Source organism: Gilliamella sp. B2838, assembly GCF_026536185.1.
Lineage (GTDB): Bacteria > Pseudomonadota > Gammaproteobacteria > Enterobacterales > Orbaceae > Gilliamella.
In genome coordinates, this window is record NZ_JAFNOO010000003.1 from 115,344 (window position 1) to 173,014 (window position 57,671).

The 57,671-nt window shown below is 35.1% G+C and carries 61 protein-coding genes, 3 tRNA genes and 2 pseudogenes (2 of these 66 cut by a window edge); 46 read left to right on the forward strand and 20 right to left on the reverse strand.

The genetic code is table 11. The annotated features are described in order from the left end of the window. From J3U63_RS04210 to J3U63_RS04280, 15 genes are all read left to right on the forward strand, one after another. Nucleotides 1–417, forward strand: the 3' portion of a protein-coding gene (locus J3U63_RS04210; RefSeq protein ID WP_267370573.1) for a hypothetical protein. Its footprint begins 144 nt before the window's first position; the window shows 417 of its 561 coding nt (coding positions 145–561); its start codon lies off the left edge, out of view; it ends in the stop codon at nt 415–417. A gap of 8 nt (nt 418–425) precedes the next feature. Then, nucleotides 426–683 (forward strand): hypothetical protein, encoded by a 258-nt coding sequence (locus tag J3U63_RS04215; RefSeq protein ID WP_267370574.1) that lies wholly within the window; start codon nt 426–428, stop codon nt 681–683. Next, nucleotides 683–2,125 carry a phage tail sheath family protein gene (locus J3U63_RS04220; protein ID WP_267370575.1) on the forward strand — a complete coding sequence of 481 codons (1,443 nt, stop codon included), beginning with the start codon at nt 683–685 and terminating at the stop codon, nt 2,123–2,125. The genes J3U63_RS04215 and J3U63_RS04220 overlap by 1 nt, the downstream gene beginning before the upstream one ends. Nucleotides 2,126–2,131: 6 nt before the next feature. Then, complete coding sequence (locus J3U63_RS04225; RefSeq protein ID WP_267370576.1) at nt 2,132–2,635, forward strand: phage major tail tube protein; 504 nt, start codon at nt 2,132–2,134, stop codon at nt 2,633–2,635. 58 nt (nt 2,636–2,693) lie between these two features. After that, entirely contained in the window at nt 2,694–3,023 is a 330-nt protein-coding gene (locus tag J3U63_RS04230) for a phage tail assembly protein (RefSeq protein WP_267370579.1), read from the forward strand. A gap of 156 nt (nt 3,024–3,179) precedes the next feature. Further along, nucleotides 3,180–5,345: a hypothetical protein gene (locus J3U63_RS04235; RefSeq protein ID WP_267370582.1), complete on the forward strand. Its 2,166-nt coding sequence runs from the start codon at nt 3,180–3,182 to the stop codon at nt 5,343–5,345. Then, nucleotides 5,345–5,551, forward strand: coding sequence for a tail protein X (locus J3U63_RS04240; protein WP_267370585.1), 207 nt, complete (start codon nt 5,345–5,347; stop codon nt 5,549–5,551). The genes J3U63_RS04235 and J3U63_RS04240 overlap by 1 nt, the downstream gene beginning before the upstream one ends. Beyond that, nucleotides 5,544–6,761, forward strand: a complete 1,218-nt coding sequence (locus J3U63_RS04245) for a phage late control D family protein (RefSeq protein WP_267370588.1) — start codon at nt 5,544–5,546, stop codon at nt 6,759–6,761. The genes J3U63_RS04240 and J3U63_RS04245 overlap by 8 nt, the downstream gene beginning before the upstream one ends. Then, a complete protein-coding gene (locus tag J3U63_RS04250; RefSeq protein WP_267370589.1) occupies nt 6,761–7,375 on the forward strand; it encodes a phage baseplate assembly protein V in 615 nt (204 codons plus the stop codon). Before J3U63_RS04245 ends, J3U63_RS04250 begins: the two co-directional genes overlap by 1 nt. Beyond that, nucleotides 7,372–7,998: a phage tail protein gene (locus J3U63_RS04255; protein ID WP_267370592.1), complete on the forward strand. Its 627-nt coding sequence runs from the start codon at nt 7,372–7,374 to the stop codon at nt 7,996–7,998. Before J3U63_RS04250 ends, J3U63_RS04255 begins: the two co-directional genes overlap by 4 nt. Then, nucleotides 7,991–8,323, forward strand: a complete 333-nt coding sequence (locus J3U63_RS04260) for a GPW/gp25 family protein (protein ID WP_267370594.1) — start codon at nt 7,991–7,993, stop codon at nt 8,321–8,323. Before J3U63_RS04255 ends, J3U63_RS04260 begins: the two co-directional genes overlap by 8 nt. Then, a complete protein-coding gene (locus J3U63_RS04265; RefSeq protein WP_267370597.1) occupies nt 8,320–9,462 on the forward strand; it encodes a baseplate assembly protein in 1,143 nt (380 codons plus the stop codon). The genes J3U63_RS04260 and J3U63_RS04265 overlap by 4 nt, the downstream gene beginning before the upstream one ends. A gap of 14 nt (nt 9,463–9,476) precedes the next feature. Further along, entirely contained in the window at nt 9,477–10,109 is a 633-nt protein-coding gene (locus J3U63_RS04270) for a phage tail protein I (RefSeq protein ID WP_267370599.1), read from the forward strand. Continuing rightward, entirely contained in the window at nt 10,102–10,962 is an 861-nt protein-coding gene (locus J3U63_RS04275) for a hypothetical protein (RefSeq protein WP_267370601.1), read from the forward strand. The genes J3U63_RS04270 and J3U63_RS04275 overlap by 8 nt, the downstream gene beginning before the upstream one ends. Before the next feature lie 271 nt (nt 10,963–11,233). Beyond that, nucleotides 11,234–11,770 (forward strand): tail fiber assembly protein, encoded by a 537-nt coding sequence (locus tag J3U63_RS04280; protein ID WP_267370605.1) that lies wholly within the window; start codon nt 11,234–11,236, stop codon nt 11,768–11,770. Here the strand turns inward: J3U63_RS04280 and J3U63_RS04285 are convergent, their stop codons facing one another. The 4 genes from J3U63_RS04285 to J3U63_RS04300 form a co-directional block, all read right to left on the reverse strand. Then, nucleotides 11,771–11,884 (reverse strand): tail fiber assembly protein, encoded by a 114-nt coding sequence (locus tag J3U63_RS04285; protein WP_267370608.1) that lies wholly within the window; start codon nt 11,882–11,884, stop codon nt 11,771–11,773. Nucleotides 11,885–11,913: 29 nt separating this feature from the next. After that, nucleotides 11,914–12,411 carry a site-specific integrase gene (locus tag J3U63_RS04290; RefSeq protein ID WP_267370611.1) on the reverse strand — a complete coding sequence of 166 codons (498 nt, stop codon included), beginning with the start codon at nt 12,409–12,411 and terminating at the stop codon, nt 11,914–11,916. A gap of 63 nt (nt 12,412–12,474) precedes the next feature. After that, the gene (locus tag J3U63_RS04295; protein WP_267370612.1) at nt 12,475–12,777 is read right to left on the reverse strand and encodes a helix-turn-helix domain-containing protein; all 303 of its coding nucleotides are present in this window, start codon (nt 12,775–12,777) and stop codon (nt 12,475–12,477) included. Next, entirely contained in the window at nt 12,767–13,090 is a 324-nt protein-coding gene (locus tag J3U63_RS04300) for a type II toxin-antitoxin system RelE/ParE family toxin (RefSeq protein ID WP_267370613.1), read from the reverse strand. The genes J3U63_RS04295 and J3U63_RS04300 overlap by 11 nt, the downstream gene beginning before the upstream one ends. A 188-nt stretch (nt 13,091–13,278) precedes the next feature. Here J3U63_RS04300 and J3U63_RS04305 point away from each other — a divergent pair, with 188 nt between their 5' ends. Both J3U63_RS04305 and J3U63_RS04310 read left to right on the forward strand, forming a co-directional pair. Next, nucleotides 13,279–13,491, forward strand: a complete 213-nt coding sequence (locus J3U63_RS04305) for a hypothetical protein (protein WP_267370615.1) — start codon at nt 13,279–13,281, stop codon at nt 13,489–13,491. Between the two features lie 42 nt (nt 13,492–13,533). Continuing rightward, the gene (locus J3U63_RS04310; protein ID WP_267370618.1) at nt 13,534–13,740 is read left to right on the forward strand and encodes a hypothetical protein; all 207 of its coding nucleotides are present in this window, start codon (nt 13,534–13,536) and stop codon (nt 13,738–13,740) included. Nucleotides 13,741–13,776: 36 nt separating this feature from the next. Here the strand turns inward: J3U63_RS04310 and J3U63_RS04315 are convergent, their stop codons facing one another. Continuing rightward, nucleotides 13,777–14,865, reverse strand: coding sequence for a tyrosine-type recombinase/integrase (locus J3U63_RS04315; protein WP_267370621.1), 1,089 nt, complete (start codon nt 14,863–14,865; stop codon nt 13,777–13,779). Between the two features lie 148 nt (nt 14,866–15,013). Between J3U63_RS04315 and dusA the strand changes: the two genes are divergently transcribed. The 4 genes from dusA (at nt 15,014) to J3U63_RS04335 (ending at nt 19,934) form a co-directional block, all read left to right on the forward strand. After that, entirely contained in the window at nt 15,014–15,976 is a 963-nt protein-coding gene (dusA, locus tag J3U63_RS04320) for a tRNA dihydrouridine(20/20a) synthase DusA (RefSeq protein WP_267370625.1), read from the forward strand. A 102-nt stretch (nt 15,977–16,078) separates the two neighbouring features. Further along, nucleotides 16,079–18,097 (forward strand): DNA helicase Rep, encoded by a 2,019-nt coding sequence (gene rep / locus J3U63_RS04325; RefSeq protein WP_267344362.1) that lies wholly within the window; start codon nt 16,079–16,081, stop codon nt 18,095–18,097. A gap of 449 nt (nt 18,098–18,546) precedes the next feature. Beyond that, nucleotides 18,547–18,623 (forward strand) — tRNA-Arg (locus tag J3U63_RS04330). Nucleotides 18,624–19,196: 573 nt separating this feature from the next. Continuing rightward, nucleotides 19,197–19,934, forward strand: a complete 738-nt coding sequence (locus J3U63_RS04335) for a GntR family transcriptional regulator (protein ID WP_267344360.1) — start codon at nt 19,197–19,199, stop codon at nt 19,932–19,934. Between the two features lie 168 nt (nt 19,935–20,102). On the opposite strand, the gene J3U63_RS04340 is transcribed toward J3U63_RS04335, so the two are convergent. The 5 genes from J3U63_RS04340 to J3U63_RS04360 form a co-directional block, all read right to left on the reverse strand. After that, the gene (locus J3U63_RS04340; protein WP_267344358.1) at nt 20,103–21,080 is read right to left on the reverse strand and encodes a PfkB family carbohydrate kinase; all 978 of its coding nucleotides are present in this window, start codon (nt 21,078–21,080) and stop codon (nt 20,103–20,105) included. Beyond that, nucleotides 21,058–22,092, reverse strand: coding sequence for an ADP-ribosylglycohydrolase family protein (locus J3U63_RS04345; RefSeq protein ID WP_267370627.1), 1,035 nt, complete (start codon nt 22,090–22,092; stop codon nt 21,058–21,060). The genes J3U63_RS04340 and J3U63_RS04345 overlap by 23 nt, the downstream gene beginning before the upstream one ends. Before the next feature lie 70 nt (nt 22,093–22,162). Then, entirely contained in the window at nt 22,163–23,413 is a 1,251-nt protein-coding gene (locus J3U63_RS04350; RefSeq protein ID WP_267344356.1) for a nucleoside permease, read from the reverse strand. 684 nt (nt 23,414–24,097) lie between these two features. After that, nucleotides 24,098–26,401 carry a TonB-dependent receptor domain-containing protein gene (locus J3U63_RS04355; RefSeq protein WP_267366939.1) on the reverse strand — a complete coding sequence of 768 codons (2,304 nt, stop codon included), beginning with the start codon at nt 26,399–26,401 and terminating at the stop codon, nt 24,098–24,100. A 104-nt stretch (nt 26,402–26,505) separates the two neighbouring features. Next, nucleotides 26,506–27,357 carry a heme/hemin ABC transporter substrate-binding protein gene (locus J3U63_RS04360; RefSeq protein WP_267370629.1) on the reverse strand — a complete coding sequence of 284 codons (852 nt, stop codon included), beginning with the start codon at nt 27,355–27,357 and terminating at the stop codon, nt 26,506–26,508. A gap of 226 nt (nt 27,358–27,583) precedes the next feature. On the opposite strand from J3U63_RS04360, the gene hutW reads away from it, so the two are divergent. The 8 genes from hutW to J3U63_RS04400 all read left to right on the forward strand — a co-directional run bounded on the left by hutW (nt 27,584) and on the right by J3U63_RS04400 (nt 35,785). Beyond that, complete coding sequence (hutW, locus tag J3U63_RS04365; protein WP_267370631.1) at nt 27,584–28,984, forward strand: heme anaerobic degradation radical SAM methyltransferase ChuW/HutW; 1,401 nt, start codon at nt 27,584–27,586, stop codon at nt 28,982–28,984. Nucleotides 28,985–29,012: 28 nt separating this feature from the next. Beyond that, the gene (gene hutX, locus J3U63_RS04370; RefSeq protein ID WP_267344353.1) at nt 29,013–29,513 is read left to right on the forward strand and encodes a heme utilization cystosolic carrier protein HutX; all 501 of its coding nucleotides are present in this window, start codon (nt 29,013–29,015) and stop codon (nt 29,511–29,513) included. Nucleotides 29,514–29,521: 8 nt separating this feature from the next. Then, complete coding sequence (locus tag J3U63_RS04375) at nt 29,522–30,160, forward strand: NAD(P)H-binding protein (protein WP_267370633.1); 639 nt, start codon at nt 29,522–29,524, stop codon at nt 30,158–30,160. Nucleotides 30,161–30,206: 46 nt separating this feature from the next. Further along, complete coding sequence (locus J3U63_RS04380) at nt 30,207–31,196, forward strand: FecCD family ABC transporter permease (protein ID WP_416379528.1); 990 nt, start codon at nt 30,207–30,209, stop codon at nt 31,194–31,196. A 16-nt stretch (nt 31,197–31,212) separates the two neighbouring features. After that, complete coding sequence (locus J3U63_RS04385) at nt 31,213–31,989, forward strand: heme ABC transporter ATP-binding protein (RefSeq protein WP_267370635.1); 777 nt, start codon at nt 31,213–31,215, stop codon at nt 31,987–31,989. An 82-nt stretch (nt 31,990–32,071) separates the two neighbouring features. Then, nucleotides 32,072–33,073 carry a zinc transporter ZntB gene (gene zntB / locus J3U63_RS04390; RefSeq protein WP_267332586.1) on the forward strand — a complete coding sequence of 334 codons (1,002 nt, stop codon included), beginning with the start codon at nt 32,072–32,074 and terminating at the stop codon, nt 33,071–33,073. 36 nt (nt 33,074–33,109) lie between these two features. Next, complete coding sequence (locus J3U63_RS04395) at nt 33,110–33,877, forward strand: GNAT family N-acetyltransferase (RefSeq protein ID WP_267366941.1); 768 nt, start codon at nt 33,110–33,112, stop codon at nt 33,875–33,877. Nucleotides 33,878–33,892: 15 nt separating this feature from the next. Further along, nucleotides 33,893–35,785: a DNA topoisomerase III gene (locus tag J3U63_RS04400; protein WP_267370638.1), complete on the forward strand. Its 1,893-nt coding sequence runs from the start codon at nt 33,893–33,895 to the stop codon at nt 35,783–35,785. A gap of 63 nt (nt 35,786–35,848) precedes the next feature. Here the strand turns inward: J3U63_RS04400 and J3U63_RS04405 are convergent, their stop codons facing one another. Continuing rightward, a complete protein-coding gene (locus J3U63_RS04405) occupies nt 35,849–36,547 on the reverse strand; it encodes a hypothetical protein (RefSeq protein WP_267366944.1) in 699 nt (232 codons plus the stop codon). 696 nt (nt 36,548–37,243) lie between these two features. Between J3U63_RS04405 and mgtA the strand changes: the two genes are divergently transcribed. Next, nucleotides 37,244–39,952 carry a magnesium-translocating P-type ATPase gene (mgtA, locus tag J3U63_RS04410; protein ID WP_267348185.1) on the forward strand — a complete coding sequence of 903 codons (2,709 nt, stop codon included), beginning with the start codon at nt 37,244–37,246 and terminating at the stop codon, nt 39,950–39,952. Nucleotides 39,953–40,310: 358 nt separating this feature from the next. Here the strand turns inward: mgtA and J3U63_RS04415 are convergent, their stop codons facing one another. Further along, a complete protein-coding gene (locus J3U63_RS04415; RefSeq protein WP_267332591.1) occupies nt 40,311–40,526 on the reverse strand; it encodes a YdcH family protein in 216 nt (71 codons plus the stop codon). A gap of 108 nt (nt 40,527–40,634) precedes the next feature. Here J3U63_RS04415 and J3U63_RS04420 point away from each other — a divergent pair, with 108 nt between their 5' ends. Both J3U63_RS04420 and J3U63_RS04425 read left to right on the forward strand, forming a co-directional pair. Then, nucleotides 40,635–42,155: a helicase HerA-like C-terminal domain-containing protein gene (locus tag J3U63_RS04420; protein ID WP_267370641.1), complete on the forward strand. Its 1,521-nt coding sequence runs from the start codon at nt 40,635–40,637 to the stop codon at nt 42,153–42,155. Between the two features lie 55 nt (nt 42,156–42,210). Next, nucleotides 42,211–43,299 (forward strand): AI-2E family transporter, encoded by a 1,089-nt coding sequence (locus tag J3U63_RS04425; RefSeq protein WP_065633015.1) that lies wholly within the window; start codon nt 42,211–42,213, stop codon nt 43,297–43,299. A 21-nt stretch (nt 43,300–43,320) separates the two neighbouring features. Here J3U63_RS04425 and bcp read toward each other — a convergent pair whose 3' ends face one another. Next, on the reverse strand, nt 43,321–43,797 hold the full coding sequence (bcp, locus tag J3U63_RS04430) for a thioredoxin-dependent thiol peroxidase (protein ID WP_267332593.1): 477 nt from the start codon (nt 43,795–43,797) through the stop codon (nt 43,321–43,323). Nucleotides 43,798–43,845: 48 nt separating this feature from the next. Continuing rightward, nucleotides 43,846–45,159 carry a glutamate-1-semialdehyde 2,1-aminomutase gene (gene hemL / locus J3U63_RS04435; protein ID WP_267344341.1) on the reverse strand — a complete coding sequence of 438 codons (1,314 nt, stop codon included), beginning with the start codon at nt 45,157–45,159 and terminating at the stop codon, nt 43,846–43,848. Between the two features lie 156 nt (nt 45,160–45,315). Between hemL and erpA the strand changes: the two genes are divergently transcribed. The 5 genes and pseudogenes from erpA to J3U63_RS13325 all read left to right on the forward strand — a co-directional run. Beyond that, nucleotides 45,316–45,654, forward strand: a complete 339-nt coding sequence (gene erpA, locus J3U63_RS04440) for an iron-sulfur cluster insertion protein ErpA (RefSeq protein ID WP_267332595.1) — start codon at nt 45,316–45,318, stop codon at nt 45,652–45,654. Between the two features lie 222 nt (nt 45,655–45,876). Further along, nucleotides 45,877–45,964, forward strand: a tRNA-Leu gene (locus J3U63_RS04445). Between the two features lie 17 nt (nt 45,965–45,981). After that, nucleotides 45,982–46,057, forward strand: a tRNA-Gly gene (locus tag J3U63_RS04450). 226 nt (nt 46,058–46,283) lie between these two features. Beyond that, nucleotides 46,284–46,415 carry a hypothetical protein gene (locus tag J3U63_RS04455; RefSeq protein WP_267344339.1) on the forward strand — a complete coding sequence of 44 codons (132 nt, stop codon included), beginning with the start codon at nt 46,284–46,286 and terminating at the stop codon, nt 46,413–46,415. Between the two features lie 5 nt (nt 46,416–46,420). After that, nucleotides 46,421–46,468 (forward strand): annotated as a pseudogene (locus tag J3U63_RS13325) (hypothetical protein); the annotation flags it as partial. Nucleotides 46,469–46,866: 398 nt separating this feature from the next. Here the strand turns inward: J3U63_RS13325 and J3U63_RS04460 are convergent. Beyond that, a pseudogene (locus tag J3U63_RS04460) lies at nt 46,867–47,040 on the reverse strand (IS3 family transposase); the annotation flags it as partial. Between J3U63_RS04460 and J3U63_RS13330 the strand changes: the two are divergent. Beyond that, nucleotides 47,020–47,094: a DUF4113 domain-containing protein gene (locus tag J3U63_RS13330; RefSeq protein ID WP_416379657.1), complete on the forward strand. Its 75-nt coding sequence runs from the start codon at nt 47,020–47,022 to the stop codon at nt 47,092–47,094. The pseudogene J3U63_RS04460 and the gene J3U63_RS13330 sit on opposite strands and share 21 nt — an antisense overlap. Before the next feature lie 21 nt (nt 47,095–47,115). Here the strand turns inward: J3U63_RS13330 and J3U63_RS04465 are convergent, their stop codons facing one another. Together J3U63_RS04465 and J3U63_RS04470 are read right to left on the reverse strand one after the other, a co-directional pair. After that, the gene (locus tag J3U63_RS04465; protein WP_267344338.1) at nt 47,116–47,421 is read right to left on the reverse strand and encodes a hypothetical protein; all 306 of its coding nucleotides are present in this window, start codon (nt 47,419–47,421) and stop codon (nt 47,116–47,118) included. Continuing rightward, nucleotides 47,421–48,131 (reverse strand): DUF4225 domain-containing protein, encoded by a 711-nt coding sequence (locus J3U63_RS04470; RefSeq protein WP_267370805.1) that lies wholly within the window; start codon nt 48,129–48,131, stop codon nt 47,421–47,423. Before J3U63_RS04470 ends, J3U63_RS04465 begins: the two co-directional genes overlap by 1 nt. A 579-nt stretch (nt 48,132–48,710) precedes the next feature. Between J3U63_RS04470 and J3U63_RS04475 the strand changes: the two genes are divergently transcribed. The 3 genes from J3U63_RS04475 (at nt 48,711) to J3U63_RS04485 (ending at nt 50,023) form a co-directional block, all read left to right on the forward strand. Continuing rightward, nucleotides 48,711–48,941 (forward strand): DUF2892 domain-containing protein, encoded by a 231-nt coding sequence (locus J3U63_RS04475; protein ID WP_267344336.1) that lies wholly within the window; start codon nt 48,711–48,713, stop codon nt 48,939–48,941. Beyond that, nucleotides 48,925–49,470, forward strand: coding sequence for an RNA polymerase sigma factor (locus J3U63_RS04480; RefSeq protein ID WP_267370642.1), 546 nt, complete (start codon nt 48,925–48,927; stop codon nt 49,468–49,470). The genes J3U63_RS04475 and J3U63_RS04480 overlap by 17 nt, the downstream gene beginning before the upstream one ends. Nucleotides 49,471–49,687: 217 nt before the next feature. Next, nucleotides 49,688–50,023 carry a carboxymuconolactone decarboxylase family protein gene (locus tag J3U63_RS04485; RefSeq protein WP_267344334.1) on the forward strand — a complete coding sequence of 112 codons (336 nt, stop codon included), beginning with the start codon at nt 49,688–49,690 and terminating at the stop codon, nt 50,021–50,023. Between the two features lie 320 nt (nt 50,024–50,343). Here J3U63_RS04485 and J3U63_RS04490 read toward each other — a convergent pair whose 3' ends face one another. After that, nucleotides 50,344–51,201, reverse strand: a complete 858-nt coding sequence (locus J3U63_RS04490; protein ID WP_267344332.1) for an EcsC family protein — start codon at nt 51,199–51,201, stop codon at nt 50,344–50,346. 788 nt (nt 51,202–51,989) lie between these two features. Between J3U63_RS04490 and J3U63_RS04495 the strand changes: the two genes are divergently transcribed. After that, nucleotides 51,990–53,072, forward strand: coding sequence for an ankyrin repeat domain-containing protein (locus tag J3U63_RS04495; protein WP_267344330.1), 1,083 nt, complete (start codon nt 51,990–51,992; stop codon nt 53,070–53,072). A 223-nt stretch (nt 53,073–53,295) separates the two neighbouring features. On the opposite strand, the gene J3U63_RS04500 is transcribed toward J3U63_RS04495, so the two are convergent. Next, nucleotides 53,296–54,201 carry an AraC family transcriptional regulator gene (locus J3U63_RS04500; protein ID WP_267344328.1) on the reverse strand — a complete coding sequence of 302 codons (906 nt, stop codon included), beginning with the start codon at nt 54,199–54,201 and terminating at the stop codon, nt 53,296–53,298. Between the two features lie 176 nt (nt 54,202–54,377). Between J3U63_RS04500 and J3U63_RS04505 the strand changes: the two genes are divergently transcribed. From J3U63_RS04505 to J3U63_RS04515, 3 genes are all read left to right on the forward strand, one after another. Then, entirely contained in the window at nt 54,378–54,872 is a 495-nt protein-coding gene (locus J3U63_RS04505) for a cupin domain-containing protein (RefSeq protein WP_267332598.1), read from the forward strand. A gap of 146 nt (nt 54,873–55,018) precedes the next feature. Next, nucleotides 55,019–55,726 carry a carboxymuconolactone decarboxylase family protein gene (locus J3U63_RS04510; RefSeq protein ID WP_267344327.1) on the forward strand — a complete coding sequence of 236 codons (708 nt, stop codon included), beginning with the start codon at nt 55,019–55,021 and terminating at the stop codon, nt 55,724–55,726. Nucleotides 55,727–55,748: 22 nt separating this feature from the next. Continuing rightward, nucleotides 55,749–56,498 (forward strand): SDR family oxidoreductase, encoded by a 750-nt coding sequence (locus tag J3U63_RS04515; protein WP_267344326.1) that lies wholly within the window; start codon nt 55,749–55,751, stop codon nt 56,496–56,498. Between the two features lie 97 nt (nt 56,499–56,595). Here J3U63_RS04515 and J3U63_RS04520 read toward each other — a convergent pair whose 3' ends face one another. Further along, complete coding sequence (locus tag J3U63_RS04520) at nt 56,596–57,132, reverse strand: DUF2165 domain-containing protein (RefSeq protein WP_267344324.1); 537 nt, start codon at nt 57,130–57,132, stop codon at nt 56,596–56,598. A 469-nt stretch (nt 57,133–57,601) separates the two neighbouring features. Here J3U63_RS04520 and J3U63_RS04525 point away from each other — a divergent pair, with 469 nt between their 5' ends. After that, nucleotides 57,602–57,671, forward strand: the 5' portion of a protein-coding gene (locus J3U63_RS04525) for a DUF421 domain-containing protein (RefSeq protein WP_267344323.1). The gene runs 572 nt beyond the window's last position; 70 of the gene's 642 nt are visible here — the first part of the coding sequence; its start codon is at nt 57,602–57,604; the stop codon falls past the right edge of the window.

Genomic DNA, 57,671 nt, shown 5'->3' on the forward strand with positions numbered 1-57,671 from the left:
TCAATGCCCACAAACGCTGGAACTCAACAAAAAACCGACAGCGATGTGCCATTTATTTTAATTCGTCCGCTAGAAATTTCGTTATCTAACGATGAGCCATGCCTGCAAATTATTAACATTGCAATTATTTGCGGTATTCATGTTTCAGATAGTTACGAAAAATACGAACGTGGAATCGAAGAGGTCGTTAATTTAATGGATAGAATTACGCTATTTATTAAAAAATATCAATTTTGGGGTAAAAATTATTTTTATCACGATGATGAAATTAAATCTACATTTGGTTTACCGAAATCTATTGACCCATACGAAGCCGGTCTGCAGTCTGATGCGCCGTATTTTGCTGCTGTTGCTCTCACTACGTTTCAGCGAAAAATTAGCGTTCCTAAAACTGAACTAAATCAAACATTTTCATAGAGGTTTTTATGTCTCAAAAAATTTATCTGGGTCCGACAATGTCAGGCCAAGGCATCACTATAACTACAGGTTCTATATTTAACGGCTCAACACCGCCAGAAATCGCAACACGGCAACAGAGCGATGCCAATTTTGCAGCATTGTTTGTTTCTATTGATGACGTGGCAGAGTCTAGAACAGGTATTCGCAACGGTAATACATTTTTAGCAGAGTGCTATAAAAATGTTTATCAGAATTATATTAATGGTAAAAAAGGAGTTAACTAATGGCGTTTTATCACGGCGTTGAAGTTCAGCAAATACCGACTTCAATTATTCCCGCTCGACAAATTTCTGCGTCAATTCCAGTTTTTATCGGTTGCGCTCCAATTCATCGTTTATCAGATCAATCACGCGCAGCTAAAAACGGTGATGTCGTTTTATGTCATAACAATGCTGCTGCTGTACGTGCACTGGGTTACACACAAAACGATGATTTTGAAAAATGGGGGTTATCTGAGGCAGCATATACTATGTTTGTTTTATATGCGTGTGCACCTGTTGTGTTTATCAATATATTTGATCCGGCTGTTCATAAAAAAGCGGTTACTGACGAATCTGTCGCATTAAGTAACGAAACAGGTCAGTTAGCTAACAGTGATTTAATTCAATGTGTTTTAACAACGTCAGACGGTTTAGAATGTGTTGACGGTGTTGACTATTCGTTAAATAAAATCACCGGTAAAATTAGTGTATCAAAAACAGGTCGATTAAAAACAGCAACATCTATCAACGCAACATATACATATGCAGCGCCGGAATTGGTCACCGTAAATGAATGCATTGGTGGTGTTGATTTTAACACAGGCAAAACAACCGGTATTCAGCTCGTCGATCGTGTATTTTCTCAGTATAGAGTCCTACCTGGTATTATTTGTGCACCCGGTTTCAGTGATAACCCGTCTGTTGCTGCAATAATGGCTACAAAATCAGGGTCGATTAACGGTATTTTTAGAGCCGTTGCTGTTGCTGATTTACCTCCGTCATTGACTGATTATTCTCGTGTTCCTGAATACAAAATAAAAAATAATCTAGTTCAGGAGGATTTAATAGTTTGTTGGCCACGAGCGGTTTTTAATAATCAAATTATCAGATTATCAACATTATGCGCAGGTGTTATTGCTGACACTGACGCTAATCACGATGATGTGCCGTATGCGAGTCCGTCGAATAAATTATTGCAAATGCAAGCAGCAACGGCTGACAACGTTAATGAGCTGTGGCTCGAACTAGACGAGGCAAATTATTTAAATTCAAACGGGATTGTTACAGCGTTGAATTTTATTGGCGGATGGAAATTGTGGGGAAATCGCACTGCGTGTTTTCCTGATGTTACAGATATTAAAGACACGATGATCTCTAATCGCCGAATGTTCGGCTGGTACGGTAATCAACTCATTTTGACGTGGTGGCAAAAAGTGGACGAACCGATTGGTCACAGACTCGCTCAAACAATCATGAACAGTGAGCAAATTAATCTAAATAGCTACACAGCTAAAGGCTACATACTCGGAGGACGTATCGAGTTTTTAGAGAGCGAGAACAGTACATTAGATTTGATGGACGGAATGGTTCAATTTCATATCAACTGGGGTACGCAGTCTCCTGCAGAGCGTATTAAATTTAGTCTCGAGTATGATCCAGACTATCTCTCAACATTATTTGGGTAATTCAAAATGGCAGTAGTTAATTACAAAATTTACAAAGACGGCAAAGATTTTCTCGGCACTACACAGCATGATGCTCCGGCAATTTCTGCGGTTGTTGCTGAAATGAAAGGGGCTGGTATTGGAGGTTCTGTTGAAGTTCCAGTTAAAACATTAGTTCAAGCGATGTCGATGACATTAACTTTAAATGATGTTACGCCTCAAATTTATTCAATTTTGACACAGGAGGCGCATCACATTGAGTTGTGGTCGGCAATTCAGGACACAGATCCAAAAACGGGTCAATTAGTGATTAAACAACAGAAATTGATATATCGAGCAATTCCTAAAACCAACACGGTTGGAAAGTTTGTTCCTGGTGAAACTCAGGATCGTTCTGTTGAATTTTCGGTGCTGTACTATCGAGAAATTTATGACGGTAAAGACATTATTGAAATCGACCCGCTAAATTGCATTTATCGTGTTAATGGTAAAGACGAAAATTCTGATATTCGCAAAGCGATTGGTCTTTAATTTTATTCATTTACTTCCCTTTGCCCGCTAGTCGGGCTATTTTTTTACAGGTTTAATTATGAGCAAAACAACAGAAAAAAATGCTGACGTAACACATCAATCTGATGTTGTTAATTACAAATTAAAACGGCCTAAAACAATTGATGGCGTTGAATATGAATCAATCGATTTGGATTTTTCCAGTCTCACCGGTAATGACATTGCAAATGCTGAAGTTGAAATGCTGTCCCGTGGAAATATTGTTGCTGGTCCAGCGGAATTTAACAAAACATATTTGATGCATATCTCTGCACGTGCTGCAAAGTTGCCCGTTGAAACATTAAAACAATTATCAATTAAAGACCTCTCGGTCATTACAATGATGACTCAAAATTTTTTGATGGAGTAGTTGGTAGAGTTTCTGCTGACGATATTATGACAATAGTTGTGATGTTATCACGAGCAAATAATACATCCTCTGATTTTTATTTAAAACAACCGCTGTTAATGCTGAAGAAATGGATTAACGTAACAGTTAAGGTAAACAAATTGCAGGAAACTAAAAATGGCTAAATCGTCTAACATGATGCTGTCGTGGATCATGAAAGGAAAATTAGATCAGTCGTTGATTAAAGCCGCGCGCGAAACAGCAAAACATATTGATAGCATAAAAAAATCCGCAAGTTCTCTCGGTAAACAGTTTAGCGCGTTATCTGGTCCTCTCAAAGCTGTTAAAACTGCAATGATCGGCAGCGTTGCTGGAACTATCCCCGCGTTAATGTTAATTGCTAAAAATACTGCAGCCTCGGGTGATCAGTTTGACAAAATGTCACAAAAAGCGGGGATCTCAGCAAAAACATTGAGTCAATTATCACATGCTGCAAATATGAGCGGTGTTTCAACCGAGCAATTCGGCGCAAATATTTTAAAATTGAACCAGCAAATAGCATCTGCAGCTACTGGCAACAAATCAGCACAGCTGGCGTTTAAACGGGCGGGCGTTAATATTCGTGATAGTGCGGGAAAATTAAAAACTGCAGATCAGGTCATGCTTGAAATGTCTGACACGTTTAAAAAAATGCCCGAGGGGATTTACAAATCAGATTTAGCAATGGCGGTTTTTGGTAAATCTGGCGCTGATATGATCCCGTTACTTCAAGGCGGGAGTGAATCAATAAAAGACTTGATGACTCAAGCTGATGAGCTTGGTATGACGTTTAGCAATGACGAGGCTGTTGCTGGCGCCGAATTTTGCGATAGTCTGGATTTACTAAAAAAATCAGCCAGAGGTTTGACTAACACAATCGGCAAACAGCTAATTCCGGTCATCACGCCATTAATTCAGTCATTAGCAAAATGGATCACAGCGAATCGTGAGCTAATTTCAAACAAAATAGCTGAATTTCTCGAAAAATTTAAAGCGATTTTGCCACAAATTAAAAATTTTTTAACGGGGGTTTGGAACGGTATTAATAAAACAGCTGATGCGATGGGTGGCTGGACTCCAATTCTAAAATACTCCGGCGAATTATTTCTTGGTATAAAATCTATTCAGTTTGCGAGCTGGTTAAAAACTACAGGAAAAGCAGCACTGGGGTTGAGTAAATCGTTTAAAAAAGTTATTCCTGTTCTATTTAGATTTGGGCTGGCTCTTTTCGCAAACCCCATCGGACTGGTTATTGCCGGAATCGCTGCACTAGTCGCAGCTGGATATTTTCTGTATAAAAACTGGGACAAAATTGTTGCATATATAAAAAACATGTGGAACGGTGTTAAGACATTTTTTTCCGAAAAATTTGCGAGTATTACGAAATTATTTGACGACGGTTTTATCAATGGGATTTTGAATTTATTAAAAAATTTCAATCCCGTAACGCTCGTAATGAATGCGATTGATGGGATTTTTAAATATTTTTCTGGCATTAGTCTGATTGATGCGGGTGCTAAATTCATTAAATCATTCGGCGACGGTATTGTTAATACATGGGAATCAATAAAACGCGCAGTTATTGATACATTTACTGGTTGGATGCCAGGATGGCTAAAAAGCGGATTCAAAACCGTTGGAGTTGATGTCGATGCAGTTCGTGCAAATGCGGGTGTCGATGTTGACGCTCATCATGCCAATGGTGCAATTGTTCGTCATCGTCAAATAGCTGAAATCGGCGAGGATGGTCCCGAGGCGGTTATTCCGTTAACCAAACCAGCCCGCGGAAAACAATTATTGATGCAATCAGCAAAAATAATGGGGTTAAATTTAAATCCTGTTGCTGATAATAGTGCGTATTCTACAGCTAAAAATTTAACGAGTTCACCTGTTACGCAAAAAATTAATGTTATCGCCTCTAAAACTGATTATTCGGGTGCGAGTGAGCCATTTATTGATGTTAATAATTTTATTCGTAATACAACGGAATTCATTACAAACGCACAAAAAAATGCGGGTGATTTTTTTTCAAATGCGCAGAAAAAATTATCATCACTGATAACAGAAAACCGGAATTTTAGTTTAATCGATGAACTAACAAATGGTTTAGCTCAAACAATTAATAACAACAATCAAAAAACGTCATTTAGTCCGTCATTTAATCCAACCATAACAATTAACGGCGTTTCAAATAGTGATGAAATTGAGAAAAAACTCAAAAAAATACTAGATGAACAGAAACGTAGTTTTATGAAGGAATTTGAAAACTATAACTATCAACGAAAACGCGTGGGAGTGTTTTAATGAAATGGCTATACACGACGCGTCAGGGCGACACGTGGGATATTTTAGCTCATGACATCTATGGTAGTGAGAAATTGATGCATATTTTAATTGCTGCAAATCCTGCACACGCAAACACAATAGTTTTCACAGCTGGTATTCAGTTGATTATTCCTGAAACACCTCGTGTTAACAGTAATTCAATAAGGGCTCCGTGGGATGATTGATACGAATGATGTTAAAAATTTTGTTGATAATGCATTAAATTGGTTATCCAGTGATCCTCGTAAAACACGGCTAGTGCTAACGTATAATGACACTGATATCACACACGATATATCAAATTTCATTGAATCATTTTCATTTACTGAACGTGCAAAAAATGGCGAATCTGACGATCTAAATATAACTGTTGAAAATACGACCGGAATTTGGTCGAACGGTTGGTTTCCAGAACGCGGTGCAACATTATGCGCACAAATCATCACTGAAAACTGGAATCAGCCAAATGATTATTACATGCTAAACTGTGGCTCGTTTGAAATTGATGATTTAACTGACAGCGGGCCAACATCAACATTTACAATCGGTGCGCTATCGGTTGGTATTACATCGAGCATACGTGGTGAATCACACAGCAAAGCCTGGGAAAATTTCAAATTATCTGGACTAGTTAATGAAATAGCTGAACGTCACGGATTTTCGGTTTTTTTTGATAGTGATTATGACCCGGTGATTGACAGATTTGACCAAAAAAACGAGTCTGATCTCGAATTTTTGTTGAAAGTTGCAGAATACATTGGCGTCAATATCCGATTGTCGCACGGTAAAATTATCGTGTACCAGGAACGGTTATATGATGCTAAAGAGGTGTCGTTAACATTATCAAAAAATGCGGACGGGTTTATTAGTCACTCGTTTCGTGCGTCGAGTGCTGATATTTATTCCGCATGTCAAGTTCAGTTTCTCGATAGTAAAACCGGAAAATTAGTTACATACCAATACACCCCAGACGGTCGTTCTGGGGTTATAGGTAAAGACGACTCAAAATCAAAATCTGGTGGTGAGGTCAAGATAGATCCGGAAACGCGAATGGTTATAACTACGCCTGCTAATCAATCAAAAAATGGTAGCGATAAAAATGAAATTAGTGAACCTAAAGTAGGCAAGGTTTTAAAAATTAATCGACGCTGCAGTAATCTAGCTGAAGCTGAAAATCTAGCCAAATCAAGTCTTCGCGGGAAAAATTCACGTGAAATCACCGGATCTTTAACTTATGTTGGTAATCTCTATCTGCGAGCTGGTTTGACAATCGGGATTAGTGGGTTTGGCGTATGGGATTATAGTACATGGGTTATCGAAGAGGTTTCTCACTCATGGTCTGTTTCCACCGGTTTGGAAACATCGATAGAAATAAGAGGCGTTTTGGGTTATTAATGAATACTACAGAAGAATTGAAACAGTTGATACGTTGGGGAACTATCGTTTCGGTTAACAAAAATAACACCGCGCGTGTTCAGTTTTCTGATATTGATAATATCGTCTCATATGATTTACATATTTTAGTTAGTAATGCTAATAAAAATAGATATCAAGCACCGCCAGACGTCGGCTGTAATGCTCTATGTATTATGATGCCAACCGGTCATAGTGACGGTTTTATTGTTGGTACATTTTATAATGCAAAAAATTCGGCTCCAATTGATTCATTGAATCAAATTATGCACTGGACGTTCGAGGACGGCACAGTTTTAGATTATGACAAATCAACCAGCACTTTAACAGCTGATGTTAAAGGCCCTGTCGATGTAAAAACAACATCAACAGCATTAGTTGATGCTGCAACGTCAGCGACTGTGAAATGTCCAGATATTCAATTAAAAGGAGATGTCACAATAACGGGAAATCTAACAGTTGTCGCTGGTGGTGCTGTTGTTGCTAAAATTAGTTCACAAAATATGGCGATAACCGGAAAAATTTCATCAACAAACGATATTACAACAAACGCTAATATTACCGCTCAGGGGCGGGTGTCGGGGTCAAATATATGAGTTTTGTCGGTAGTAGTTCAAGCCCAAGTATTTCTGATTTTTTAAATTTTACTCTTAGTGATTTTGGTATTTCATTTGGTATTGGCTCATTCGGTGATATTGTTTTCTCGGTTAGCGCGTCACATATTAAAACGTTTGACGAATTGTCTCGTCGTTCAGCAGCTAAATTTGCAGATCATGAGGTCGCTGGCTCAAAACCGATATCTGAATTCACGGGCGAAGAACTTGACGAGATCACATTTAATATTCAACTAAATCGGACGTACGCTAAACCGGAACGTGATTTAATGTTATTAAATAAAATTAAATCGGCTGGTACAGCAAATAGATTAATAATAGGCTCTAGAAATCTCGGAAAATTTACATTACGCGAATTTGAAGAAACGCTCACTCATGTTGGAAAAAATGGCGCGATTTTATTTGCCGATGTTGAGTTGACATTAACTGAATATATCGATTCATATTCGAATAATGCATCTACAGCACAACGTGAAGATGAAGCGAGGCGGGGGGAAACCGGAAAAGGTGGCCCACAGCGATTACCTGGTTCACCACCCGCATCCAGCGAACGTCCGATGACCCCTGCACCGACTGAAAATCATGGAGATGATAGCGATGAATAGCATTATTGTTTCTGCTGATAATAGTAGTATAAAAATCGGCGCGCGTGGTCGTGATGAAATTGTGCAAAATATTCGAATGATTTTAACAACTATGCGCGGTACGCTCTATTTAGATCGCAATTTTGGTTTAAATCCTGATTTAATTGATACACCTCAACTACAGGCAATGGTCAAATATCGGGAGGAAATCATAAATCAAATCGAGAAATATGAGCCTCGGGTAAATGTTGTCGAAATCAATTTTACTACAAATCAAAATGATGCAATGAATGGTTCGTTAACACCGATTGTCAGAATTGAAATTAAAAATGGGGTATTACTATGACGTCATACAATGAATTGATGTTATTAGATGACGTTGATTTTACTGATACTGATGCAAAAAAAATTGAGAGACAAATCATTGATGATTATCAGCGTATTGCAAAAACTGTGTTGTATCCGGGTGATCCGATTCGTCTATTTTTAACTACGTTAGCATATCGAATCTCACACGAGCGCTCGATTTATAACATAGCAGCACAACAAACATTGTTACGATATGCAAACGGTCTACATTTAGATCACATTGGTGCGATGCTAGCAACATATCGACGTCCGGAATCGTTTTCTGGATGTATTGTTGAGTTTTCAATAAACCAATCATTAGAATTTGATGTTGTTGTCCCTGCCGGTACCCGCGTTACTAGTGACGGAACTGCAATATTTGAAACGCTCGCAGAGATTAAAATACCAGCTGGTGAATTATCTGCGTCAGTTAATGTTCAATGTCTGTTAGCTGGAAAACTGTTTAACAATATTGAAATCGGTCAAATTGATAAATTTATCGACCCGATAGCATATATAACCAGTATTAAAAATATAACAAAAACTGCGGGTGGTGCAGATGTCGAACGTGATGACGCATATCGAGAACGAATCTCGTTAGCACCAGAAAAATTCTCAGTTGCTGGCCCAAAACTCGCATATCGATATCATGCGCTATCAGCTCATCAAAATATTATCGATGTTGCTGTAGAGCGTCCAAAACCGGGTATTGTTCGAGTGAGTGTTTTATTAACGGATGGAAAAATCCCTGCTGTTGATTCGACTGAAATAGCATTAGTAAAAAAAACATTGAATGACGACGAGATCCGACCGTTAACCGATACTGTTGATGTCGAACCTGCCGTTGCTGTAAATCAAAATTACTCTATTACCTGGTATTTATCAGACACAAATTTATCACAACAATCAATCATTGCTAAAAATATTGAACGAGCAGTTAAAAAATATGAATTTTGGCAGTCAACAAAAATGGGTCGAGATATAAACCCTGATGAATTGATTCATCGATGCAAATCAGCTGGAGCAAAACGAATTGAAATAACCGGAATGAATTATCGCGTATTAGCTGATAACGAGGTTTGTTCGTTTGTTGAAAATCAAAACCGTATTAATTTTGGCGGTACCGAATCTGAATAAAAAATAGGAATTATATGTCTAGCATTTCACTAAATGAAATGCGGTTTAATGACATGCTGCCGAGCAGCATTAATCATGATAAAACAATTCAAAATATCAGCCAATCTATAGACGAATCTATAAAAAAAACTGAACACGATTTTTTAAATGTTGATATCTATTCACAAATAGATACTGCAGTTGAGCCGTTGTTATCGTCGTTAGCCTGGCATTTTTCGTTAACTCATGAGTGGCTGTGGAAATTAGCAGAATCATTAACTGCAAAACGCGAGTTATTAAAAATCGCAACAAAATTGCATCAAAAAAAGGGAACACCGTGGGCTGTCCGCAACATTATCCGTGCTCTGGGGTTTGGTGAGGTTGACATTATTGAGGGTGCGGGAATTCGCTATCGTGACGGCTCTCACAATCGAAACGGGTATAAAAATCACGGTGGGTTTAGTTTGACTTGGCCGTGTTATAGCATAATTTTTCATGAGCCAATTACTAACGATTTAGCAGAATTATTAAAACGCGCCATTCCGGAATATGCACCGGAACGCTGTCAATTAGTTAAATTGGATTATCGAGCAGCGGCGATGCGACATAACGGAAAAATAGAACATAGAAATGGTATTTACAATAGAGGTGAAATAGCGAATGGCTAATGTAAAAGAGATTGACAAATGGGAACCGGGTATTTATCAGTTAGAAACGACAGACCCGGTTATGGGTGGAGAGGATGGCATTGATAACCTACAGGCAAAACAGCTAGCAAATCGAACCAGTTATTTAAAAAAACAGATTGAAAATGTTTCTACATTAATTCCAACCGTGCCAGTTCAGAGCGTGAACGGGAAAACAGGGAATATTCAGCTATCTGCAGCAGATGTCGGCACATTAACAGAACAGCAGCTCCGAGAATGTTTTTTACCGGCAAAATTAACGCCGAGTGACCAACCTATTTATGAGGTAGGTAAAAATGTATCGACAGGATATAGAGTTGGAGAGCAGTGGTTATCTGCATATAGATTTAACGAGCTGCCGTTTGGTTGCTATTTTAGAAATGGAGATAATTATCTGTTAGATTCTCCGCAGGGTCGGGTTTTAAATAATTTTTCTAATAATTACAAACACGATCACGGCATAACTATTAAAACAATAAACGGGAAACAATATATTAACGTTCCGACAGCGTTTGCGCCAGACGGGCGAGGCTATTTTGAGCGAGCAGTTGATGGAACTACTCGACAGGTAGGTAGTGTTCAGCCCGACGCAATTAGAAACATTTACGGCGAAATTATATTTCACGGTGACACTGCGGATGGCTCATATCCCGCGGTCGCCAACGGGGTGTTTTCCGGAATTCATAAAAAAAATTCATTTAGATATGGTCAGTTGAATAACGAACAAATCTCATTCGGCGGTATTGCGTTTAATGCCGAAAATTTTGTTCCAACTGGTCCAGAAAACACTGTTTTAAATATTGGTAGAACGCCAGTGATTTATCTTGGTGTTTAAACTCCGAGATAGATAACCGGTGTCCTACCTGTGTTTATCACCGTGTTTTCTGGACCGGTCGGGACTGCACGCGACGCATCAAAAACATTTATCGCCATTCCGTTTCCACGGTTTTTAGGACAGATCGTAGAATCATCTGGCCACGATTCATCGAGGCGAAATAAGTTGTTATCTGGTGTTCTGAACGCCAAAAATTTGCCCGTAATGTTTCTAATTGCGTCGGGCTGAACACTACCTACCTGTCGAGTAGGTAACAAAAATAGGAGAATTTATGATTAATTATTATTATGATAATACAAACAAATTAAAACCGTACACACACCAATTAGACGCAAACGCCGACACATTACCACCAGATAATGCTCTGCGAACGCCACCCCCTGAAAAACATGGATTTTGGCCATGCTGTAAAAATGGCGAATGGGTGTTAATTGAAAACAATCGCGGACAAACAGCGTACAATATCGAAACAAAATCATCCGTTGAAATTGATTATTTAGGACCGATTCGTGATGGATTTACGTTATTAGAGCCATTCGAATTTTGTATGTGGGACAAAAAAACAAAAAACTGGGTATTAGATGAAAGCAAAAAAAATACAGCTATAATTCAAAAAAACGAATCTATTAAAAATTTATTATTAGCAACGTCAAATGAAAAAATAGCTATTTTACAGGACATTATTGATTTAGATATGTGCGAATCAAACGAGGACGAGCAGCTAAAACAATGGAAAAAATATCGAATTTTAGTTATTCGCGTTGATACAAATCAATTAGATATTGAATGGCCAAAACAGCCCGAATAGTTATTCGGGCATTTTTGGAAACACTGCATCAACATCTGATACATCAATTCGTGCAACATTAATCGTAAATAATTCTAGTTGTTCTAGTAATTGTTTTTCATCATCTGTTGCCACGTTATATTTTATAGCGCGTTGTAATAATGTTATTTTTGCATTGTGACAACATCAGAACGCCGTTGCCCGGTCACTAGAGCTGTTAGCATTGCATCGCGCATATAGTGATATTTTTCATTTTTGTCCGCTGCATCAATTAATTTTTTGAATTCAGTTAAAACAATTCTAGAACGTTTCACTGTGACCCGAGGGCATTTGATTGGTTCAGCTGGATTTCTGTCATTCCAACCACGTGCGTACGCCTCTCTGAATACGTCTCGCAACAGGTGATACATGCATTTTGCCGATGGATTTTTGTCCTGGTCTGTATAAATTTTTATTATTCTAGCAATATCAGGTGGGATTATATCTCGTATATTTTTATTGCCGATTTGCTGCCGAATTACGACTATTAAATAATTTTTAATTTCGATTGTTTTTGGTTTTAGATTGCGTTCAGCGAGAATTTTAATATATTCGTCTAACCAGTTATTGACGGTTCTGCGTGTTGATATATTTAATTTAAATAGTGATGATAAAAACGACATTGTAACTCCGAGCTAGTAAAATTAGTTATTTTATTAGCTCATGAGTTACGGTTTTAAAATTTTTTATAATTTTTGCAAATGCGGAACAAAATCAATATCAACGTTACAAGCGTCTAAATATTTAAAAATTGTTTTAATGCTAGTGCAGTCTGGACTTTTCTCAATTCTGCTGATATTTGAGGCTGGCAAATTTAATCGTTCAGCTAGCTCGGTTTGTGATAATCCAGCAATTTCACGAGATTTAATTAACAGCTCTCGTAATTTCCATGTTTTGTCTGATTCGTTATATGCAGCTCTGGCAACAGGGTCGGCCAGCGCATGTTTTTTAATCTCACTAAATGGTGTGTTATGTTTTTTAGTCGTCATTTTCAATCATCTCCTTTAATCGGATTCTAGCTGTTTTTAGTGCGTCTGCTGGTGTTTTTTGTGTTTTTTTAACAAATGCATGTAATAAATAAATAGTTTTTGAATGTTGATACACGTAAATAGTACGAGCAATATTGTTGCGTTCGATAACTCTCAACTCGAATAATCCACCGCCCAATGATTTACTAAATGGCATTCTAAGTTGTCCCACTGTTTGCAATTTTTCAATCAGGTCGATTGTTTTACCTCGTAACACCGCTGGTAAATTTAAAATTTCCTCTTTTGCGTCATCATGCGTTCGTATTGTAAACATTTCAGTAATTCCGTGTATCATTTTTTATAATTGTATCAAATATGATATTTAAATCAACTAAAATCTATCAAAATAAATAAAAATATTAATTATAATAAAAATATCAAAAAAGGTATAAAAATAACTGGACTTCATTTTTGACGAGAGTTACTGTGTAGTCATTGAAACAAACAACACAGGTGGAGAAAATGGAACGTAGACAATTAGATAAAAAATTAGATGACATTACAAAAAAAATTGATTCTGCTTCAGATGCTATTCAATCTTTATATAACGAATTTATCAATGAAAAAGGTTTAGAAGCTCGATTAATTGAAAAAATTCTATTAGAGCGTCTTTATACATTAAGCGACACAGGTGTAAAGATTGAAGAATTAAAAATACTTAATTCAGCCGAATAAATCAGAATAAGCTAGGGCTACGGCCCTAATAAGGAAAACAATATGAAAGAATTAACTCTATTAAAGGAAATTATACGAGATGTTGAAAGTGCAAACGGACGACGAAACGGAGATCGAACAGATAATTGTTTATCATGGAAAAACTGGCAAGCAACTGATATTTTTGAAACTTACAATGTTAGTAGTAACGTAATTAAAGCAATTATTAGACGAGCAATTAAAACTGACGGTGCATCCTTGAAGTATTAGAAAAAGCGGCTTCGGTCGCTATATCAATTTCAAGCTTTACTTATCTTGACTATTTATTTTATCAAATTTATTATGCAATGAATTTGGGAATAAACTAATATAAATATTCCAAAGTGTTTGTAAATTACGATGCCCAGTAACTTGAGCAACTTCTTCTATTGAAAAGCCTTGTTCTAATAAACGGCTTGCTCCTTCTCTTCGCAAATCATGGTAACGCAAATCTTGAATACCTAGTTCATTTCTAACTCGTTGGAATCCAGCAGTAACCGAGCTTGAATTATACGGGAAAACCAGAACTTCATCTTTTGGTTGAGATTGTAATATATTCCATGAGTCACCAAGTAAAGGGACCAACATGTGATTACCTATTTTTTTTCTTGGGTCTTTTCTATTTCTAACTAAGATAGCTTTTTGCTCATAATTAATATCATCCCATCTGAGTGAACATACTTCACTAATTCGCATACAAGACAATATTGAAAAATTTAAAATATCAACAAATGGGATCTTTGAATTTTTGTGTGACTGTCGCTTTTTTAGTTTATTTATTAGTTGTTCTAGCTCATCATTGATCGGACGTCTAGTCCTACGTTGGCTTTTACCAATCAAATTCATTTGTATCAATAATGGGCGTGCATCTTTTACTACAGTATCATCGATATTAATACCATACACTGGGCGAGCAGCCTCTAGTACTGATTTAATGTAACTCACATCATGACTAACTGTTGCTGGCTGTGTTCCTGATTCTATTCGACTTCGACAATGCTCTATGATGTGATGTGTTTTAAGATCAGCTAATTTAATATTAGCTATATCGCTTTCAATTAGCATTTTAATTACGTATCTTTTAGTTCGACCTGCTTTTTCTCCTAGATTAGGATCTGAAAGATATTTCGACAATAGATTTCCAACAGTTAATTTTGTTACGTCGTTTTTTTCTGGGATCCCGAATTGTTCTATTTTAGATACCTGGTTGTTACCCCATGTTTTTGCTATTTGCTGTTTGCTGAAAGTTTTTGACTCACGATAAATAATCTTAGTTTTTTCTTTTATTACAACGGTACAGCGATATCGCGGAGTTCCATCCGCACGAACTCTTTTTTCTATGATATAATGAGCCATAATTTCAAACCTTAATTATTTTTGTCCTATCGCCGTGGGAGCCTGTATGGGATCCTGACAATGAAAAAATATAACAAAATATAATAAAATAAGCAAAAATAATATTTAATATAATCGATAAAAAACAGCCTTAAACACTGGTATATCAATGAATTCAACACTAAATAAATTTTCTATAGCTCCGATGCTTGATTGGACCGATAAGCACTGCCGTTATTTTCATCGCATATTAACTAAGCAAACATTGTTGTATACCGAAATGGTAACAACGGGCGCGATTTTATTTGGTAAGGGTGATTATTTAGATTTTAATTTAGCTGAACATCCTTTATGCCTTCAATTAGGTGGCAGTGATCCTGTTGCACTTGCAAAGTGTGCTAAATTAGCTGAGCAACGAGGCTATAACGAAATTAATCTTAATGTTGGTTGTCCTTCTGACCGTGTGCAAAATGGTATGTTTGGCGCTTGCTTGATGGGCAAGGCTGATTTAGTGGCAAGATGTGTATCGGCGATGCAAGATCAGGTTGATATTCCCGTTACGGTCAAAACAAGAATTGGTATTGATCATTTAGATAGTTATGATTTTTTACGCCAATTCATTGATACACTTTTACCTTTTACTAATACCTTTATTGTTCATGCTCGCAAAGCATGGTTATCGGGGCTTAGTCCAAAAGAAAATCGTGAAGTCCCTCCATTAGATTATGCTCGTGTTTATCAATTAAAGTGCGACTATCCACAACTAACTATTGCGCTAAATGGTGGCGTAAAAACAATTGATGAGATCAAACATCATTTACAATTTGTTGATGGAGTGATGGTTGGCCGGGAAGCTTACCAAAATCCTTTGTTACTGACTAAAATTGATGCCCAAATTTTTGGTATCGATAAACCCAGTATTGATGCTATATCAGCTATAAAAGCTTTATACCCTTATATCGAACAGCAATTGACCCAAGGCGCACAATTAAATCATATCATGCGTCACACCCTAGGTATTTTTAATGGTTGTAAAGGTGCTAAACAGTGGCGTCGTTATCTCAGTGAAAATGCTCATAAAAAAGGCGCGGGGATTGAAGTCGTTGAACAGGCGTTGGCCTTTATTCATTAATTTTTGAATAAAAAACATTAAAAAAAGCTTAATTATCGGTATTTGTATCGAGTTATAAAAACAGTATATACTAAATGCCAATTTTTCTAATGGTCAAAATCAGTGCGTTTAAATTCAAGTCAACAACAAGCGGTTGAATATGTATCCGGACCTTGCTTAGTTTTAGCTGGGGCTGGTTCTGGCAAAACTCGTGTTATTATTAATAAAATCGCGTATTTAATACGCGTTAAAGAGTATTTACCTCGTCATATTGTTGCGGTAACGTTTACCAACAAAGCTGCGCGAGAAATGAAAGAGCGGATTGCTTTGTCTTTGACTAAAAAAGAGACGCGGGGATTAAAAATTTCGACCTTTCATACTTTAGGTCTTGATATTGTGCGTCGAGAGTATCACCATCTCGGTATTAAAGCTAATTTTTCATTATTTGATGATCATGATCAAATTGCCTTACTAAAAGAACTGACTCAGCAATGGTTAGAAGGTGATAAAGATTTAATTAACCAATTGCGATCAACCATTTCGAATTGGAAAAATGATATTATTGATGCAACTGTCGCTATGGCAAGAGCTCAAACTAACAAAGAAAAGTTATTTGCCCATTGTTATCAACTTTATGAAAAACAATTAAAAGCATGTAGTATTTTGGATTTTGATGATCTTATTTTGCTTCCTACTTTATTATTAAAAAACAATCAAGAAGTGCGGGAAAAATGGCAAAATCGTGTACGCTATTTACTGGTTGATGAGTATCAAGATACTAATACTAGTCAGTATGAATTTATCAAATTATTAGTGGGTAACCGAGCTAAATTTACGGTTGTTGGGGATGATGACCAATCGATATATTCTTGGCGAGGTGCTCGTCCACAAAATTTAGTGTTACTTAAGCAAGATTTTCCTCAATTAGCCGTGATTAAGTTAGAGCAAAATTATCGCTCTTCAGGACGTATATTAAAAGTGGCTAATATTTTAATTGAAAATAATCCTCATATTTTTGAAAAAAAACTGTTTTCGGAACATGGTTACGGTGAAGTATTAAGAGTGATTTCGGCAGATAGTGAAGAGCACGAATCTGAAAAAGTGGTTAATGATTTGATTGCTCATCGCTTTGCTAATAATAGCCAATATGGTCAATATGCCATTTTATATCGAGGTAATCATCAAGCGCGTTTAATTGAAAAGATGCTAATGCAGTATCGAATACCTTATCGTATATCAGGTGGTACTTCGTTTTTTTCTCGTATTGAAATTAAAGACCTAATGGCTTATTTACGTTTACTTACTAATCCGGATGACGATAATGCTTTTATTCGCATTATCAATACACCAAAAAGAGAAATTGGTCCAGCGACGATACAAAAACTTGGGGAATGGGCAAATCATCGCGGTGTTAGTTTATTTCAAGCAAGTCATGATATGGGGCTAACAGAAGTGTTATCCGGTAAACGAATGGAGTCTTTAAAATTATTTATTCAATGGTTTGACACACTAATTCAGCAATCACATAGTGAACCTATGAATGCTATTCATGAACTCATACATGGTATTCATTATGAAAGCTGGATCTATGAAACATCAGCTTCACCAACCGCAGGGCAAATGCGGATGCGTAATGTAGAGCAGTTAGTGAGCTGGTTAAATGATATGCTGCAAGGTGATGATCTTGATGAAGGAATGACGCTTGAGCAAGCTGTAGCTAGGTTTACTTTGCGAGATATGTTAGAACGTAATGAATCGGAAGAAGAGTTAGATCAAGTTCAGTTGATGACGTTACATGCATCTAAAGGGTTAGAATTTCCCTATGTCTACCTTGTTGGTATGTCTGAAGGACTATTACCGCATCAAACCAGTATTGATGAAGACAATATTGAAGAAGAGCGCCGTTTAGCTTATGTTGGAATTACGCGTGCTCAACGAGAATTAACGTTTTCATTTAGTCGCCAACGCAAACAATTTGGGGAAACAATGTATGTTGAACCAAGTCGATTTTTATTAGAGTTACCTCAAGATGATTTAGCATGGCAAGATCAATCAACTGAATTATCTCCCGAAAAAAAAATGCAACAAGGGCAAAGTAGATTAGCTATGCTCAAAGCTCAAATTGCTAACGCCAAACAATAACCCTGAATATTATCCAAAATATAAAAGCTAATTCATTTAATGGTTTGTAAATAAACTCGTTTAATGCTTTTTGGGGTTAACTATGGTAGTCCTACATGCTAACTTTGTCTGGGGCGCTACCCACTGTAGACTAATTTACAATTTTTAATAAAACCAGTTAGTAAAACGAATAAATTATTATTATAATCTTTGAGAAAGTTATTACGGGTTATTGGGTCATTTATGTCCAATAAAATAAGAATAAGTTAGCTTGTTTTTACAATGGATATTTTTAAATTATATTTTATAATATGATTTTATTATAAACCATGAATTATGACTGATAACGTTCAAGAAATGGAAGAATTGATGATATTTTGTCAACCTAACTAGATAAAGCATTAAAAATCATTGACGGATCAAAATAGCTTTATATAATGTTCAGCGTCTTTTCTACAAAACATATCATTGTCTCCTTAGCTCAGCTGGATAGAGCAACGGCCTTCTAAGCCGTAGGTCACAGGTTCGAATCCTGTAGGGGACGCCATAAGAATTCTTGATAATAAATAGTTGTCTCGTACTAGTTTAAAAGTTGGTTTTCTGTGATCTATACTTTGAATAAAGCGTTATTGCATCTAATTAGAATCTAGGTAAATAGTTTCGTATTTTTACCATTCTAGTGCATAAAGTAAATCTTGATTTCGCAAAGTAAAAAAATATTTTTAAATTTGATGGAACAACTTAATGATATACGCCTCAAATTTTTAATATTGTTGATTTCATAAATGGTATCGATTTACAACGTGTTTTAATTGTTTTGAGTAAACTAACAAAAGCATTTAGCTATTTATAAATTCTTTATTTTTTGTTCACTCTAGTGCATTAGAATTTTGCTATATCATTATTAACTATAAATAATTTACTTGAAAATAACTTAATAAAGCATCTTAAGTTAATCATTATCATCCAAATAATGGTAAAGCTAGGTTTTATTTATTTCATAGATAGCTATTGATCCCTTGATTTTTAAACATATTTTATGTTTAGTTAATAATTATACGTGATCGTAAAGAAAACCAAATAGTCTTAATAAAAGCGTATCATTAGTAATGAGGAAATAATGAGCAATAATTTAATCTCTAACTTAAATCGACTATTAGATAAAAGTATTAAATTACCTTTATATCAACAAATTGTTGAAATAATTGTTAAGCTAATTACTTCAGGAACATTGAAGAAAGGTGATTTTTTACCGAGTGAAAGGGAGTTTACTCAACAACTCAATATTTCTAGAATTACTATACGTAAGGCTCTAGAAATATTAGAAAATAACGGATTTATTATTCGTGCACGAGGCTATGGTACCTATGTGAATGGTTCATTCGAATATTCACTCAAAAGTCTAAAAGGTTTTTCTGAACAAATTCAAATATTAGGTCAGAAACCAAACACAATTTGGGTTAATAAACAATTAAGTAACGTCAGTCCAGAAATAGCAAGGTATCTTGGTGTTGACTTAAATGAAGATGTTTTTATTCTAAAACGTATTCGTTATATTGATGACTATCCTGTATCGATTGAACAATCCTATGTTCCTAAAGCACTTATTGATAATATTGATGATGTACAAACATCTTTATATACCTTTTTCCAGACACATAACATTATTCCGATGCATGTTAAAAACTGGGTATGTGCTAGTGCACCGAATGAAGAGTTTATGCAAGTGATGTCAGTGGAAAAGTCTGAACCTGTATTGATTATCAAACAGCAGGTTTTTGATGAAAATTACATTCCTATTGAATATAGCATTTGTCACTGCCGAAGTGATTTATATGTCTTTACAACAGAAGAGTAAGCATATTGGATTGATTAGATTTAACTGTGTTTATCTTATTATCGAGTAAAAAATTAGATTATAGTCAAATTGGCGCATTAAAAAGGGGGAATAAGTCCCCCGATTGTCTTTTTGCGATTGTTATGTCTAGTAACGAATGAATAAAAAATTTGTTTAAAAACGGTTCACTTATTCTTGTTTTATATGTTTAATAAGTTGTTGCTTGGTTGGTGAACAGTCCGCACCTTTTTGACCAACAGTGTAAGATGCAACTGCATTGCCTAACGTAACTGCATCGGATAAAGACCAACCAGCTGATAAAGCAGCAAGCACTCCTCCTGCATGATTATCTCCTGCACCAATTGTATCGATTACTGTGACTGGAAATATATCCACCCACTTTTGTTCTCCTTTTTGATAAACGTAGGCACCTTCGTAATCTAATCGAATAATGATTGGTGTATGATGCTTGGTAAACCAATTATGGGCAAAGTTTTGTACAGCATCTTTAAAATTGCTAGATTTACTGTCAAGACCAAGAAATTCAGCCTCTTGTCGATTGACCGATATAATGGGTTTTAAAGCGAATAACCGATCAAAAATTTCGGAATTTAACGTTGATATTCTTGGACCAAAATCAATAAAAAGGTCAAAAGGTTGAGAAAGAGATTCTACCCAATCGAGAATTTCGGATCCTGTTTTACTCGATAATTGGTAACCACATAAATAAATTATTGCGTTTTTTTCTATATGAAGATTAGCAAGTAATTGTTTATTCCAAGTACTTTCAATACCTTCAATAGTAAAAAAAGTTCTCTCACCTGTGGGGTCAACCAGCGCCAAACACCAGCCATTATCCTCTTCAAGATGAGTAAACTCTGATACAATCTGATGATGTTGCATTAATTGGCTAATTTGTGTTGCCCAAATACCCGTTCCAATAGGTAGCGCATTGTATGATTGCATACCTAATTGTTTTAGCATTAATGCAATATTAAAGGCACATCCTCCTATATGTTTTTCTTGCTGTGATAACAAAACTTCACCACCTGAGCTGGGAATAAAAGGAGTTTGCATCACTAAGTCAATAACGGCAGCGCCAATAAGACAAATTTGCCGTTTAGTTGTTAAACACTCAATTTGCCTAATGAGCTGTTGGTTGACCATTAGCTGACTCCTTTATCCGTCTTAAACGATAAAACTCTTTGCTATAGTGTGTAAAATCTAATTGATTAGCTTCATTAAGTTGTTTTATCCATAATGGATTGATACTCTCAACTCCATTTAGTGCACCACAAATTGCGGTCGCCATTGCACCAATAGTATCTGTATCACCACCAAGGTTTGCACAAAGTATGGCTGATTGATTAGGATCGGTTTTTGCAATTTCAACTATTGCTAATGCAGCGGGAACGGCTTCAAGTGTACTGGTGCCAGCACCGACAATATTATAAATATTGGACAGCTTAGACTGAACGCCTCCTGGCTTTTCAGCCAGATTAAGTGCCAGCTCAATTCGTTTTGATATTGAAGGGCTAAACGTGGTTATTTTTCGTGTTTGAGCAATATCAGCAATCGTTGCTAAACCTAATTTAATTTGTTGCCAACTACAATGATCTATTGCTTTAGATATAGCCCATGCGATGGTGACTGCGCCAGCAATGGCTATATCTGACTTATGTGTTGGGCTTGAAGCAAGCGTAATTTGTTCGATGAAATCATCTAAATTATCTGCCGGTAACAAACAACCTAGTGGCGATACACGCATTGCCGCCCCATTTGTTGTTCCATTATTTTCTAATGAATCAATTGATTTGCCTTGCGAAATTTGATTAAGTGCAATTTTTGAAGTTGGTCCTAAGACATTTTTGTTAAAAGCATCGAAATTTTGTGCCCACTTCATTATATTATTGGCAATAGTGTTTGGCTCAATTTGGCCATTACACTCAATAATGGCATCTGCAAGCGCGAGTGCCATTGAAGTATCATCAGTAAATTCAGCTTGATTGAAATAACAGGCTGCATTATTTTCTTTCGGACCTGGTAAAAAAGTATCTATCCATCCAAAATAGGACTGTACTTTTGTTCTTGGCCACAGTTCAGATGGCATTCCCATTGCATCGCCAATGGCTTGTCCATAAAACGTACCTAATATTTTATTTTCCTTAGAGATAGACATAATATCCTCTATTTAATTCTGTAAATTACTCGCAAAGTGATTAATGACCAGCATAAATTCGAGATCAATGTTATTGCAATTGATCAACTTTAATTGGTTCGATTTCACGTTTTTCTCTGAAAAATAGTAGAAATATTACTGCAATGACCACAATCATTAATGCACCAGAGCCCCACATGCCAGCCCAATTGTAAGTTAAACCATTTTCAGGTGTTTCATTTTGAAAAAAGTATTCCATCATTGTTCCACATAAGTTATAACCAACTAAATTTCCTAAACCTAGGCAGAACAGTGAAAATAATCCCTGAGCAGAGGCTCGAACGTGTGGTGGGGCTTTTTTATCAACATAGACATAGCCGGTAACAAAATAGAAATCATAACTAACACCATGTAGTAAAATACCAATAATTAACAAACTATAAATAAACAGATTATCCACAGAGCCATAGACGAATATTCCATAACGTATAGCGGCGGTAATTAACCCAAGCATTAATACATTTTTTATACCAAATCGTTTGATAAAGAGAGGAAGACAAAGCATAAATAGAATTTCAGAAACTTGACCAAGGGATAGCCATCCAGTTGCATTTGTCATGCCCATTTCGGTAAGGTAACTGTTTGAAAATGGGTAATAAAAAGCGAGTGGAATACAGAATAAAAATGAACATAATGTAAAGTTTCTAAATTCTTTATCTTTTAATAAAATAATAGCATCTAAGCCTAAAATTACTCTTAAGCTAATTTTGCCTGTACTTTTTGGTGGCGTATTAGGTAACATAAATGCAAATAGTCCTAATACGGCAGAGCTTATAGCTGTGATGATAAGCGGAATATTACTTTTCGAGATATCACCAAAGCCTAGCAGTGTTGGTAGAAAACCACACACAACGCCAGATGCTATCCAGCCAATTGTACCTAATACTCGAATACGTGGAAAATAACGTTCTGCATCACTGACATTTGATAAAGCAATGGTATTAGTTAAAGCCACTGTTGGCATATAGGTTAAAGCGTATAAGAGTAATATAGGAAAAAATAAATTGAAAGTTGTTTGCTGTGCTGCAAGGTACATCAAAAGTGCCCCGACTAGGCATAATACAGCTAATACTTTTTGTGCTGCAAAATAACGATCTGTAATCGAACCAATAATGATTGGAGAAATTACTGCTGCAATTGAAGTCGTCGCATAACACAGACTAATTTGCGCAGGAGAAAAACCATTTTTAATCAAAAATTGTGAAACAGGCACAAACCACGCGCCCCAAATAAACCACTCAAGAAACATCATAGAAGAAAGCTTTATATTATTCATATTCATATAAATGAACTCCACTTGTATGTTACAATTATCTATAGGTTATATAAAGGTATTGCATCGCGACAATATTAACACAGGAATTCGAAGTTAGTAAGAATTGTTTATTTTTTTAGCAAAATAAATTTAAATTCGTTATTAACAATATAAAAGGATAGAGATAATTTTATTTTAATATTAATCACTTATATCGTTTTTTATTTTTTAAAATAAACTTTCTTGTTATCGATACTATAAGATGGAATATGAGTAATGCTTACTTGATTGAGCAATTTATACGTATTTTTAGCTAACTTTTAGCAAGGATTAAATGTTTATATAACCTTTATAACCAATCATTTTAGCTGCAATTAAATAGTTTTATAATGACTCTTCTCTCAAACGTCTGTAAGTTAATTCGCTTCTTATTTTGCTGTTACTTAGCCTTCATAATAATAAAAAGTCTATCTTCTATGTGTAAAATCTGTTGTGTGGTCTATTTTTTAGCACATAGAATGAAAAATCTACATAATTGTTTGAATCGATAGGTTATAGACTATTTTATGCCATTAACTATTTTTATCGATATTTGTAAATCATATAATTTTCAGTTTTTATACATTCGCATTGTGCATAATTTTAAATTTATTACTGTAAAAGTAATCAAAGTCAGGTTTAACCTAACTTTGATACTAACTGTTGTCGGGATTAAAAATCAATGTCTAAACCTAATTGGAAGGTTCGCCCTGGTGCTGTAAACATATCAAGATATTTATGATCAGAGGTGCTATATAGCTTATTATTACTCAAATAATCCCAATATTTTTGATTGGTAAGATTGTAAATACCCCCGCTTAATTTAACATTCTTGCTAATGTTGACATAACCGGTAAGATCGATAATTCCATGTCCTGGTACTCTAAAATACTCATCTTTTGAGTCAGTGATCGGTTTACCATCATTTCCATACGATTCGCGATTAGTCGATTCCGCTTTTTTCCCTTTTTGCAGCGTTGTTGTAATGGCAACCCCATAAAATTTATTTGGATCATCCCAAGCTAGACCTATAACGCTTTTTAATGGCGCAACAGAGTCCATTTCGACATTTTTATCACCTAAGTAATTGGATTTTGATTTACCTTGGTTATAGCCGATTGCGAATCTAGCACTTAAACCATTTACCGCATTAGACCATGTGCCAAAATTGAATTCACTGCTTAGTTCGGCACCATAAATATAAGCTTTATCGCGGTTTTCAGATTGATAAACGATACGATTACCCGTGCCGACAAAATCTTTTTTATATCGAGTATAGGCAATGAAGTTTTTATAGCGATTATAGAATACGGCTGATGATAACGTTATTCCTGAAACCGGATGTCCTTTTAAACCTAATTCAAAGTTATTACTTGTTTCGGTTTTTAGGTTAGAGTCACCAACTAAAACATACATCTTACTATGAGCTAAATAAGAACCGTATAATTGATTTTGATTCGGCATTTGCGCACTACGTTTATATTGTAAGTAGGCAGTAAAATCAGGATTAATATCGTACATCAATGCAAGTGATGGTAAAATTTGGAAATCGCTATTATCACTGTACTGTTTGCTCAAATTAGATGAGTTGATACCCGTTACAGACATATTATCCAAATTACGCGGTTTAGTGTTTTGATATATCGCTCTAATACCCGGAACCAAATAGTAGTTATTTGTTTCGTTATAGTTAAAGCTAATACGGTCTTCAACAAATCCACCTAATTGATAAGAACGGCTATCGGCTTGAGGTTTGGTATAGTCACCATCAGGAAAGATTTTACTATTTTCAGATTTAGCAGAAGTATAAAACGGTGATTCGTCTTTACCCCATTTAGCATTTAAACCCGCACTAATTTTTTGATTTTCGTAATTTTTTAATAATGTTGTAATAAAGTTATAAGTCTTAGTGTTATAGTTGGTTTGGGTATTAAAGTTTCCTTTAGTTTTATGACGTAAATCAGTATCATCATAAACATTAGTACGTTGATAACTTAATTGGGTCGTTAATATATCGATCCAGCTAAGGTCGGTTGGGCGCCACTGATCTTTGATAGATAAATTGAAGCGATTATTTTTACTTCTTTGGTGATCCAAAGATTCAATCTTGCTACCTGTTCTATCCCATGTATCGTAATGTGAATTTTTTGTTTTACTATTAAAGTCGATGGTTGTATTTAATAAATGTTCATCGGTCATTTGCCAGCCAAAACCGGCTAAAATGGAATTAGAGTGCCAATTTTCAGGATAACTGCTAATAGAATCCCCATGATTTCTTGTTTGCTGACCATCACGACGACTCAAAACTAATATACCATTAAGATAATCATCACCACCTGCCATGGTTAGCCCTTGATGATAACTATGATCTGCTGAATCGTAGTTATTTTGGAAACCAAAATAACTTGTTTTACCTGGGTATAAGTAGTAACTCGCTGTTTTTGTTTGGAATGAAACAGAACCCCCTAAAGCATTATTAGGATTACCAACCGAGGTTGCACCTGATTGAATATCAACTTTATTGTACATATAAGTATCAATATAATCACGCCCGATACCATAAGAACCAAATCCAGCCCGACCGACTGAATTTACGCGCCCTTGTGCAATGGGTAAAGGCATTCCATCAATATCAATCGATACGCGGTTTGCATCCAAACCGCGGATGTTATAACCGGTAAATCCACCTCTATCCCAACTACTTTTTCCACTTCCTGAACCAGAAATAGTGCCTGAAGCCGAAATCAGGGGTTGATAACGCATGATTGTTCCAAAATTTGTTCCGCCATCACGTCTAATATCTTGTTCAGAAATTTCAGTATTTGTGCCCGGTTTTTTAAATGCTTCATGCGCGGTGACAGTCATCGTGTCATTAATTTTATCGTCATCATGTTTTTCAGCGGCAATACTCGGGACTGCAAAAGTCAGACCCAAAGCTAGCGTGCTGGTTTTTTTTAAATTTGTAAAATTGAACATTGTAATCCTTTTAGACTTAGTAAATTAAATAAAATGATTCACTTCAATTGCTTCTAATTTATTGTCAAACATTATTAAAATTTATATAAAAATCAGGATGAACTTCATTTTGGATAGAAGCTTTGGTATAAAATTTTTGTAATCTCATCAACTCTTGGTCCTATCCCAAAAAGATATTGATCATCAACAACAGTTATACGGTGATTTTTGTAAGCATCTGTTTCTGTAATACCTGGGATAGTATTGATTTTGTCTAAACCACCTAACTGTTCAATAGAGTGGGTATTAAAAACAATAACCTGCGGATTCATCACAATTAGCGATTCAGGGGTATAACTTTTATAACTTGTATGTGTGGCTAAATTTTCACCGCCAGCAATCGTGATTAATGCATCCGCTGTTGTATTTTTACCCGCAACTGAATTGGTCCCAGCCATGCTCATTAAGAAAAGCACTTTTGTTTTTTCATGATGATTGGAAATGTCTTTTTGGATTTGTGAAAGATTGGTTTTAATTTTATTGATTAATTGCTGTCCTTCGGTTTTTTTATTTAATTTATCAGCGATTTTATCAATATTTTCATATAGTAAATCAACAGTACCAGGGATTCGGTTTAATGCCAATACACTTACCTTAGCATTGGCAACTTGAGCAAAGATATTATCAGGTTCTATATCTTTAAATGCGATAAAAAGAGAGGGGTGTAAAGATAAAATTCCTTCAATATTTAATAATTTCCAATAACCAATTTGAGGTAGATTTTTTACTGATTCAGGATAGGTACTCGTTTTATCAATACCAACAACTTGCTCACCAGCGCCTAGGGCATAAACAATTTCAGTTAAGCTTGCCCCTGCAATAACGATTCTTTCATTAGCAAAGCTATAATTAATCAAACCATTGAAAACAAAGATGAATAGTAACGCAGTTACTTTTGTCATAATTTTTTTTAACATTTAACACTCCCTGTGTCTCGGTATTGAGGGTAGTAATATAGTGAAAATGATAACTATTATCAATATTGTCATATAAATTATTTTATAAATCTTATTAATTACTACTTTTTTTTAGCAAAAAAATTAAATAAATATCAATTAATTATAAAATAAATTAATAAAAAATATTGATAAATGATAATAATTATTATTTAATCTTGGCAAATTTTATTTACACATAGCCGTTATGAAATCGTTAGATGTGAGTGCTTTTTTTGCTGCGAATTCCGTTTTACCTTTTAAAAATCGTTGGGCAGTAATGCCTTTACAAGCAAGTTTACCGCTGGACCAAGACATAATTGAAAAGCAATGGGAAAATATTCAATTATCTGAATTGAAAGGTAAAAAAAGGTTAATTTATGTGCATGTACCTTTTTGTGATATTCATTGTCAATTCTGTGGTTTTTATCAAAATCCACTACGTAAGCATAATACCGAAACCTATGTTGACTATCTTTTACACGAGATATCGTTAGAAATTACCAATAATGCCATGCAATCGGCCCCGATTCATGCAATCTATTTTGGTGGTGGTACACCATCAGCCTTGGCAGCAGGTCAATTGGCTAGAGTCATTCGCTATTTTAAGCAATTTGCACCCTTAGCTCCCGATTGTGAAATTACTGTAGAAGGGCGCATTTCTGATTTTGATGATGATCGCATTGATAGCTATATTGAAGCTGGAGCCAATCGTTTTTCGATTGGTGTGCAAACTTTCGATACGGATATTAGGCAAAAATTAGGTCGTCAATCTTCTAAACAACAAATTATTGATGGCTTTGAGCGTATAGCAGCTCGAGATAGTGTCGCGTTAGTTTGTGATTTAATGTTTGGATTACCTAACCAAACTTATCAAACTTGGCAACAAGATTTAGAAATAGTCGATAATCTACCTATTGATGGGGTTGATCTTTATGCCCTTAATTTACTGCCAACCACTCCTTTAGCTAAGGGCGTTGAAAATAAACGTATTGAGCTACCTTCAGTTACTGATAAATGCGATTTATATCAACAAGGCGCAAAGTATCTTGAAAAACAAGGTTGGCATCATTTAACTAATGCGCATTGGTCTAAAACCAGTCGAGAACGTAATTTATATAATTTTCTGATAAAGCAAGGTTCTCATTTTTTTGCTTACGGCTCGTGTGCGGGTGGACGATTAGGTGGGCACTCTTTTATGCTTAATCGTGATTTAGCAAGTTATTATGCGCAGCTCGATCAAGGTAAAAAACCATTAATGATGTTAACAGGTAAACCTTTAATTGGCGATTGGTTATATAAATTACAAGCAGGTATTGAAAAGGGTAGAATTGATTTAAATGGTTTAACCGATCATGCCGAATTATTCGATCCCTTAATTGAACAATGGTACCAAGTTGGTCTATTAAAAAATCAAGCACATTGTTTGCAATTAACTTTATCGGGACGTTATTGGTCAAGTAATATTCTTCAAGCTTTACAACAATTATTATTACAATTGAATAATCCAGAACATATTGAATTGCAACAAAAAATGGCAACGGCTAGACAGTCTATGAAAGCAATGCAGGGTATGTCAAAATCGGTTAATCATAAACAACATGTCTAAATAACATCACATCAATAAGGATACTTCTATGGTAGATAAACAAACACATTTAACTCACTTAGCAACTTATATGCAAACTAATCCAGAAGATTTGCTAGAAAAAATTGCACAAGACTATCAAGTTACTTTAACGCAAGTCATTCAAGCTATGCCAGAAGCTAAAATTGTTGATGGTGATCATTTCGATGCTATTTGGGATGAAGTAACAACTTGGGGTGATGTAATGTTTTTGATTCATACAGGTGATATTATTGCTGAAATTTCAGGTGAGCTACCGCCTGGCACACATAGTCAAAAATATTTTAATTTACGCCATCAAAAAGGTTTAAGTGGTCATATTAAAGCTGAACATTGTCAATATATTGCGTTTATTGAACGAAAATTTATGAAGATGTCGACAGCATCGATGATTTTTTTAAATCATTTGGGACAGTCGATGTTTAAAATATTTGTTGGTCGTGATGAAAATCATCAACTTAAAGCCGATCAACTAGAAAAATTTAGAGCTTTGATGCAAAAATTCAATTAAAACATATTATGAAAACATTATTTATTTTTGGGGTAAGCCCAAATCAAGGTACGGGTTACCAACTAGCACAGTTGGTAAGACAACGTCATCCTGACTGGCGTTGTATTGTATTAGTTAGGCATGCAGATTTTGCCAAACAGCTTTCGCAACAAGGTATTGCAACTTATGTCGGCGATGCAACGAATACTACTTTGTTAAACGCTATGTTTGAACATGCTGGTACTGACTCTGTTATTATTTCAACTTTAGGTGGTGAAACAGGTAACTATACAGCACAACGAAAGATTATTGATTGTGCAGAGCAAGCAGGTATTACCAACATGGTTTTGGTCACTTCTTTAGGCTGTGGTGATTCGTGGAACACGTTATCTGCTAGGGCAAAACAAGCCTTTGGTCACGCCGTTCGAGAAAAGTCATTAGCTGAAGTGTGGCTGCAAACAAGTTCGTTGTCGTATTTGATTTTACGACCAGGCGGACTACGTGATGGCGAAATTACTTATAGCGCTCAATGTTATTTTAATCAGGAAGTTCATGGCTTTATCCATCGAGCAGAGCTAGCTAATACGATTTTAACCAAAATAGAAAATAAGCAATTTGATAATTGTGCATATAGTGTGGTTGATCCTCATCTGGCCGTTCATAATTAATGCATATAAATATATATGATCAAGTTGATATTATCAGTGAGGTAAGTTGGTGCGTAATGTTAGTCAACGAATAATATTATGGGCATTATTGGTTATCCTTTGTGTGTTGATTATTTTTGCGGCAAACATTGGCGCACTTAAATTTCCCATTACCCAACTTGCAACAATGTCATTTGACGATCCGATATTAAATATTTGGCTCAATATTCGTTTACCCCGCATAATTTTAGCTGTTATTGTGGGAATGGCATTAGCCAGTTCGGGAGCGGTGATGCAGGGGTTATTCAGAAATCCATTAGCGGACTCGGGTCTACTTGGAATTAGTAGTGGCGCAAGTTTAATGGTCGGATTATCGATTTTATTTCCAACCATTTTTCCACCTATTATGATGCTTTACGGTAAGATGGTTGCCGCTTTTATCGGCAGTTTTTTTATTTGCTTGCTGATTTATCTTTATAGCCTGAACGAACAATGTAATTTAGCTAAAATGGTTTTATTAGGTGTAGCAATTAATGCAATTATTGCGGCTGTAATGGGCTGTTTAAGCTATGTTAGTGATGAATCTCAATTAAGACAATTATCTTTGTGGTCAATGGGACATTTAGGTAAAGGCTCATGGGATTTGGTACTCGTTGCTATGTCTCTAATTGTTCCTGCATTAATTTGTATTTTTAAACTTTCTTATCAACTTAATATCTTGCAGCTTGGTGATGAAGATGCGCACTATCTAGGTATTAATGTCCTTCGTATAAAGCAATATTTATTATTACTTTGTGCATTATTGATAGGCACAGCTGTTGCCGTGAGTGGTATTATCGCTTTTGTTGGTTTAGTTGTTCCACATATGATTCGTTTACGGATGGGGGCCAATCATCAATGGTTACTGCCGGGTTCTGCACTTGGTGGCGCTTGCCTGTTATTATTGGCCGATACACTAGCTCGAACCTTGATTGCCCCAGCTGAAATACCTGTTGGACTGTTCACCAGTCTCATTGGTGGTCCCTATTTTCTTTGGCTGATTTTAAGACAGAAGTAACAGATGGAATTAGATCATGATGTTAATTGCAAATAATTTAACATTTGCTTATGGCAGTAAAACTATTATTAATGAGGTTTCTTTCACCATTAATGCTGGTGAAATTGTCATTATTATTGGCCCCAATGGTGCGGGTAAATCGACTTTGTTAAGGCTATTAACGGGGTATCAGCAGCCATCATCTGGCGCGTGTTTTTTACTTAATAAACCATTAAACCAATGGTCGGCAAAACAGTTAGCGAAAGTTAGAACGGTGATGCTACAGCATAGTCAACTTACCTTTCCTTTCAGTGTTAAAGAAGTCGTTGCTATGGGACGTGCGCCTTACGGAAAAGACTATGTTGAGCAAGCTATATTTGAGACCATGGAGCAAACTGATTGTTTAAAATTAGCCGATCGCGATTATCGAAGTTTATCTGGCGGTGAACAGCAACGTGTTCAATTAGCAAGAGTGTTAGCCCAGCTGTGGCAACCTACGCCAAGAGAAAAATTACTGTTTTTAGATGAACCGACTTCAGCGCTCGATTTATATCATCAACAGCATACTTTAAGGTTATTAAAAAAATTAGCCAAGCAACAAAATCTAGCTGTGTGTTGTATATTACATGATCTTAATTTAGCTGCTTTATATGCGGATAAGATTTTATTACTTAATCAAGGAAAGATAGTTGAACAAGGCACACCAGCAGAGGTGATAACTGTCAATAACATTAAACATTGGTATGGCGTTGAATTAGGAATATATCCGCATCCAATAAATCAGGTTGTGCCACAAATTTATTTAACACCCTGAATAGAAATAACTATTATTCATCACTGCATTTTATATTGGTTTAGGTATATAATTATCTAAAATTAATTTACAGGTGTAGCTTATGGATCAATTTAACAACCCAAAATCAATTCCTGTTGCTCACTTATTGGCATCTCAGCCTATTTTTAGTTGTCAATTAGATGGCAAAGGCAAAGCTGTAAGCTTAGATGAAAATAGTGAAGCATCGGTTGAAAAACCCTGTTGGATTCATTTAGATTTTGCTAAGCCTGAAACAATCAATTGGATACACTCAACTACGATAATTCCTGATTTAGTCAAAAGCGAGTTAATCAAACCTAATCAGATTTCAAAGGAAATTCGTTTTGATTCAGGGATTTTAGTTGTGCTAAAAGGGGTTAATTTCACACCAAATGAATTGCCTGACCCAATTGTAACATTTCGCTTTTATATTATTGATAATTTAATCATCTCCTCTAGACATCAGCAAATTGATGCTATTTTTCAATTAAAAGATAATTTAGAAAAAGGGATAGGGCCTGTCGATGTTGCTGATTGGCTGATTCAAGTTTCTGAACTGATTAGTGATCAAGTTAATTTGTCTTTTGATAGTGTACACAACAAAATTATTAAACTTGAAGATTTGGTGTTAAATCAGCATATTTTTTCCCATAAAGAGATAGGAAGAGTACGTAAACAACTGATTGTTTTACGTCGTTTATTATCACCACAGCGGGATATTTTTGTAAAAATTTCAACAGAAAGAATATCTTGGATTGATGACAATGACCGTCAACGTTTACATGATATTTCTAATCAGCAAAGCCATTATGTATCTGATATTGACAGTTGTTTATTAAGATTGGCATCAATTATGGAACAAATTAATAGCTTTTTGGCTGAATCGACCAATAAACGAATTTATTTAATGTCTCTATTTACCATTATTTTTACGCCAATTACATTCTTAACAAGCTTATTAGGCGTAAATTTAGCGGGTATTCCAATGAGTGAAAAGAGTTGGTCCTTTCTAGGATTAGTGTTAATAATTATTGTGATTTGTATTGGATCGGTAATATGGCTTAAATGCAAAAAATGGTGGTAAAACAGTGAATTTTTTAGTCAAACAGGGTAGATGATGGTGAACTTTCATAACGTTACCGATGTTAAAGCTATCAAGCCATTATTTAAAAAATTTCATCAATCCCTTTTGCAGGCTTATTGGCAAGGCAATATTGGTTATGCATACACTGATAACGCTTTACAACCCAACTCTGCAGTCGTGAATGTTGGTTGTTTCTTTTTTTGTGCAGGTTGCCCCAATCAGGATATGCTCAGCTATATTCCAACAATTTATGGTAACAATTATTTTATTGTTATTGCAGATGATCAAACTTGGCAAAGTTTGATAGAACGGACATATCCCAGTTGTTATGAGAAATTCACCCGTTATAGTTTTTATTCTGAACCATTATTTGAACGCCAAAAACTACAAGCTATCGTTTCACAACTATCTGAAGGTTATCGACTAAAAGCAATTGATGAAAATGATTATCAACAGATTACTTCGCTTGAATGGTCTAAGGACTTATGCAACAATTTTAACGCTTATTCTGAGTTTAGAAAATATGGATTAGGATATGTTATTTTGAAAGATAATATTATTGTTTCTGGGGCGTCTTCTTATTTGGCATATAATAATTGTATTGAAATAGAAGTCGACACAATAGCGCCACACAGACGGAAAGGTCTTGGTTTGATTTGCTCAGCAAAGTTAATTTTAACCTGTCTGGAACGTCAGATATCACCCAAATGGGATGCACATAATCATGCGTCTTTAAAAATGGCGACTAAACTAGGTTTTATACTAAATAAATCTTATCAAGCTTATCATATTTGGCATTCATGATTAATATAACGTATTATGCAATCTAATCAATTCTATCGTCTTTTTATTGCCGAAAAACCAAGTTTAGCAAGAGCCATTGCTGATGTGTTACCTAAGCCTCATCAAAAAGGTAATGGTTTTATTAAAGCCAGCAATGGGGATATTGTCAGTTGGTGTATTGGTCACTTATTGGAACAAGCTACTCCGGAAGCCTATGATCAACGTTATAAAAAATGGACCATCGCTGATTTGCCTATTGTGCCCGAAAAATGGCTATTAACACCAAAAAGCAGTACTGAAAAACAATTCAATATATTGGTCGATTTGATTAAATCAGCCGGTCAAATAGTGCATGCTGGCGACCCCGATAGAGAAGGGCAATTGCTGGTTGATGAAGTGCTCAATTATTGTCAATTATTACCAGAGAAACGTAAAACTATTCAACGTTGTTTAATTAGTGATTTAAATGCTAGTGCTGTAGAAAAATCGTTGGAACAGTTACGTAGTAACCAAGATTTTATTCCTTTATCGACCTCGGCATTAGCAAGAGCTCGAGCTGATTGGCTTTATGGGATTAATATGAGCCGATTATGTACTATAGCTGGGCAACGCAATGGTTACCGAGGTGTATTATCAATTGGGCGTGTACAAACGCCTGTATTAGGTTTAGTGGTAAGGCGTGATTTAGATATTGAACAGTTTGTTCCTAAATCTTTTTATGAAGTCTATGCCGTTTTAGAAACTAAACATAAAGAGATCTTTAAAGCCAAATGGCAACCGAGTGAGGCTTGTTCCCCTTATCAAGATGAGGAGGGGAGAATATTAGTTAAAAAATTGGCTGAGAACGTTTGTCAAAGAATAAAAAACCAAACAGGCATTATCGATAAAGTAAGTAATAAAAAGAAAGAGTTAGCTCCACCACTGCCATTTAATTTATCTGCTTTACAAATTGAGATGGCTAAAAAAAATGGATTAAGTGCTCAAGAAGTATTAGATATTTGCCAATCTTTATATGAAAAACATAAATTAATTACCTATCCAAGATCTGATTGTCGATTTTTACCCCAAGATCATTTAAAGCAGATTAATGGCGTAAAATCTGCTATCGAAAATAATTGTCCACAACTGCAAACTGCTGTGGATAATGCTGATTTTACACTACGTTCTAAAGCTTGGAATGATAAAAAAGTTGAAGCTCATCATGCCATTATTCCTACTTTACGCAAAGTCACAATGAGTAATTTATCAGATCATGAACAATCGGTTTATCAAGTTATTGCAACTCAGTATCTGGCTCAATTTTATACGGCTTATAAATATGCAGAATTACAAATTGATGTTGATATTGAAGGTGGTAAATTTATTGCGAAGGCTAATCAAATGCTTGATGAGGGATGGAAAGTATTATTCAGCACTAAAAATAGTCAAAATGAAGGGGAATTAGAGAGTAGTGAAAATAGCCCTTTATTGACTAAATTAGTAAAAAAAGGTGATAGTGTGCAGTGTATTGATGCTGAACTGGTGGACAAACAAACTGTGCCACCAAGGCCATTTACTGATGCTACGTTGCTTTCTGCTATGACTGGTATTGCGCGATTTGTCAAAGATCCTGAAGTAAAAAAAATATTGCGTGAGACAGATGGATTAGGCACTGAAGCAACTAGAGCTGGCATCATTGAACTTTTATTTAAGCGTCAATTTTTAACTCGACAAGGCAAATCTATTCGATCAACGCAAGTTGGCCGGAATTTGATACTTTCAATTCCAGAAACAATGTCTATGCCAGATATGACGGCCCATTGGGAATTACAATTAGATCAAATAAGTAAAAAGGAATTTTCTTATCAGGAATTTATGTGTCAACTAAATTCATCACTGGTGAATTTAGTTGAGCAACTCAGAAATAGTCGATTAAATATTCAATCTTAATTTTCTTGATTTAAAACTGATACTTAAATCCGGTTATTTGTCAGTGTGACATATTACTTATTTTTAATTATTGTTATCGCTCTCTTGCTCATTTTGAACAAAAACTTGCTCGGCAATGGATATATTGATTTTTTGATCATCTTCAATAATAACGGCAAGTTGGTGATTGGCTCGATTAAGGAAATCGTTATCCTTAAGAATCAATCTAAGCATATTGAGTCTTTTTATTACAGGCACAATAAATTGGCTAATAATAATTGTGATGATAAAAATGGTTAATATAGCAATGATTACACTAATAATTTCAGGTGATTTAAAAATAGTGTTGAGATTAGATAGTACAAAAATAATAGCAATAACAGCAGCTATACAGCTCACAACAAATTCTTTAACGAGAAAAAGTTTTAAAGGGTAAATTTTATTTTTTTCAATAGCAAAGTATTGGGTTAATGAATTTAACTGTGTTAAATCAATAATGTTATAAATATCACTATTGATTAAGGATATAGCAATTCTCTCCTTGTTACGATTGCCTGAACGATAAAAACATACTTTTTCCCAGAGTAATTTCTTTTTAATATTGTTTAAATAGTCTTTTTGATATTGTGGCTGTGGTGTTTTTTCTAAAATATCAGTGTACTTAATAATATTTTCAAAATAGTTACTTTTAGGTTTTTTTTTGAAAACAAACGCAATTATTGATAGTGCAAAAATAACGATTAAGTTGAGCCAATTATCATTAAATAATGTACTTAATTCCATTCTATTTATCCTAGTTTAAACAGTTATCATATTGTAACGGATTATGGATAAAACGTGTATCAATTCTACACTAAAATTGTTGCAGTTAAGGCAATAAGTGCTGTTTTTAAGCGTTCAAAGCCATTATTTGCCATAATAGGTTGACTTCTTTTTTTTAAAAGCGTATAACTTGCCCGCCTTTGGGCTTTTCTTACTTTTTTAACTATTAGGTGGTTAAAAATGAGGGTTAGGGAAAGTTGAAACGCAAAGGGTTTAGTTCAGTTTACAGGAGAAATATGGACGCTCATTCGGGTCACCCCAACAGCTGGGGAGACAAATTAAAACAAATCACCATCGGTTAATGACCTGTCTAAATATTCATTTTTTCAGTTCACAAGCCGAAAATTGATAAACGGTAACGGTGAACGATATGCATTTTTCTACACGCTATCACATAAATTCAAAACATCATTGCGCACATACACATATGCTATGTGTTTTATATCTGTCTGAAAAACATTTAGAACCACCGAGTTGTATCTAATACACATTTAATTTTCTTATTACTAATAAATTTTTGCGACATACCAACCTACAAGGTTAGTTTTGCTATGCAATAAATTTATGGTTGTTCACAAATTTTGATTGTCTATAGTTGATTTGCCAACTAGATGACGGGATCTTTTTGTCAAAAAATGATGAGTTAAGGTACAAAAGATGACAAAACATACATCAAATATAAATAACGAAAATCAAGTCGGCGTGAAAGCAATTAAAGAGGCGCAAAATAGTCTTGAAACTATTTTGTCTAAATATCAAACCAGCCTCTCTGGCTTAACGCAAGAAAATGCGAAAGAACGAATCGAACAATATGGAAAAAATGAAGTCGCACGAGAAAAAGTCCCTTCTTTTATTGTGCAATTATTGATGGCTTTTAATAATCCTTTCATTTTTGTATTACTAATTTTAGCCATTGTCAGTTTTATTACTGATTATTGGTTACCTTTACAAAAAGGTGAAGAAACCGATTTAACAAGTATTATTATCATATTAACGATGGTGACACTTAGTGGTTTATTACGATTTTGGCAAGAGTTCAGATCGAATAAAGCAGCGGAAGCATTAAAATCGATGATTCGCACAACCGCTACCGTGTTAAGGCGTCCACATAAAGATATGAATCCTGAACATTACGAAATTCCGTTGAATGAAATCGTGCCAGGGGATATTGTTTATTTGTCGGCTGGTGACATGATACCGGCTGATATTCGGTTAATTGAGTCTCGTGATTTATTTGTGAGTCAAGCAGTGTTAACCGGTGAATCCATTCCCGTTGAAAAATACGATACATTAGGCGCCGTTTCACAAAAAAATAGTGATCAGGTTAATCAAGCAGATATATCTAAAGGTAATATTCTTGATGTGAACAATGTTTGCTTTATGGGAACCAATGTAGTGAGTGGAACGGCAAAAGCAATTGTTGTGGCTACTGGGGCAGATACCCACTTTGGTTCATTGGCTAAATCTATTGTTGGATCTCGCGCTGAAACCTCATTTGACCGAGGTGTGAACAGTGTAAGTTGGTTACTGATTCGTTTTATGCTTATTATGGTACCAATTGTCCTTTTAATAAATGGGTTTTCTAAAGGGGACTGGGGCGAAGCTACACTATTTGCATTAGCTGTTGCTGTCGGGTTAACGCCAGAAATGTTACCAATGATTGTTAGTGCAAATCTAGCTAAAGGTGCGGTTGGCATGGCAAAACGAAAAGTGGTGGTAAAACGTTTAAATGCCATCCAAAACTTTGGAGCGATGGACATTTTATGTACAGATAAAACAGGTACATTAACACAAGATAAAATCATTTTAGAACATCACTTAGACATTAATGGGCAGGTTGATCCCTCTGTTTTACAACTGGCATGGCTCAATAGCTACTATCAAAGTGGAATGAAAAACTTGATGGATAAAGCAATCATTCGTTTTGCTGAAGAAAAAACTAGTGTTAAAAAAGTGGGTGTTGGCCTTTATAAAAAAATTGATGAATTGCCGTTTGATTTTGTCCGTCGCCGTTTATCCGTTGTGGTACAAAATGCTGATGATAGTCATTTAATGATTTGTAAAGGGGCAGTTGAAGAGATGCTGTCTATTTCGAGTTATGTTTATGAAAATGGTGAATATTTACCATTAGACGATAACCGTAAACAAGCGCTGATTGAACTTGCTCATAATTATAATAAAGATGGATTTAGAGTATTAGCCGTTGGTGTAAAAAATATTGCCGTAGGCGAAACAAAAAATCAATACAATGTGCAAGATGAAAAAGCATTAGCAATTCGTGGTTTTTTGACGTTTTTAGATCCACCAAAAGAGAGCGCATATGAAGCTATTTCAGCATTAAATGAACATGGTGTTGCCGTTAAAGTGTTAACAGGCGATAACGAGATTATCACTATTAAAGTGTGTCGCGAAGTGGGATTAGAGCCAGGGATTCCATTGTTAGGAACTGAAATTGAAAAAATGGATGATAATCAGCTCAAAGTACAAATAGAACAACGCACAATCTTTGCTAAGTTAACGCCACTACAAAAATCACGTATTATTCGATTATTACAGGATAATGGTCATACGGTTGGGTTTTTAGGGGATGGGATTAATGATGCACCTGCACTGCGTGATGCCGATGTTGGTATTTCAGTGGACACAGCTACTGATATTGCTAAAGAGTCAGCCGATATCATTTTGCTTGAGAAAAGCTTACTTGTACTAGAAGAAGGTGTAATTTGTGGACGCGAAACGTTCGGTAATATTATGAAATACCTAAATATGACCGCAAGTTCTAACTTTGGTAACATCTTTTCTGTATTAGTGGCTAGTGCATTTCTACCATTTTTACCCATGCTCGCGATTCATTTATTAATTCAAAACTTATTATATGATATTTCGCAATTATCATTACCTTGGGATAAGATGGATGAAGAGTTTTTACAAAAACCTCGAAAATGGGATGCGTTAAATATTAGACGCTTTATGATCTGGATTGGGCCAACATCGTCTATTTTTGATATTACCACTTATGCTCTTATGTGGTTTGTGTTTAGTGCGAATAGCATTGAAGCTCAGGCTTTATTCCATTCCGGTTGGTTTATAGAGGGGTTACTTTCCCAAACGCTTGTTGTTCATATGCTTAGAACGCAAAAAATTCCTTTTGTACAAAGCACAGCCGCTTTCCCTGTGATAGTGATGACATTATTTATTATGGCTATTGGTATTTATATACCTTTTTCACCGCTAGGGAGCCTAATTGGGCTTGAGCCTTTACCGTGGACATATTTTCCTTGGCTAATTGCAACGCTATTTAGTTACTGTTGTGTGGCTCAATTAATGAAACGTATTTATATAAAACGTTTTGGCCAATGGTTTTAAATTTATTATGTCAATATAAGTGATGTAAGTATTACATCACTTATATCATCAATTCAATTAAGCCATGTAAAGCCTAAATACTCGTCGTTTGGGACTATAAATACAAAGGTTGATTTTTTAAATAAAACCACTATATTATAAAATTAGATTATATAACAATAATAAGAAGGAAATATACATGAAGACACCACATAAAAATTCAATTATGCTAATTAAAAGCCGTAAACAGAAAAAAACACAAGAACAATTGGTGAAAAGTAGCTAATCATATCGTAGATAGTATTATAATAAACCCCAAAATCTGGGGTTTATTTTTTAAGTTCAACAATCGATGTATTCGAAACATAGATTCAATTTGCTAGTCAGACGCTTTTTTTAGTATTTCATAAAGTTCATCTTTTAATTTTAATTTTTGTTTTTTCAATGTTTCTAACATTTCAGTTGTATCGACAGCAATGCCTGATTCAATGTTTTTAATTTTTTGATCTAATTCATTATGCTCATCAAATAATTTTTGAAAGTGTAAATCAGTACTTTTTAATTTTGAGATTAATTCTCGATATTCTGGGAACATAGTAACTCCTTATTTCTACTCGATAAAATAATAATAATAGCAGTTATTGCTGTTTCAGCTTACAATATTCTTAGTTGTTTTAATAGCAATTTTTATGAGGATTAATCCATGAGTGAATCGATTGTTATTGCAAAAAGTGATAGTAAAGATTTGTCTATTCTTGCTTCAATGGCAAATCGACATGGTTTGATAACAGGTGCGACTGGAACAGGTAAAACCGTCACGTTGCAAAAAATGGCCGAGAGCTTTTCACAAATTGGTGTGCCGGTTTTTTTAGCCGATGTTAAGGGTGATTTAACTGGTATTGGTGAAAAAGGGGTTTTGACGCCTAAATTACAAGCTCGCTTAGATAATATTCACGTTTCAAACTGGACCCCCGATTCCTGTCCTATGGAATTATGGGATGTTTTTGCTCAGAAGGGAATACCTGTTCGCAGTACTGTTTCTGATATCGGACCGATTCTGCTAGCAAGATTATTGAACCTTAATGATACCCAAGCGGGCGTATTACAGCTTATTTTTAAAATTGCTGATGATAACGGTTTACTTTTAATTGATTTTAAAGATCTACGTTCACTGATTCAGTTTATTGGCGATAACGCAAAAAAATTTACAACTCAATACGGTAATATCTCTGCATCCTCGATTGGTGCTATTCAGCGTAGTTTATTGACGCTTGAGCAACAAGGAGCAGAATTTTTCTTAGGTGAACCTATGCTTGAGATTGCAGATCTAATGCAAATCAATGATCAAGGGCGTGGCGTTGTAAATATTTTGTCTGCAGAAAAATTATATAATTCGCCAAAACTCTACTCGGTGTTTTTATTATGGCTATTATCAGAACTTTTTGAGCATCTGCCCGAAGTTGGCGATCTTGAAAAGCCTAAACTTATTTTCTTTTTTGATGAAGCGCATCTACTATTTAATGATACTTCACCGGCATTACTCGAAAAAATAGAGCAAGTGGTGCGCTTAATTCGTTCTAAAGGCGTTGGGGTTTATTTTGCGACGCAAAATCCTACCGATATTCCCGATACAGTACTTGGTCAATTAGGTAATCGAGTGCAACATGCGTTACGTGCCTTTACCCCTAAAGATCAAAAGGCTGTTAAGGTTGCAGCTCAAACAATGCGAGCTAATCCAAGTTTTGATACAGAAAAAGCCATTATGGAACTTGGGGTTGGGGAAGCATTGATCTCGTTTCTCGATGAGAAAGGTCGCCCCAATATGGTAGAACGTGCATTTGTTATTGCACCCTGTTCACAAATGGGCCCTATGCCAGAAGATAAACAAGCCGCCATCATCTATGACTCACCATTCTATAAAAAATATTCGCAAACATTCGATCGAGAGTCTGCTTATGAAAAAATTCAGGCTGGTTTTAGCTTTAATAATTCAACTACCAACCAATTTGAATCTAAACAACAAGGTGATCAAACTGAAGCAAACCAACAAAACCATGGTGGCATAATGGATGTGCTGAGTTCTTTGATTTTTGGTAGCAAAGGACCAAAAGGCGGACAACACGATGGATTAGCACAGCAAGTCGTTAAAAGTGCAACCAGACAAGTTGTGAATCAAATTGGCAAACAAATTACCCGTGGGATTTTGGGTGGATTTAAAAAGTAACTAAACTAAAAACGATGATTGGTTACAATTAGAAAGCAAAATTAGGAGTATTTGCATGTTAAAGTTGTTTATTGAGTGGTATAAAAGGCGATTTAGTGATCCCCATGTTGTTTCATTAATGGCTGTGATCATTTTTCTTTTTTTTATCATCTATTTTTTCAATAAAATATTGTTACCGATTTTAATTGCTATCGTGCTTTCTTATTTACTCAATACACCTGTCAATTATCTGAATAAAAGAAAGGTCCCAAGAACATTAGCGGTTATCATTGTTTTACTTGTTTTTATTTTGATCGTTTTAGCAGGATTTATGATCTTAGTTCCGTTAGTTTGGCAACAAGGTGTGAGTCTTATTACCAATATTCCAAATATGTTGAATTTTACTAATAACTTTCTCACTTCGTTGCCACAACATTATCCTGAATTGATTGATGTTGGGCTGTTTGATTCAATTATTCAAGGTATTACCAATAAGTTTGTACAAACAGGTAATTCGTTATTGCAGTTTTCAATAGTGTCGTTATTCGGGTTGGTATCGGTAGTTATTAATGCAGTACTGGTACCTATTATGATGTTTTTTCTATTAAAAGATAAAACTAAAATATGGGGATACTGTTCTAAAATTTTACCAAGAAATCGTAGCATTTTAAACCAAGTTGCTGCTGAAATGGATTTGCAAATATCTAATTATATTGTAGGTAATGTGTTACATATTATTATTTTAGCGGTGTGTGTTTATATTCCTTTTTGGTACTTTGGTTTAGATTATGGTTTATTGCTTGCAGTAATTGTTGGTCTTTCTGTTTTAGTGCCTTATATTGGTATTATTATTTCAAGTATTCCAGTTGTTTTAATTGCCCTTTTCCAATGGGGCATTAGTGCTGAATTTGGGTATTTGATTTTCTTTTATGTTTTAATCCAAGCATTAGATGGTAATTTGCTTGTGCCATGTCTGTTTTCTGAAAAACTTAATCTTCATCCTTTAGTCATTATTGTGGCTGTAATAGTATTTGGTGGATTATGGGGATTTTGGGGAATATTTTTTGCTATACCTTTAGCGACGTTAGTCAAAGCTATTATTAATGCCTGGCCAAAAACCGAAGAATTAAATACTAATGAAGTAAAGCAAGAGAAAGCAGATTAATGATTTAATCTGCTTTTTAAATTATTGAGCGTGGTTTTTAAGATAATCTAAAACCACTTCGTGATGGTTGCTAGTTTTGAAATCTTCAAAGACTTTTTCAATCTTGCCATCTTTACTAATTAAAAAACTAATACGGTGTATGCCATCGTATTTTTTACCCATAAACTCTTTTTCACCCCACGTACCAAAAGCTTGGCAAACTTCATGATTTTCATCAGAAAGCAACGTAAAGTTTAATAATTCTTTTTCAGCAAAGCGTGATAATTTTTCTGGCTTATCAGTACTAATTCCAATTATCACCACATTGTATTTTTTAAACTCATCTATAGCGTCACGTAAATTACAGGCTTGTACTGTACAACCGGGTGTCATCGCCTTTGGATAAAAATAAATCAAAATACGTTGACCTTTAAAATCTTTCGAACTTATTAATTCTCCATCTTGATCTGGTAGCGAAAACTGAGGTGCTTTTTCACCTTCTTTTAGTGGATTAACCATATGTTTGTTACCTATGTTAATAGTTTAATATTTTCATTGATAGTAGTATTAATACTCTTTGTTTTTTTGTTTGCTAATGCTGCTAAAAAAACGCGTTGCTGCATCGATGGTTTTATTGATTTCTGTATTAGAATGCTTAAGTGACATAAATCCAGCTTCGAAGGCCGAAGGAGCGAAATAGATGCCTTCTTCGAGCATATAATGATAGAATTTTTTGAATAATTCAATATCACAATTCATTACATCTTGATAAGTGGTTACTTCATCAGCAGTTGTAAAAAATAATCCAAACATTGCGCCAACATGATTGACGACTAAAGGAATATCGTATTGTTTTGCTGCCGATAATAAGCCATTTGCTAGCATCGTTGTTTTTTCATCAAGATCATCATAAATACCGACATCGGTTAACTTGGTTAAGGTAGTAAATCCTGCTGCCATCGCTACCGGATTACCAGACAGTGTTCCTGCTTGGTAAATTGGTCCTGTCGGTGCAAGTTGATTCATTATTTCTGCACGACCACCAAATGCACCAACCGGCATTCCTCCACCAATAATTTTGCCTAAGCAAGTTAGATCTGGCGTTACACCATAATATTCTTGCGCACCACCAAGTGCTATTCTAAAACCAGTCATGACTTCATCAATAATTAATAAACTATTGTATTGATTACAAAGATCTCGAAGGCCTTGTAAAAATGCTTTGTTGGCGGGTATGCAGTTCATATTTCCTGCAACCGGTTCAACAATTATGGCGGCAATGTCATTAGGGTATTGTTCAAATTGTTTTTTTACTGATTCAAGACAATTATAATCACATACAAGTGTATGCTTAACAAAATCATTTGGAACACCTGGGGAAGTCGGATGACCAAATGTAAGCGCTCCAGAACCTGCTTTTACAAGTAAATAATCGGCATGTCCATGGTAGCAGCCTTCAAATTTGATAATTTTATCTCGACCGGTAAAACCTCGAGCAAGACGAATAGCGCTCATTGTGGCTTCAGTTCCAGAATTCACCATTCGTAGCATTTCTATTGAAGGCATCAGTTCGGTGACAAGCGTCGCTAATTTAGTTTCAATCTCGGTTGGTGCACCAAAACTTAATCCGTTGTGTACCGCATGGATAACGGCATTCGCAACATCAGGATCGTTATGACCCAAAATCATTGGCCCCCATGAACCAACATAATCGATGTAGGCCTTGTCATCGACATCATAAATATAAGCGCCATTGGCTCGCTCAATAAATAGCGGTGTACCCCCAACGCCATTAAATGCTCGAACCGGTGAGTTAACGCCACCTGGCATAACCGATAAGGCTTGTTTGTAACATTTTTCAGATTTGAATTTATTTATCATAATCATGTTTTTTTGATAAAAATTTGTTGCAGTATTTATTCATAAAATGAACTTAAATTCAAGATGATTAGAATAAATTTATCGAATAGCAGTTTCCATTTTGTATTTTGTTGTAGCAAAGGTATATAATAACAACAATTAAATTAGGAGAAAAAAATGAGCGATGCTTTACCGATTAACTTTACAGATGCCGCAGCAAATAAAGTCAAATCATTAGTAACAGAAGAAGAAAACCCGAATCTTAAATTAAGGGTATATATAACTGGTGGGGGTTGTAGTGGCTTTCAATACGGTTTTACCTTTGATGAAAAAGTCAATGAAGATGATCTAGCCATCGAAAAAAATGGTGTTGCATTGGTGATTGATCCCATGAGCCTGCAATATCTTGTTGGTGGCACTATTGATTATGTTGAAGGCTTACAAGGTTCACGCTTTGTTGTTGATAACCCGAACGCAACAACTACGTGTGGCTGTGGCTCATCGTTTAGTGTTTAAATTGTCATTATTCTTTATCCATTTTATTTTGTCAGGTTGAATTAAATAATGTTTAATGAGTAAAATTGTTCAATTTTGATGTAGAAGATTAAATATTCTTTAAAAATGTGACAAACATTGAGCAGTTGATCAATTATTTTGATTTTTTTGTTGACGTGAAAATTAAGATGGGTAAAATGCACAGCATTCAAAACGCACTTACATTTAAGTAATTAGTTTTGAGCCCGGGTGGTGAAATCGGTAGACACAAGGGATTTAAAATCCCTCGGCCTTTTTGGCCGTGCGAGTTCAAGTCTCGCCCCGGGCACCATTTAAAACACTTCTCATGCGGGAATAGCTCAGTTGGTAGAGCGCAACCTTGCCAAGGTTGAGGTCGCGAGTTCGAACCTCGTTTCCCGCTCCAGTTCACGATTTATAGTATTTTATAATCAAACACTTGGCGGTTTTTCTCTTTTAAAACCAGCCATTAAGCCTTATTTTGTACCCCATTAAAGAGTACTGAGGTGTACTATAATCCACTGTCAAGTGGTACATCTAACGGTACATTGCATTTTTGACTGTTTTTTAGTTCTATCTCTTAATAATTGGAATCTCTTTTTTTCTGTTTTGTTTTTTTGAGGAGATTGTCTATGGCTTTGTCTGATGCCTTAGTGAAAAATTGTAAACCTAAATCGAAAGCTTATACCTTAAAAGATATTGAAGTGTGGCGCTATATGTATCGTCTTCAGGTGGTAAATCATGGCATTTTCGGTTTACCTTAAATGGTAAACGGCAGCGTATTTCGTTGGAGGTATATTCTGAGGTTGGGCTTGCGGAAGCTAGAGTGCGCTGTGAGTCTAATCATTTGTTGGTGAAGCAAGGGATTTCACCGGGTTCTCTATCTATTTCAGGGAGTTCTCTTAGTTCTAATGCGTTGGATATTGATGAACGTTATTTATTAGAAGTTTCTGAGCAAGAGATAATAGACGAGGTTTCGTCTTCGGTGGAGTCTTTTGCTGAGTTTAGTGTGCGGTGGCTGCTATTTAAGTGGTTGGATAAGCGGGATAAACGTCAAAGTACAGCGGTACAAATTGAGCGGTATTTGCGTAAGGATATGTTACCTGTGTTGGGGCATTACCGATGGATAGGATTGGTAAGGAGGATGTGCTTAGAGTATTACGGGGTATTGAGGCTCGGGGTGTGTTGTCGATTGCGGAGAAGTGTCGCAGTTGGTTGTTTGGCTTGCATGACCAATGTCGATGTTTTATGCCTACCAGCACTTCGCCCAATTATCTCTCGATTACTGATATCAACGATGACACACTGGTAGTGCCAATGTTGTTTAACCCTCACATAGGTTAAATCAGTCACCAATATTTTTCGTGGTTGACCTATCTTAAACTCACGATACTAAGCCCGCGTTATACCACGCGTTGGGATGAGCTGTTAATGGTTAAATAAGAGAAGTATGTTAGCGTTGTTTTATTTTTTTCTTTTTTTAAAACGACGAGGAGCTTCAATAAAATCCAAAAAATATATATACACAACAACAATAGGTACAATAGGTAGGACGTAAATACGATTAGTTAAGTCGCCATTTTTTGCTAATACCAAAATATAAGCACTATAAAATAAAACAACGTAGTAATAAAAGATAGCTGCCCGTCTTTTCCAGTTGAGTTTTTTATTAGAATAAAAATCCATTGCAATGAAATTTGAAAAATAGACTCTAATCAAAATACCAACCACAACTAAACTATAATAACTAATATAAATATATGTACTCATCAATGCGTTAAACCTCCTTCTGTAATATTTCCAGAATAATCCTTTTTATATTTAGAACCATCGACTCTTTCACAAAGATAGTAGCCTGGTGTAGTATCATCATTATCTCCGGTTATTGTCACAACCAAAGAACAGTCATCTATAATATCTTTGACGTTACTTATTTTTTCTGATTCGCTAACCACCATTCTAACCTGCTGTGTCTCATTATCGAGCACAAACGCTTTTTTTAAATCTTCATAAACATTAATTAAGGTGAGTGTATCACTAAATATTTCGAAACTGAGTAATTTTTTACTCATTTGTAAATATGCTTTTTCTAAATCTTGTCGGCCATAGAAGAATAGTTTGAACTTAGGATTACCTAATTCATTTAGTTTGGGTACAAGCTTTAGCTTACCACGAATTGAGATACCAAAGTCGATTAAATCATAAGTTAAATCACCGACTGAAGCATCAAATCCTAATGCTGTGGCACTAGTTTGGTAGACTTTTCTTAGCGGTCCACTAATATTTAAATCTCTATTTCCACCATCAAACACATTAGCAACGCCACTAGCAAGGCCAACTCCGCCTTCATAAGCACTATTAACACCATGTAACATAAGGGGAGCACCGATAAGACACCCTACACCTGTACTACATAACGCCCATCCAGCCATCACCATCCCTACACCACCAAAAACAGATAATCCATAAAAAAAATTAATCTATGTCTTATTTTTTAGTCTTTTCCGCCTCGATATAGCTTATTTTTCATTCAAATAAAAATAACAAGGTATCAACAATGACATTGTTAACCGATTTAATCATTCATAAATCTATACCACCAGTACTGGAAGCCTATACATTAAAAGACGATCAGGGGTATTTTTTTACATTGAACCGAGTAATTCAAAGTCTCCCATTTTGTTTTACTGGCAAACCAAACAGAATCTGATGGCTTTTGGTTGTTATCCTATCGTAAATACTAATATTACCCGATAAAAAAGAGAAGCACTCTCAAAATAGTTTGATTTGAATAATAAATTATAGAATGTCCGCGCTGAAAAAGTTAAACAGTTTATATGTTAGACCAGAGCAGCACTTCTTACAATCATGCTTAGTATGTAGAACAGTGCCGAAGAATGATGAAGGAATAAGTGGTTCGGTTAGATAAATGGTTGCACAAACAGCTTTATGTTATCTAATTTTTATTTGAATGTGTTAATTCAAATTTAATGAATCCTTTTGTTGATTTTTATCCTCTATATAAAAAAATAAACATTTATTTATAAAAGGAAACGCTGATGCTCAATTTAAAACAAAATTTGCCAATATGGGAACGTACTATTCGATTACTTATGTCTATCATTATTGGTTTAGTAGCAAATTATTTTGTATATTCAATTATATGGCAGATTATGATATTTATTATTGCTGGCATATTAGCCTTTACAGCTTTAATTGGATTTTGCCCATTGCGGGCTGTATTCTCAAAGGTATTACAACAGGCAAATGACAATGAATCAAAATACTGAAAAACTTATTCAAGCAGCGTGTTCAGGTGATAAACAAGCCTTATCACAGTTACTAATCGTATGCCAACCAGATATTAAACGGTTTGCTAGACGAACATGCTCAACAACTGAAGACGTTGAAGATGCCGTACAAATTGCTTTGTGGCAATTACATAGAAAGATTGGCACATTAAAAACAATCGCAACTTTTGCCAGTTGGTTATTTCGAATAATAGAAAGAGAGTGTTATCGCCTGTTCAGAGCGAGGATGCCTACAAATACAATTAATGAATTTAATCTAGAGAGTATCGCTTCACCAAATAACGATATCGATCTTCGTATTGATTTAACAAATTTAATTATTTCGTTACCCGTTATCTATCGCAAGGTTTTAATCATGCGAGATATCGAAGAATATACAGCACCAGAAGTAGCTGAAAAACTAGGTATTAGTATTGAAGCTGTAAAAAGTAGGCTTCACCGAGCAAGAACAATAATAAAAAAGGAGTTGAATATTCGAGGGAATTTAAATAACAACGATAAATTATAAGGAAATTAGTATGTATTGTTGCAATTCAATCACTTTGCATTCAGCAAAATGTGTAAGTGCAATCATACTGATGCTGATCATTATTTCTAATGAACTTACATTTAATGGTTAACATCATTTTACTGTTTTGCATCATATTATTATTGCGTGGTTGCCCTACTTGTTGGTTTATTGGGTCAATCAACAAATTAAAAACATTATCAGGGGAAGTTAAAAAATGAGTCATTATCAATCACCAGATGATCTGCAATATATCCCATTGTTATTAAATCTAGCACCTCAAGAAACAAAAGCCTTTCTTGACTTTGATCATGCTATTAAACGAAAAGATGGATATATTCCAATAAAAACCAGAGAATTTATTGCGTTAGCGGTCGCACTAACAACGCAGTGTGCTTATTGTATTGATGTTCATACCGAAGGTGCTAAACGAGCAGGTGCAACGAAAGAAGAGTTAGCTGAATTGATTTCTGTTGCCTCTGCGGTAAGAGCGGGAGCAACAATGGCTCATGGTCTTTTAGCACTACGTTTGTTTGATGAAAATATTGTTTAATACTTTATTTTCAAAGTAAAAAATGTTGAATTCGAAGATGCGTGGGGATTGGGAACCCCAGTTTCATGTCTTTTTTGATAAACAGTTGAGCTTGGTAAAAGTGCCGAGAGCATTGAGTAATGAAGATTTGAGTTAATAGCTATTAACAATTATTTAAGCCTGTACCATTCAGGCTTGTTTTCAGTTTACAACTTCTCGCATACCGTTCACTTAACCAGTATGGCAGAATAAGCTATATTGCTTAGAGATCCCAACACTAATTAAGTATTTTATCTCTTTACCCTATATTATTTTGCTTGGTTATATTAGTGCTGGACATGTTAATGTTTGACATTTTTTATTTTGTTATACATCTCTTTAACATGTTCATAGCCGTATTTTGCCTCTAATCTTTTGATGATAAAATGTCCTCGAGCCATATCTTGATAGAAACTAGTAAACAGCGTGTTCATTGTCGCTCCAGTGATTGCCCCTATAATTGGTACCACTTGTGCAGCAAATTTGTTGGTTATTACAATGCCAAATTGTGAAGCAACTGTTTCTATTAGTTTACTGAACCATTTTCCTGCTTGGTTATGACTAATATGCGTGATGGTACCAGCACCGTGTTTTGTGGCAATTTCAGCTAATTCTTTTGATAGATGGTTCATCGATTTAGTCATAAAACTACGTGATAGATAATACCCAGTGTCAGTACTATTATCATCTGTTTTGGTATTTGCACCTAAGGCAAATACCTCAACGCAGGCTGTTTTAGTGGTAAAAAGATTTAAATCAAATCCTTCACTACGTGCAACATCGGCTACTGCACGCATTATAATCGTCGTCGATATTGGTAGCTCAATAAATAGTGATGTAAACCCAAAAGCGCCACCTAAAGCACCCGATGTGGCAGCATAAAGCTTGTGAAGTTTAGTTGAAGCGGATCTATTTGGCTCATTATCAAGGCTCCATAGTGCTGCATCAGCAGCTTTATGAAGGGCTGAACCAATAATATTATTGACTTTTTTGGATACCGCTGTTGGCAGTTTTTTTACTGCTTCTTCTATTGGAGAACCAATCAAACTAGACATTCTTGCAATGATAGATGGTGACTCCAATAATGCTACAGCTGTTTGTAAATCACTTAAATCTTGTAAGTTTTCTTGAATTGTCACTTTAATTCCTTTTGTATTCATATGTCACTATCTAGTGCTTATTATGCAAAAATTTTTGATAATCTAAGGTTTCATTTATGCGTTATTCATACAAAATTACTCAACACAGGTATTATGCTCAATTATATTAATGGCAAGCCATTCTTGATCATTTTGCTCTTTTTTATAAGTAACAGTGTTGCTTTAAAAATTTCAATAGCTTTTATTGCTAACATGTTGTTCCAATATGGAGAGTGGCTATTAATGTACTGCTGAGCTATGTGCTATATTTTGCAAACTATCTATGCTACTTTATTCTTTTCTTATAAATCTTATTTATTAAGATTATTTTCAGTCTATTTAAAATAAAAATGTTTTGTATTGCTAAACCGTTTTAGCGATCCAGTTGTTATAAATTGTAAATGAAAAGTCGTTATTATTCGCAATATAGCATAAAAATATAGAATAAAAAGTAAAGATTAGTATTAATTTTTAAATGCGGTTTTATTGTCGATTATTAACTTTTACTAAATCGCAAACAAATCATATAGCAACATCATTATGCTTTGATTTGATATTTTTTTGTAAAAATTATTGAGGAATCTATACTGTTGCATTTTGCAAAAGATCCTTAAATTCATGATAAACCTATAGTCAGATATCTCCTTAATTTTATACATAAAGATATGATCGATTATTTATTATTAACGCCGCAACATCTCATAATTGTGATTCACAATAACGCAGATTAAGCATTTAGTAGTTGAATTTAATAGAGATAATTATCAAAATGTATAATACATAGCTGTTAATGCAAGATGGAGTAATTGATGTACAACATACCTTCTATAGGTAACTTTGAGACGTTACCTGAAGTGGCACTAGCCATATATGAATCAGATTTGGAAAAAATGCAGGCACTGTATCAAGCTGACTGGGATATTAATAAATCTATTCATTTTAATAAATATATCGATATGGTACCGATCGCAATTGCAGTAATGACTAATCAGTTACCTGCTTTAAAATGGTTGCTAGCTAAGCAGGTTTCGCTTGATATTGGCGAGTTAACGATTATCGAAATGGCCGCTCAGCACAGCAAAAATAAGATTGTTGAACTGTTATTAGAACATAATGCTCTTGATTTTTTACCAATCAAAAATTATGGAGAAATATTTGAGCGAATTCAATACGGTGATAAATATGAACATATCCAATTATTCGAAAAATATGGTGTTACCATAAAAAAATATGGTGGTGCAGCACTTCGGTCAAGTGCCTTTGACGGTAATATGGATAAAATCAAAATGTGGTTAGAGATGGGTGCTGATATAAACTATCATCAACCTAATATGGTTTTTCCATATGCATCAACGCCACTTATTGAAGCCGTGAGAGCTAATCATAATGACATTGCGTTATACCTGATAAAAAATGGCTGTGATGTGACTATCACTGATAAAGATGGTTTGCGTGCCTATTCAGTAGCTTTAAGAGAAAATAATACACAATTAATGCAAGTATTGAAATCGTTAGAACCACCTCAATGGCATGACGAGCAAGAAAAAATACGGCAAATTAAGCGTTATAAAATTCCTGCTGATATGCTTGAATACTTAAAACAACCACCAAAGAAGATTTATTTTTCGGGTAAAGATACGCATTCAAAATACATTACGTTTTATCAATTAGTCGATTTGCAGGAGATTAAATGGCATCGAAAAAATCTACTTTGTTTTATTGAAAAAGTTGAAAACTATGAACTTTACCTTGTTTGGTCACCGATAAAAAAAATGATTTGCTGCTTAGATCTTGAACACGATATGCTTACCCCAATGTGCAGTTGGCAAGAGTTTATTGGTGATCCTGAAAAATGTATCAATAAGCTTCTTGATGGTGAGTATGACGATTAAACACTAACCTAACAGTAAAGAATAAAAGAGCGTTATTTATACAAATAGAGAAAAAAGTCGAGCAGTAGTCATTGAAAAAAGGCGGAACAATTGGTTATCTATCAAGGTCAAATTTAGCTAAAAACCAAAATTATAATGTGCCATGGATTGGTGCAATGTCCCGTTTGACGTAATTTTCAATATTCATGATATTTGTCAAAATATGATAATTGCTATTTTGAGTTTACTGAAGATTTTTAATATCCTTATGGGGTGATGTACCAAACAGACGTTTGTACTCCCGATTAAATTGCGTTTGGCTTTCATAACCGACCTTAAGTCCGGCACTATTAGCATGATAATTTTCTGACAACATTAAACGACGAGCTTCATAAAGACGTAACTGTTTTTGATATTGTAATGGGCTTAGCGTGGTCACCTGTTTAAAATGTCGATGAAACGTCGCTAATGACATATTGGCTTTTTCGGCTAATGCTTCAACAGTAATGGGTTGTTTATAGTGATTTTTTAGCCAATCAATTGTTGAAGCAATTTGATGGCTTTGTGTGCCTTTTGTATTGATAGAACGCAAGTGTTGCCCGAAAGGTCCAATAAGCAGTAAATAATGGATTTCTTTGATGATCATTGGGGCTAATATCGAAATTTGTTCAGGCTTATCGAGTAATTGGATCAATCGAAAAAAAGCGGTGAGTATGTCTAATTCAACTTTTTTTATACTAATTCCTTTGAAAGCAATGGCTTTAATATTGGCTAACTGTGGATACTCAGTGATAAGTTGGTTGATAATTTGCGTATTAAGGTATAAGGCAAGGGATAAAAACGGTTTTGTTTGCGATGCAATTGTTATAGAGTTTACTGCTGGAATATCAACTGAGGTAACGAGATAATCGCCTTCACCATAAATGTGTTGTTCGGTGCCAATTAACGAGCGTTTACTCCCTTGAATAATAATAGATACTAGTGGTTGGTAGAAGCAGTTTTCGTTATAATCTGTCATGTCACGGCGATAAATACCCAAACCATTTATCGCAGTAGGGTAGTCACCCGCAGTTTGAGCCCATCGTAACATATGTTGTTTTACTTGCTGATTTATTGTGGTCAGTTCACTGTTTAGATCGCTTCTTTTCATTAGATTTCCTTAACATTCACCCAAACATAGTGAGAACTATTTTAAAGCTTATCAGTAAAAATAATATTGTAACTGAAATTATTAGGCAAGAATTTAATAGAATTGTGTCTATTGATAATTAATTGAGATGTTTATAGTAACGCATAGATAATCTTTAATTAACTAATGGGATTGTTATGAGAAAATTATCAATAACATTATTAATCACAACAATGATTGTGACTTGTTTTTCAATCCGAATTTACGCTAAGGAGAATAATGCTATGTCGCAAAAAGTGACCAAAAATGGTACACAGGCTTCCATCAAAGGCTCAGATAAATTTTTTACAGGTGATGTAAGAATCGATCCTCTATTTCCTGCTACGAGTCCATCTCGGACCTCTGGCGCTTATGTGACATTTGAACCCGGTGCTCGTTCAGCATGGCATACTCATCCATTAGGGCAAACTTTAGTCGTCACTTCCGGTGTTGGCTTTACTCAAGAATGGGGCGGTCCTATTGTCGAAATTCATCCTGGAGATGTAATTACTTGCCCACCGGGTGTAAAACATTGGCATGGTGCATCACCACACAATGCTATGACTCATCTTTCCGTGGTTGAGGAACTGGATGGTAAAAATGTTGAATGGTTAGAAAAAGTGACCGATGAACAATATTACGATAAAAAGTAATTATTAAGCAAATAGTAAAGTTAACTTATTCATTTGCATCATTAATCAATGTTTATACTGTTAGTTTATACGTAATTTTTTAAGTATAAAAGTGGTCGTATGGTAGTTACTTTTATTTTGCTTAGCTTGTTTTAGCAGGAAACACTATGCAAAAAATAGTTCGTGTCATTATTTCTTTTTTTATGATATGGAGTTTATCAACAATTTGTGAGGCATCAACTATGGATAACCATCAATTAACCGTAAAACAACAATTTATTATTCCTATTGCAGCCTTTACCGCTCAAGGTGATATGCCTAAGCTAAAAGTGTCATTAATGGAAGGATTAGATAATGGTTTAACGATAAACGAAATTAAAGAAGTACTTATTCAAATGTATGCTTACACTGGCTTTCCGCGTAGTTTAAATGCTATTGGAACTTTTAAGCAACTTTTGGATAAGCGTCATCAAAACGGCATTAAGGATATGATGGGTAAAGAGCCTGATCCCTTACCCACTAATAAAACCAGTTTGCAGTTAGGTACCGAGATTCAGACTTATTTAGTCGGACAGCCTGTTTCTGGCGGCTTGATGGATTTTGCTCCCGCGATTAATCAGTTTTTAAAAGCTCACTTATTTGGTGATATTTTTGGACGTAATAATATTGATTATCAAAGCCGTGAAATTGCAACTATTGCTGCATTAGCGAGCCTTGGTGGTGTTGATAGTCAACTTCAATCACACATACATATGGCGATGAACATAGGTTTAACTCAAGCTCAAATCCGTGAAGTTAGAGATATATTACAATCTAAAGTTGGTAATGAGCAAGCTGATGTATTAGCTCAGGCATTCGTCAATGTTTTGAAATAAACAGGCGTTAAGGAGACAAATAATGAAGCAAAATTCACAAAAAGTTATTGTTATAACAGGTGCATCAAGTGGTATTGGTGAAGCTACAGCCAAGTTACTTGCAGCCCAAGGTAATAAAATTGTATTAGGCGCAAGGCGTAAAGATAAACTTGAGAAAATCGTTGCTGAGATCTTTTCTGCTGGTGGCATTGCGACTTATCAATTAACGGATGTGACAAAACGAAATGACGTTGATATGTTAGCGAAAAAAGCGCTGGATGAATATGGTCAAATTGATGTGTGGATCAATAATGCCGGTTTAATGCCACAATCGACTTTTGATAAATTAAAAGTCGATGAATGGGAAAAAATGATCGATGTTAATATTAAAGGAACTTTATATGGCATTGCAGCGGCATTATTACCGATGCGACAAAAGAAACAAGGTCATTTTATTAATATTTCATCTATAGCTGGGCATATAACTCATCCTGGCGGTGGTGTTTATAGTGCAACAAAATCTGCGGTGTTAGCTATTAGTGATAGTTTAAGACAAGAAGAAGCCTTGGCAAAGAGTAATATACGAGTCAGTGTAATATCACCCGGTGCAATTGCAACAGAGCTTACTCATACTATTACCGATCAAGATATTAAGCCCGCGATTGATAAACTTTATCAACAAGTCGCTATTGCCCCAGAACGCATTGCTCAAGTGATTGCTTTTACTATTAATTCACCTGTAGATACTACTTTGAATGAGATTATCATTCGTCCTAGTTGTCAGCAAGTTTAGCTAAGTTAACAGGCTATTTTTTGATATGGATTTTACGCTTTAATTAAAATTAAAAAGCGTAAAAATCCATATCGTTATATAAAAAGTTGGTTTGAATTCAATCCGATAGTTTATCGTCTTTTTTTAATAACGGCATATAAACAAACAGCGCAGTGATCAAGATAAATGTTGCAAATGTATAAGCTTTGGATTGCCCGTTCATTTTATTAGCCCACATGGAAAAATATTCACCACCAATGACAGCAAAACCAAAGTACCAAATTAAAATGGCTAGCGTTGCACCGACTAAATAAATCACTTGTCCATTCACAAATCGAGATTTGTTGATGGATGCAAACATATAAAGCGAAGCAAATAGACAGACTAAACCGGTAAGTAATTCACCTATAATTATTACCCAATATCCAATTAAATGGAGCGTTGTATTACTGATCGCTCTAGACGTCATAGCAGGACTTCCCGAAAAAAATGGTTCCATCGTATCCATCGATAATACACTTTTTACAAAGGCATAATTAGTATTAAAATCAATAATATTGTCATATCCGACCAATACACAAAAAAAACCAACGGTAAAGGCAATTGTTGCTTTTAAAAGTTGTTGAATTCCAATTAAATTTAATAAATTTTTCACATCCAAACCTTTTTAATATTCAATAAAATTTGTCAATCACGCACTGTTATTGACACTAGAACGTCACAATTTACACTTAGGTAATTGACAAATCAATACAAACAAATGATTTAGTGACAAGCCTGATATATACTCGGATTAATCGAAGAAATATTATCAGGTATTAAAAATGAAAAACGAAGAGTTGAACATTGATAGAAGCATTTTAATAACAGCTAATGTTGCTATTTTTTTTATTTATTAGTAGCATGACTGGGCTCGCTTAGTCAAAATATTTAAGCGTGAAACTATGTTTCTCAATCATGCAAATAGTAAAAGATGACTAGTGATGTTATTCGTTAAATCAGTCATTTTATTTTCAAATTAATTAGCAAGTTATACCTATCAAGTAAATCGATTTTAACCCATTAAAGATTAAGTAACTTCTATTTTTTTACATAATATTACAAAGTGTGTCTGGAGGTTAGGTATGTATTTATTAGAGATGGCCCCCAAGTTTTTGTTGGCCTTAGTCATTTTACTTATTTATGTCAAATTGT

Coding starts and splice junctions, on each gene's coding strand:
- J3U63_RS04215 (WP_267370574.1), top strand. CDS start 426: ATGTCTCAAAAAATTTATCTGGGTCCGACAATGTCAGGCCAAGGCATC.
- J3U63_RS04220 (WP_267370575.1), top strand. CDS start 683: ATGGCGTTTTATCACGGCGTTGAAGTTCAGCAAATACCGACTTCAATT.
- J3U63_RS04225 (WP_267370576.1), top strand. CDS start 2,132: ATGGCAGTAGTTAATTACAAAATTTACAAAGACGGCAAAGATTTTCTC.
- J3U63_RS04230 (WP_267370579.1), top strand. CDS start 2,694: ATGAGCAAAACAACAGAAAAAAATGCTGACGTAACACATCAATCTGAT.
- J3U63_RS04235 (WP_267370582.1), top strand. CDS start 3,180: ATGGCTAAATCGTCTAACATGATGCTGTCGTGGATCATGAAAGGAAAA.
- J3U63_RS04240 (WP_267370585.1), top strand. CDS start 5,345: ATGAAATGGCTATACACGACGCGTCAGGGCGACACGTGGGATATTTTA.
- J3U63_RS04245 (WP_267370588.1), top strand. CDS start 5,544: ATGATTGATACGAATGATGTTAAAAATTTTGTTGATAATGCATTAAAT.
- J3U63_RS04250 (WP_267370589.1), top strand. CDS start 6,761: ATGAATACTACAGAAGAATTGAAACAGTTGATACGTTGGGGAACTATC.
- J3U63_RS04255 (WP_267370592.1), top strand. CDS start 7,372: ATGAGTTTTGTCGGTAGTAGTTCAAGCCCAAGTATTTCTGATTTTTTA.
- J3U63_RS04260 (WP_267370594.1), top strand. CDS start 7,991: ATGAATAGCATTATTGTTTCTGCTGATAATAGTAGTATAAAAATCGGC.
- J3U63_RS04265 (WP_267370597.1), top strand. CDS start 8,320: ATGACGTCATACAATGAATTGATGTTATTAGATGACGTTGATTTTACT.
- J3U63_RS04270 (WP_267370599.1), top strand. CDS start 9,477: ATGTCTAGCATTTCACTAAATGAAATGCGGTTTAATGACATGCTGCCG.
- J3U63_RS04275 (WP_267370601.1), top strand. CDS start 10,102: ATGGCTAATGTAAAAGAGATTGACAAATGGGAACCGGGTATTTATCAG.
- J3U63_RS04280 (WP_267370605.1), top strand. CDS start 11,234: ATGATTAATTATTATTATGATAATACAAACAAATTAAAACCGTACACA.
- J3U63_RS04290 (WP_267370611.1), bottom strand. CDS start 12,411: ATGTCGTTTTTATCATCACTATTTAAATTAAATATATCAACACGCAGA.
- J3U63_RS04295 (WP_267370612.1), bottom strand. CDS start 12,777: ATGACGACTAAAAAACATAACACACCATTTAGTGAGATTAAAAAACAT.
- J3U63_RS04300 (WP_267370613.1), bottom strand. CDS start 13,090: ATGTTTACAATACGAACGCATGATGACGCAAAAGAGGAAATTTTAAAT.
- J3U63_RS04305 (WP_267370615.1), top strand. CDS start 13,279: ATGGAACGTAGACAATTAGATAAAAAATTAGATGACATTACAAAAAAA.
- J3U63_RS04310 (WP_267370618.1), top strand. CDS start 13,534: ATGAAAGAATTAACTCTATTAAAGGAAATTATACGAGATGTTGAAAGT.
- J3U63_RS04315 (WP_267370621.1), bottom strand. CDS start 14,865: ATGGCTCATTATATCATAGAAAAAAGAGTTCGTGCGGATGGAACTCCG.
- dusA (WP_267370625.1), top strand. CDS start 15,014: ATGAATTCAACACTAAATAAATTTTCTATAGCTCCGATGCTTGATTGG.
- J3U63_RS04335 (WP_267344360.1), top strand. CDS start 19,197: ATGAGCAATAATTTAATCTCTAACTTAAATCGACTATTAGATAAAAGT.
- J3U63_RS04340 (WP_267344358.1), bottom strand. CDS start 21,080: ATGGTCAACCAACAGCTCATTAGGCAAATTGAGTGTTTAACAACTAAA.
- J3U63_RS04345 (WP_267370627.1), bottom strand. CDS start 22,092: ATGTCTATCTCTAAGGAAAATAAAATATTAGGTACGTTTTATGGACAA.
- J3U63_RS04350 (WP_267344356.1), bottom strand. CDS start 23,413: ATGAATATGAATAATATAAAGCTTTCTTCTATGATGTTTCTTGAGTGG.
- J3U63_RS04355 (WP_267366939.1), bottom strand. CDS start 26,401: ATGTTCAATTTTACAAATTTAAAAAAAACCAGCACGCTAGCTTTGGGT.
- J3U63_RS04360 (WP_267370629.1), bottom strand. CDS start 27,357: ATGTTAAAAAAAATTATGACAAAAGTAACTGCGTTACTATTCATCTTT.
- hutW (WP_267370631.1), top strand. CDS start 27,584: ATGAAATCGTTAGATGTGAGTGCTTTTTTTGCTGCGAATTCCGTTTTA.
- hutX (WP_267344353.1), top strand. CDS start 29,013: ATGGTAGATAAACAAACACATTTAACTCACTTAGCAACTTATATGCAA.
- J3U63_RS04375 (WP_267370633.1), top strand. CDS start 29,522: ATGAAAACATTATTTATTTTTGGGGTAAGCCCAAATCAAGGTACGGGT.
- J3U63_RS04385 (WP_267370635.1), top strand. CDS start 31,213: ATGATGTTAATTGCAAATAATTTAACATTTGCTTATGGCAGTAAAACT.
- zntB (WP_267332586.1), top strand. CDS start 32,072: ATGGATCAATTTAACAACCCAAAATCAATTCCTGTTGCTCACTTATTG.
- J3U63_RS04400 (WP_267370638.1), top strand. CDS start 33,893: ATGCAATCTAATCAATTCTATCGTCTTTTTATTGCCGAAAAACCAAGT.
- J3U63_RS04405 (WP_267366944.1), bottom strand. CDS start 36,547: ATGGAATTAAGTACATTATTTAATGATAATTGGCTCAACTTAATCGTT.
- mgtA (WP_267348185.1), top strand. CDS start 37,244: ATGACAAAACATACATCAAATATAAATAACGAAAATCAAGTCGGCGTG.
- J3U63_RS04415 (WP_267332591.1), bottom strand. CDS start 40,526: ATGTTCCCAGAATATCGAGAATTAATCTCAAAATTAAAAAGTACTGAT.
- J3U63_RS04420 (WP_267370641.1), top strand. CDS start 40,635: ATGAGTGAATCGATTGTTATTGCAAAAAGTGATAGTAAAGATTTGTCT.
- J3U63_RS04425 (WP_065633015.1), top strand. CDS start 42,211: ATGTTAAAGTTGTTTATTGAGTGGTATAAAAGGCGATTTAGTGATCCC.
- bcp (WP_267332593.1), bottom strand. CDS start 43,797: ATGGTTAATCCACTAAAAGAAGGTGAAAAAGCACCTCAGTTTTCGCTA.
- hemL (WP_267344341.1), bottom strand. CDS start 45,159: ATGATAAATAAATTCAAATCTGAAAAATGTTACAAACAAGCCTTATCG.
- erpA (WP_267332595.1), top strand. CDS start 45,316: ATGAGCGATGCTTTACCGATTAACTTTACAGATGCCGCAGCAAATAAA.
- J3U63_RS04455 (WP_267344339.1), top strand. CDS start 46,284: ATGGCTTTGTCTGATGCCTTAGTGAAAAATTGTAAACCTAAATCGAAA.
- J3U63_RS04465 (WP_267344338.1), bottom strand. CDS start 47,421: ATGAGTACATATATTTATATTAGTTATTATAGTTTAGTTGTGGTTGGT.
- J3U63_RS04475 (WP_267344336.1), top strand. CDS start 48,711: ATGCTCAATTTAAAACAAAATTTGCCAATATGGGAACGTACTATTCGA.
- J3U63_RS04480 (WP_267370642.1), top strand. CDS start 48,925: ATGAATCAAAATACTGAAAAACTTATTCAAGCAGCGTGTTCAGGTGAT.
- J3U63_RS04485 (WP_267344334.1), top strand. CDS start 49,688: ATGAGTCATTATCAATCACCAGATGATCTGCAATATATCCCATTGTTA.
- J3U63_RS04490 (WP_267344332.1), bottom strand. CDS start 51,201: ATGAATACAAAAGGAATTAAAGTGACAATTCAAGAAAACTTACAAGAT.
- J3U63_RS04495 (WP_267344330.1), top strand. CDS start 51,990: ATGTACAACATACCTTCTATAGGTAACTTTGAGACGTTACCTGAAGTG.
- J3U63_RS04500 (WP_267344328.1), bottom strand. CDS start 54,201: ATGAAAAGAAGCGATCTAAACAGTGAACTGACCACAATAAATCAGCAA.
- J3U63_RS04505 (WP_267332598.1), top strand. CDS start 54,378: ATGAGAAAATTATCAATAACATTATTAATCACAACAATGATTGTGACT.
- J3U63_RS04510 (WP_267344327.1), top strand. CDS start 55,019: ATGCAAAAAATAGTTCGTGTCATTATTTCTTTTTTTATGATATGGAGT.
- J3U63_RS04515 (WP_267344326.1), top strand. CDS start 55,749: ATGAAGCAAAATTCACAAAAAGTTATTGTTATAACAGGTGCATCAAGT.